The sequence below is a fragment of the uncultured Capnocytophaga sp. genome (assembly GCF_937936315.1).
Taxonomy (GTDB): Bacteria; Bacteroidota; Bacteroidia; order Flavobacteriales; family Flavobacteriaceae; genus Capnocytophaga.
Map to the genome: position 1 here is coordinate 1 of NZ_CALGWU010000059.1, position 56,792 is coordinate 56,792.

At 37.3% G+C, this 56,792-nt stretch carries 64 protein-coding genes (1 of these 64 running past the window's edge); 19 read left to right on the top strand and 45 right to left on the bottom strand.

Annotated features, from left to right (window positions below; translation table 11 throughout):
• The first annotated feature begins 560 nt into the window (after positions 1 to 560).
• From Q0162_RS11800 to Q0162_RS11855, 12 genes are all read left to right on the top strand, one after another.
• Entirely contained in the window at positions 561 to 896 is a 336-nt protein-coding gene (locus tag Q0162_RS11800; protein ID WP_016421157.1) for a hypothetical protein, read from the top strand.
• Positions 897 to 921: 25 nt separating this feature from the next.
• The gene (locus tag Q0162_RS11805; protein WP_009413225.1) at positions 922 to 1,356 is read left to right on the top strand and encodes a single-stranded DNA-binding protein; all 435 of its coding nucleotides are present in this window, start codon (positions 922 to 924) and stop codon (positions 1,354 to 1,356) included.
• 29 nt (positions 1,357 to 1,385) lie between these two features.
• Positions 1,386 to 1,832, top strand: coding sequence for a hypothetical protein (locus Q0162_RS11810; RefSeq protein WP_297892024.1), 447 nt, complete (start codon positions 1,386 to 1,388; stop codon positions 1,830 to 1,832).
• A complete protein-coding gene (locus Q0162_RS11815; RefSeq protein ID WP_016421160.1) occupies positions 1,829 to 2,035 on the top strand; it encodes a hypothetical protein in 207 nt (68 codons plus the stop codon). The genes Q0162_RS11810 and Q0162_RS11815 overlap by 4 nt, the downstream gene beginning before the upstream one ends.
• 6 nt (positions 2,036 to 2,041) lie before the next feature.
• The gene (locus Q0162_RS11820; protein ID WP_009389118.1) at positions 2,042 to 2,275 is read left to right on the top strand and encodes a hypothetical protein; all 234 of its coding nucleotides are present in this window, start codon (positions 2,042 to 2,044) and stop codon (positions 2,273 to 2,275) included.
• A gap of 19 nt (positions 2,276 to 2,294) precedes the next feature.
• The gene (locus tag Q0162_RS11825) at positions 2,295 to 2,510 is read left to right on the top strand and encodes a hypothetical protein (protein WP_016421162.1); all 216 of its coding nucleotides are present in this window, start codon (positions 2,295 to 2,297) and stop codon (positions 2,508 to 2,510) included.
• Positions 2,511 to 2,559: 49 nt separating this feature from the next.
• The gene (locus tag Q0162_RS11830) at positions 2,560 to 3,057 is read left to right on the top strand and encodes a PRTRC system protein E (RefSeq protein WP_297892032.1); all 498 of its coding nucleotides are present in this window, start codon (positions 2,560 to 2,562) and stop codon (positions 3,055 to 3,057) included.
• A 27-nt stretch (positions 3,058 to 3,084) separates the two neighbouring features.
• Positions 3,085 to 3,303, top strand: coding sequence for a PRTRC system protein C (locus Q0162_RS11835; RefSeq protein ID WP_297892035.1), 219 nt, complete (start codon positions 3,085 to 3,087; stop codon positions 3,301 to 3,303).
• Positions 3,304 to 3,406: 103 nt separating this feature from the next.
• Positions 3,407 to 3,580, top strand: a complete 174-nt coding sequence (locus Q0162_RS11840) for a hypothetical protein (RefSeq protein WP_297892038.1) — start codon at positions 3,407 to 3,409, stop codon at positions 3,578 to 3,580.
• A 20-nt stretch (positions 3,581 to 3,600) separates the two neighbouring features.
• Positions 3,601 to 4,566 carry a hypothetical protein gene (locus tag Q0162_RS11845; protein WP_297892041.1) on the top strand — a complete coding sequence of 322 codons (966 nt, stop codon included), beginning with the start codon at positions 3,601 to 3,603 and terminating at the stop codon, positions 4,564 to 4,566.
• 1 nt (position 4,567) lies between these two features.
• Positions 4,568 to 5,290, top strand: a complete 723-nt coding sequence (locus Q0162_RS11850; protein WP_297892045.1) for a PRTRC system protein B — start codon at positions 4,568 to 4,570, stop codon at positions 5,288 to 5,290.
• 2 nt (positions 5,291 to 5,292) lie between these two features.
• Entirely contained in the window at positions 5,293 to 6,147 is an 855-nt protein-coding gene (locus tag Q0162_RS11855) for a PRTRC system ThiF family protein (protein ID WP_297892048.1), read from the top strand.
• Positions 6,148 to 6,352: 205 nt separating this feature from the next.
• Here the strand turns inward: Q0162_RS11855 and Q0162_RS11860 are convergent, their stop codons facing one another.
• The 13 genes from Q0162_RS11860 to Q0162_RS11920 form a co-directional block, all read right to left on the bottom strand.
• The gene (locus Q0162_RS11860; protein WP_009750747.1) at positions 6,353 to 6,634 is read right to left on the bottom strand and encodes a helix-turn-helix domain-containing protein; all 282 of its coding nucleotides are present in this window, start codon (positions 6,632 to 6,634) and stop codon (positions 6,353 to 6,355) included.
• Positions 6,631 to 6,915 (bottom strand): helix-turn-helix domain-containing protein, encoded by a 285-nt coding sequence (locus tag Q0162_RS11865; protein ID WP_174688419.1) that lies wholly within the window; start codon positions 6,913 to 6,915, stop codon positions 6,631 to 6,633. Before Q0162_RS11865 ends, Q0162_RS11860 begins: the two co-directional genes overlap by 4 nt.
• 93 nt (positions 6,916 to 7,008) lie before the next feature.
• Positions 7,009 to 7,440, bottom strand: a complete 432-nt coding sequence (locus tag Q0162_RS11870) for a TraQ conjugal transfer family protein (protein WP_106098028.1) — start codon at positions 7,438 to 7,440, stop codon at positions 7,009 to 7,011.
• A gap of 19 nt (positions 7,441 to 7,459) precedes the next feature.
• On the bottom strand, positions 7,460 to 8,029 hold the full coding sequence (locus Q0162_RS11875) for a conjugal transfer protein TraO (protein WP_254424822.1): 570 nt from the start codon (positions 8,027 to 8,029) through the stop codon (positions 7,460 to 7,462).
• Positions 8,030 to 8,034: 5 nt separating this feature from the next.
• Complete coding sequence (traN, locus tag Q0162_RS11880; protein WP_106098030.1) at positions 8,035 to 8,946, bottom strand: conjugative transposon protein TraN; 912 nt, start codon at positions 8,944 to 8,946, stop codon at positions 8,035 to 8,037.
• Positions 8,947 to 9,040: 94 nt separating this feature from the next.
• Positions 9,041 to 10,444, bottom strand: a complete 1,404-nt coding sequence (traM, locus tag Q0162_RS11885; protein WP_106098031.1) for a conjugative transposon protein TraM — start codon at positions 10,442 to 10,444, stop codon at positions 9,041 to 9,043.
• Positions 10,407 to 10,712: a TraL conjugative transposon family protein gene (locus Q0162_RS11890; protein ID WP_095900548.1), complete on the bottom strand. Its 306-nt coding sequence runs from the start codon at positions 10,710 to 10,712 to the stop codon at positions 10,407 to 10,409. Before Q0162_RS11890 ends, traM begins: the two co-directional genes overlap by 38 nt.
• The gene (traK, locus tag Q0162_RS11895; RefSeq protein WP_009389087.1) at positions 10,709 to 11,332 is read right to left on the bottom strand and encodes a conjugative transposon protein TraK; all 624 of its coding nucleotides are present in this window, start codon (positions 11,330 to 11,332) and stop codon (positions 10,709 to 10,711) included. Before traK ends, Q0162_RS11890 begins: the two co-directional genes overlap by 4 nt.
• A 28-nt stretch (positions 11,333 to 11,360) precedes the next feature.
• Positions 11,361 to 12,347, bottom strand: a complete 987-nt coding sequence (traJ, locus tag Q0162_RS11900; protein WP_009389084.1) for a conjugative transposon protein TraJ — start codon at positions 12,345 to 12,347, stop codon at positions 11,361 to 11,363.
• Positions 12,348 to 12,358: 11 nt separating this feature from the next.
• Positions 12,359 to 12,988 carry a DUF4141 domain-containing protein gene (locus tag Q0162_RS11905; RefSeq protein WP_289013677.1) on the bottom strand — a complete coding sequence of 210 codons (630 nt, stop codon included), beginning with the start codon at positions 12,986 to 12,988 and terminating at the stop codon, positions 12,359 to 12,361.
• A 40-nt stretch (positions 12,989 to 13,028) separates the two neighbouring features.
• Positions 13,029 to 15,518 (bottom strand): TraG family conjugative transposon ATPase, encoded by a 2,490-nt coding sequence (locus tag Q0162_RS11910; protein WP_106098032.1) that lies wholly within the window; start codon positions 15,516 to 15,518, stop codon positions 13,029 to 13,031.
• Positions 15,508 to 15,858 (bottom strand): DUF4133 domain-containing protein, encoded by a 351-nt coding sequence (locus Q0162_RS11915; protein ID WP_106098033.1) that lies wholly within the window; start codon positions 15,856 to 15,858, stop codon positions 15,508 to 15,510. The genes Q0162_RS11910 and Q0162_RS11915 overlap by 11 nt, the downstream gene beginning before the upstream one ends.
• A 4-nt stretch (positions 15,859 to 15,862) precedes the next feature.
• Positions 15,863 to 16,171 (bottom strand): DUF4134 domain-containing protein, encoded by a 309-nt coding sequence (locus Q0162_RS11920; RefSeq protein ID WP_009389078.1) that lies wholly within the window; start codon positions 16,169 to 16,171, stop codon positions 15,863 to 15,865.
• Positions 16,172 to 16,317: 146 nt separating this feature from the next.
• On the opposite strand from Q0162_RS11920, the gene Q0162_RS11925 reads away from it, so the two are divergent.
• Together Q0162_RS11925 and Q0162_RS11930 are read left to right on the top strand one after the other, a co-directional pair.
• Positions 16,318 to 18,237 carry a TIR domain-containing protein gene (locus tag Q0162_RS11925; RefSeq protein WP_297892070.1) on the top strand — a complete coding sequence of 640 codons (1,920 nt, stop codon included), beginning with the start codon at positions 16,318 to 16,320 and terminating at the stop codon, positions 18,235 to 18,237.
• 75 nt (positions 18,238 to 18,312) lie between these two features.
• Positions 18,313 to 20,118: a hypothetical protein gene (locus Q0162_RS11930; protein ID WP_297892072.1), complete on the top strand. Its 1,806-nt coding sequence runs from the start codon at positions 18,313 to 18,315 to the stop codon at positions 20,116 to 20,118.
• Between the two features lie 4 nt (positions 20,119 to 20,122).
• Here Q0162_RS11930 and Q0162_RS11935 read toward each other — a convergent pair whose 3' ends face one another.
• From Q0162_RS11935 to Q0162_RS11950, 4 genes are all read right to left on the bottom strand, one after another.
• Positions 20,123 to 20,674: a hypothetical protein gene (locus Q0162_RS11935; RefSeq protein WP_106098035.1), complete on the bottom strand. Its 552-nt coding sequence runs from the start codon at positions 20,672 to 20,674 to the stop codon at positions 20,123 to 20,125.
• Between the two features lie 2 nt (positions 20,675 to 20,676).
• On the bottom strand, positions 20,677 to 21,060 hold the full coding sequence (locus tag Q0162_RS11940; protein WP_009389064.1) for a DUF3408 domain-containing protein: 384 nt from the start codon (positions 21,058 to 21,060) through the stop codon (positions 20,677 to 20,679).
• Between the two features lie 11 nt (positions 21,061 to 21,071).
• The gene (locus Q0162_RS11945; protein WP_016421299.1) at positions 21,072 to 21,830 is read right to left on the bottom strand and encodes a ParA family protein; all 759 of its coding nucleotides are present in this window, start codon (positions 21,828 to 21,830) and stop codon (positions 21,072 to 21,074) included.
• 386 nt (positions 21,831 to 22,216) lie between these two features.
• The gene (locus tag Q0162_RS11950) at positions 22,217 to 22,390 is read right to left on the bottom strand and encodes a hypothetical protein (protein WP_297892078.1); all 174 of its coding nucleotides are present in this window, start codon (positions 22,388 to 22,390) and stop codon (positions 22,217 to 22,219) included.
• A 9-nt stretch (positions 22,391 to 22,399) separates the two neighbouring features.
• Here Q0162_RS11950 and mobA point away from each other — a divergent pair, with 9 nt between their 5' ends.
• The 3 genes from mobA to mobC all read left to right on the top strand — a co-directional run bounded on the left by mobA (position 22,400) and on the right by mobC (position 26,263).
• Positions 22,400 to 22,825 (top strand): conjugal transfer protein MobA, encoded by a 426-nt coding sequence (mobA, locus tag Q0162_RS11955; RefSeq protein WP_297892081.1) that lies wholly within the window; start codon positions 22,400 to 22,402, stop codon positions 22,823 to 22,825.
• Between the two features lie 25 nt (positions 22,826 to 22,850).
• The gene (mobB, locus tag Q0162_RS11960; protein ID WP_297892083.1) at positions 22,851 to 24,188 is read left to right on the top strand and encodes a conjugal transfer protein MobB; all 1,338 of its coding nucleotides are present in this window, start codon (positions 22,851 to 22,853) and stop codon (positions 24,186 to 24,188) included.
• 65 nt (positions 24,189 to 24,253) lie between these two features.
• Positions 24,254 to 26,263, top strand: a complete 2,010-nt coding sequence (gene mobC, locus Q0162_RS11965; RefSeq protein WP_106098038.1) for a conjugal transfer protein MobC — start codon at positions 24,254 to 24,256, stop codon at positions 26,261 to 26,263.
• Positions 26,264 to 26,269: 6 nt separating this feature from the next.
• Here the strand turns inward: mobC and Q0162_RS11970 are convergent, their stop codons facing one another.
• The 25 genes from Q0162_RS11970 to Q0162_RS12090 form a co-directional block, all read right to left on the bottom strand.
• Entirely contained in the window at positions 26,270 to 27,205 is a 936-nt protein-coding gene (locus Q0162_RS11970) for a hypothetical protein (RefSeq protein WP_034544229.1), read from the bottom strand.
• 14 nt (positions 27,206 to 27,219) lie between these two features.
• Positions 27,220 to 30,090, bottom strand: coding sequence for an HET-C-related protein (locus Q0162_RS11975; protein ID WP_297892092.1), 2,871 nt, complete (start codon positions 30,088 to 30,090; stop codon positions 27,220 to 27,222).
• Between the two features lie 5 nt (positions 30,091 to 30,095).
• A complete protein-coding gene (locus tag Q0162_RS11980) occupies positions 30,096 to 31,943 on the bottom strand; it encodes a phage baseplate assembly protein V (RefSeq protein ID WP_106098041.1) in 1,848 nt (615 codons plus the stop codon).
• Positions 31,944 to 31,989: 46 nt separating this feature from the next.
• Positions 31,990 to 32,379 (bottom strand): type VI secretion system tube protein TssD, encoded by a 390-nt coding sequence (gene tssD, locus Q0162_RS11985; protein WP_009412186.1) that lies wholly within the window; start codon positions 32,377 to 32,379, stop codon positions 31,990 to 31,992.
• Between the two features lie 109 nt (positions 32,380 to 32,488).
• On the bottom strand, positions 32,489 to 32,875 hold the full coding sequence (gene tssD / locus Q0162_RS11990; RefSeq protein ID WP_009744733.1) for a type VI secretion system tube protein TssD: 387 nt from the start codon (positions 32,873 to 32,875) through the stop codon (positions 32,489 to 32,491).
• A 43-nt stretch (positions 32,876 to 32,918) separates the two neighbouring features.
• On the bottom strand, positions 32,919 to 33,305 hold the full coding sequence (tssD, locus tag Q0162_RS11995) for a type VI secretion system tube protein TssD (RefSeq protein ID WP_009412188.1): 387 nt from the start codon (positions 33,303 to 33,305) through the stop codon (positions 32,919 to 32,921).
• Between the two features lie 160 nt (positions 33,306 to 33,465).
• The gene (locus Q0162_RS12000) at positions 33,466 to 34,827 is read right to left on the bottom strand and encodes a DUF5458 family protein (protein WP_016421282.1); all 1,362 of its coding nucleotides are present in this window, start codon (positions 34,825 to 34,827) and stop codon (positions 33,466 to 33,468) included.
• A gap of 30 nt (positions 34,828 to 34,857) precedes the next feature.
• Positions 34,858 to 35,310: a hypothetical protein gene (locus Q0162_RS12005; RefSeq protein WP_016421283.1), complete on the bottom strand. Its 453-nt coding sequence runs from the start codon at positions 35,308 to 35,310 to the stop codon at positions 34,858 to 34,860.
• Positions 35,311 to 35,610: 300 nt separating this feature from the next.
• Complete coding sequence (locus tag Q0162_RS12010; protein WP_106098042.1) at positions 35,611 to 37,443, bottom strand: type VI secretion system baseplate subunit TssF; 1,833 nt, start codon at positions 37,441 to 37,443, stop codon at positions 35,611 to 35,613.
• A 26-nt stretch (positions 37,444 to 37,469) separates the two neighbouring features.
• Complete coding sequence (locus Q0162_RS12015) at positions 37,470 to 37,904, bottom strand: GPW/gp25 family protein (RefSeq protein WP_106098043.1); 435 nt, start codon at positions 37,902 to 37,904, stop codon at positions 37,470 to 37,472.
• Positions 37,901 to 38,599 carry a hypothetical protein gene (locus tag Q0162_RS12020; RefSeq protein ID WP_106098044.1) on the bottom strand — a complete coding sequence of 233 codons (699 nt, stop codon included), beginning with the start codon at positions 38,597 to 38,599 and terminating at the stop codon, positions 37,901 to 37,903. Before Q0162_RS12020 ends, Q0162_RS12015 begins: the two co-directional genes overlap by 4 nt.
• Before the next feature lie 8 nt (positions 38,600 to 38,607).
• Positions 38,608 to 39,141: a hypothetical protein gene (locus Q0162_RS12025; protein ID WP_106098045.1), complete on the bottom strand. Its 534-nt coding sequence runs from the start codon at positions 39,139 to 39,141 to the stop codon at positions 38,608 to 38,610.
• 8 nt (positions 39,142 to 39,149) lie between these two features.
• On the bottom strand, positions 39,150 to 39,668 hold the full coding sequence (tssO, locus tag Q0162_RS12030; protein ID WP_016421288.1) for a type VI secretion system TssO: 519 nt from the start codon (positions 39,666 to 39,668) through the stop codon (positions 39,150 to 39,152).
• Between the two features lie 29 nt (positions 39,669 to 39,697).
• The gene (locus Q0162_RS12035; RefSeq protein WP_297892104.1) at positions 39,698 to 40,837 is read right to left on the bottom strand and encodes a hypothetical protein; all 1,140 of its coding nucleotides are present in this window, start codon (positions 40,835 to 40,837) and stop codon (positions 39,698 to 39,700) included.
• 88 nt (positions 40,838 to 40,925) lie between these two features.
• Positions 40,926 to 41,444, bottom strand: a complete 519-nt coding sequence (locus Q0162_RS12040; RefSeq protein WP_297892107.1) for a hypothetical protein — start codon at positions 41,442 to 41,444, stop codon at positions 40,926 to 40,928.
• Entirely contained in the window at positions 41,410 to 43,344 is a 1,935-nt protein-coding gene (locus tag Q0162_RS12045; RefSeq protein ID WP_297892109.1) for a hypothetical protein, read from the bottom strand. The genes Q0162_RS12040 and Q0162_RS12045 overlap by 35 nt, the downstream gene beginning before the upstream one ends.
• Positions 43,345 to 43,348: 4 nt before the next feature.
• A complete protein-coding gene (locus Q0162_RS12050; RefSeq protein ID WP_106098048.1) occupies positions 43,349 to 44,356 on the bottom strand; it encodes a LysM peptidoglycan-binding domain-containing protein in 1,008 nt (335 codons plus the stop codon).
• Between the two features lie 23 nt (positions 44,357 to 44,379).
• Positions 44,380 to 45,318 (bottom strand): TssN family type VI secretion system protein, encoded by a 939-nt coding sequence (locus tag Q0162_RS12055; protein WP_129588211.1) that lies wholly within the window; start codon positions 45,316 to 45,318, stop codon positions 44,380 to 44,382.
• Positions 45,319 to 45,332: 14 nt separating this feature from the next.
• Positions 45,333 to 46,292, bottom strand: a complete 960-nt coding sequence (locus Q0162_RS12060; protein WP_297892115.1) for a type VI secretion system baseplate subunit TssG — start codon at positions 46,290 to 46,292, stop codon at positions 45,333 to 45,335.
• A complete protein-coding gene (locus Q0162_RS12065; protein ID WP_106098051.1) occupies positions 46,292 to 46,933 on the bottom strand; it encodes an NlpC/P60 family protein in 642 nt (213 codons plus the stop codon). Before Q0162_RS12065 ends, Q0162_RS12060 begins: the two co-directional genes overlap by 1 nt.
• Positions 46,934 to 47,034: 101 nt before the next feature.
• Positions 47,035 to 49,503, bottom strand: coding sequence for an AAA family ATPase (locus Q0162_RS12070; protein ID WP_106098052.1), 2,469 nt, complete (start codon positions 49,501 to 49,503; stop codon positions 47,035 to 47,037).
• 25 nt (positions 49,504 to 49,528) lie between these two features.
• Positions 49,529 to 49,984, bottom strand: coding sequence for a hypothetical protein (locus tag Q0162_RS12075; protein WP_129588212.1), 456 nt, complete (start codon positions 49,982 to 49,984; stop codon positions 49,529 to 49,531).
• 1 nt (position 49,985) lies between these two features.
• Positions 49,986 to 50,765, bottom strand: a complete 780-nt coding sequence (locus Q0162_RS12080) for a hypothetical protein (protein WP_106098054.1) — start codon at positions 50,763 to 50,765, stop codon at positions 49,986 to 49,988.
• Positions 50,766 to 50,770: 5 nt separating this feature from the next.
• Positions 50,771 to 51,499, bottom strand: coding sequence for a DUF4280 domain-containing protein (locus Q0162_RS12085; RefSeq protein WP_106098055.1), 729 nt, complete (start codon positions 51,497 to 51,499; stop codon positions 50,771 to 50,773).
• 27 nt (positions 51,500 to 51,526) lie between these two features.
• Positions 51,527 to 52,591: a PKD domain-containing protein gene (locus Q0162_RS12090; protein WP_106098056.1), complete on the bottom strand. Its 1,065-nt coding sequence runs from the start codon at positions 52,589 to 52,591 to the stop codon at positions 51,527 to 51,529.
• A gap of 255 nt (positions 52,592 to 52,846) precedes the next feature.
• Here Q0162_RS12090 and Q0162_RS12095 point away from each other — a divergent pair, with 255 nt between their 5' ends.
• Together Q0162_RS12095 and Q0162_RS12100 are read left to right on the top strand one after the other, a co-directional pair.
• Entirely contained in the window at positions 52,847 to 53,059 is a 213-nt protein-coding gene (locus Q0162_RS12095; RefSeq protein WP_254424823.1) for a hypothetical protein, read from the top strand.
• A 96-nt stretch (positions 53,060 to 53,155) separates the two neighbouring features.
• Complete coding sequence (locus Q0162_RS12100; protein WP_254424824.1) at positions 53,156 to 53,392, top strand: hypothetical protein; 237 nt, start codon at positions 53,156 to 53,158, stop codon at positions 53,390 to 53,392.
• A 319-nt stretch (positions 53,393 to 53,711) separates the two neighbouring features.
• Here Q0162_RS12100 and Q0162_RS12105 read toward each other — a convergent pair whose 3' ends face one another.
• The 3 genes from Q0162_RS12105 to Q0162_RS12115 form a co-directional block, all read right to left on the bottom strand.
• Entirely contained in the window at positions 53,712 to 53,999 is a 288-nt protein-coding gene (locus Q0162_RS12105) for a hypothetical protein (protein WP_106098057.1), read from the bottom strand.
• A gap of 223 nt (positions 54,000 to 54,222) precedes the next feature.
• The gene (locus Q0162_RS12110) at positions 54,223 to 54,753 is read right to left on the bottom strand and encodes a DUF3828 domain-containing protein (RefSeq protein ID WP_106098059.1); all 531 of its coding nucleotides are present in this window, start codon (positions 54,751 to 54,753) and stop codon (positions 54,223 to 54,225) included.
• On the bottom strand, positions 54,747 to 56,792 hold the 3' portion of the coding sequence (locus Q0162_RS12115) for a hypothetical protein (RefSeq protein WP_106098060.1). It continues 3 nt past the right edge of the window; 2,046 of the gene's 2,049 nt are visible here — the last part of the coding sequence; its start codon lies beyond the right edge, outside the window; its stop codon occupies positions 54,747 to 54,749. The genes Q0162_RS12110 and Q0162_RS12115 overlap by 7 nt, the downstream gene beginning before the upstream one ends.

Sequence of the window (56,792 nt, forward strand, 5' to 3'; positions counted from 1 at the left end):
TTTAAAGATAGGATAGCTTCTCAGTGTCTTTTAAAAATTAGAAATCCATTGATAATATTTCAAAAAGAGATGTGTCAATGGATTTTTTTGTTGCCTTACAAAAAGCTATCTCACAAAGATAAGAGTGTTATTAAGACTTACCTATTTTCCCTGTTTTAAACACTTAAGGCACGTAATGGCGGTTCGTTGTTCGAGTGCAAAGGTATTTCTGTGTTCTTAACGCTTCTTGCAAGGTCAAGCCCGATGGGTTTTCAAAAAAATCTCCAGCCCTTGTCCGTTGTCCTGCGGGTAGTATTTTTTTGAAAAACCTTGCAGAAGCTAAACACAGACCTTTTATGGCACTCGAAACGAAACCAGCTCATTCCGACCTTTAAGCGAATAAAAAAAATGTCAAATATGAGAAAAATGCCGCTTCTTACAGATTGTTTTTTGAAACGAATACCGCTTTTCCTCCCATTGTCGAATAAAAAATTTCAAAAAGACAACCTAAAAGCCGAAAATCGTGCGTATCGTGTCCAAACAAGCCGTAAAGCCGTATAAAACTCCTAAAATGCAACAAGATGAAAAAAGAACCCTGTATCGCAACCAAATTCGTGTCTCACGAAATAAGTCCCTTAGAGCATCTGAAAGACTGCCAAGTCTATCAGCTCCGTGTAAAGCTCAATAGCGGTGAGAAACTCACTCGAACAGAGAAAAATTGGATTACCCAAGCGGTCAATAGTAACTGCTTTTTCAGAAATGCTATCCCCTTATTGGGCTACCGATTTGACTTTTCCGATGTACTGAGAAAGTTCATTGTAAAGCAGTATAATACTTGGTATGAATACTATGCTATCGACCGCACCAGCCTCCGTGCCTATCTTTATGGGCGCATAGACCAAATAGTAGAAATTTAGTAACCTAATAACAAATAGAACGCTTATGAATATCGTAGGAAGACTTACCGAAAATGCACAAGTGCAAACCCTATCAAATGGCAAACAAGTCGTTAATTTCTCTGTAGCAGTAAACGACAACTACCGAAACAAAGCAGGTGAAAACGTACAGCAAACCTCCTTTTTTGACTGTGCTTATTGGCTCAGTACGGGGGTTGCTCCGTACCTTACCAAAGGCACATTGGTTGAATTGGAAGGACGAGTATCGGCACGAGCGTGGCTCAATCGTGAGGGAGAACCTCAAGCAGGCTTGAACTTTCACACCTCCAAAATCAAATTCCACTTTAGCAAGAAAGCAGAAGTAACACCTAATACCTCTGCAAGTGAGACAAATAACGCAAATGCCATAACACCTTTGCCAAAGCCCCAAGTCACAGCAGGGCAAGTCGCAGAAGAAGACGAGGACGATTTGCCTTTCTAAATGTATAACCCTTTAAAATTGAACAGAAAATGAATATCAGCAAAACACCTACAACACACCTATTGGTGCGTGCCTATACCAATAGCGAATGGGATAGTTGCGACTTTGCCCTTATCACCCTTACCGAGCAATGGCTTGAGAAAGTGAAAAAAGTAGCCCAACAAGTGGCTACCCTAAAGAGCGACCCCGATTTTGTAAACCTTAGTTTCTATGAGGCAAAAACCGACTTTTATACCCTCAGCGATGAGGAACAGCCCGATTTATCCTTTTTAGAAGAACGTACTTGGGCTTTTGTGGAACTCACTGAGGAGGAATTAGCCTCTTTCAATACGCCTGAAAGCCGTTTGGATATTTACCGAAGCGTGTTTACTCGATACGATGATTTCTATATAAAAGCCTATGGAAAATACTCCTCCGATGAGTATTGGACGGACGACATCCGTTTTGATGAACTTTTTAAAACCTTTGAAAAATGATAATAACAGACCTCAATGGTGCACCTATAGAGGTAACCGACCTTGATAAAGCCTTAGCGCAAGCCGATAGCTTTAGAGGCTATAAGCATACTGACAACACTCACAAGGCGTTAGATAAGAGGCTAAAAGCCTATTGGCAGGACTTATATATTAAACTAAAGCAACTCAAAGAAGCCCAAAACTCAACCCTTAATAAAACCTAACAGCCTATGGAAAGCGTTTACTTAGTCTATAAAACCGATAGCTGGCACTATATGAGTAGCCGTGTCCTTATGCAAGTATGCACAAGCAAGTACAAAGCAATCGAAGTGATAAAAGCCTATTGCAAGCGGTACAAGCTACCCTTTACCCAAGACGACCTAACCAACTTGCAATGGTACGACCAAACCCAATGTAGCAAAAGAAGCATTGAGTTTGAGATAGAACCCCAAGAAGTAGTTTAACCTAAAAAAGTGTATCTCAATGAAACCACTCAAACAACCCTTAGCAACCGACACCCAAGCCCTATCCTATATAGGGATAATCATCCGAACTTTTGAGCCACTGCACTTTATGAACCTTAGCGACCAAGACCGAGAGGCAACCCTTAAAGCCCGACAAGCCTTAGAAGCTATCGTAAAGGCAAACGGCTACATAGTGAGTTATCGTACTGAAAACACTATTAAAAAAGCCCCTTAAAAGATAAGGATATAAAAACAGAAGTATCAATTTAAAAACGAAGTATCCAATGGAAACCCATTTTTTCAATCAAATTGCTCAGTTAGCCATACAAGGCAAACTGCACTTAGTTGTAACCCAAGAAGCAAATAGCCAGCTTGTTGTATCGGTATTGCTTGAGAATGAACAATGTTCAGACCCTGCCAAGCACCTTTTGCCTCCCTTAGTACTTAGAGGCACAGCCGAAGAATTAGATGCAGGCTTTTTTCAAAGCATCACCCAACCCTTAGAAGAAACCTCGTCTCTGTTTGTGAATATGGAGCAGTACATCGAGGCGCAAAAGCAAGCCCAAAGGCAATCAGCTATGGAGAAAGAAAAAGCTGAGAAACAACAAAAGAAATACGATGAGGCTATGAAAAAAGTAGCTGATTTAGAAGCGCAGGGCAAGTACCGAGAAGCGTGGTCAAAACTACCTCCTCCCGATGAGTTCCCTAACTATGCCGATAAAATCCGCAAAAAAAGGTCAGAACTATCCACACACTTTGCCCCTACCTTGTTTGAAGAATAAGTATTAACCTCTAAAAAAAGTATTGTTATGCTCATAGCTACCCAACTGAAAAGAATGTTTGTCTTTGAAGAAAACCGACAAACTATTCACCTTGCCGACCCTAATCCATCGTGGTCAGTAGAGCAAGTCAAGAATTTTTACAGCACCCATTACCCCCTGCTCACCAATGCCAAAGCAGGCACACTTTACGTAGAGGGAGACAGCGTTGTCTATCCCCTACAAATCACAATGGGTACAAAAGGCTAAATCTCTATAATTCTAAAGCTATGAGCCTTGTAAAACAGCTTAAAACAAGGCTTGTAGCTAAAATTAAAAACGTTATCAAAAACTAAAAACAAACTAAAAATGTATGCAACAGCAATCTCAACAAAACCTCGCACCCATACAAAGCGAAGCACAGAGAGAACTCTACCGCAGGTTAAGAGAGTTTTCCAAAGCAGTCCAACGCCCCAAAGACCGCTCACAGATACGTCAAGAACAGCAACAAGTAGCCCCAAAAACTCTTTTGCCAATGGTTTTCTAAAGACGACCTTCCCTCCTAAAGTGTATCATTCAAGCAAGCACATCATTTTTAGTGGAGAGGAGCAAGCACAGCTAAAAACCACTCTCAAGTGTTCCCTTGCTCAAATGGCAGAGCATTACGGCTTTACTCCCTTTCCCATAGAGCAGTACGACCTTTCTTGTGGGATTGCCTTAGCCCTTTCTTACAGCCAAGAGCAAATCAAAAAGAGAGATACCAAAGGTACTTTCTGTGAACTAAAAGTATTGAAAGCCCCCAATGGCGATGCTTTTTTCTCTTGCGAAGAACGTTTTTATTTGCCCAACGAAGTGTTTTTTGTTCCTCTGCAACCGCTTTATAAACTTCTGAAAGTACATAAAAACAAACCACTTTATGAACTGTTTTTATCGGTATATGCCTACCTAAACCAACGTGCTTTTATAGCAAACTATGTACAAGAAGATTGTTTTGTGGCTTATGCCTATGAAATGTTGCAGGATTGTATTAGCCAAGACTATGAAGAAATAGCGGAAAGAGACCACCTCCTGCACCTTTTAAAGCAGGCACAACAAATAGGTACTATTCTTTCCAAAAAGATACGCAACCCTTGCCATTTAGACTTTTTTCAAAGACGTATAAACCGCTTTATTCCTAAGAATGATTTAGAAACCGAATGCCTTACCCTCTCACAAGCCTTTTATACCTTGTGGCAGGATTTTCCTAACCACTCTATCTATACCCATTTGCACAGAGCAGAGTGCTATGAGCAAGGTGAAGAGGAACTTTTTGAGGTAGAGAAATACCTATCTTTTGTCTATGAAGACCAAAGCGACCTATTCCATACCTATCTTTTAGATTGGCTCAATGGAGAATACTCCCAATGCAGTGAGATAGAACTCCCTACCATTTACAAACATTTCAACAGCACAACACCCCTTGCTAACTTTGATTTTGAACAGTGTTTCTTTCCTCTCTTAACCGAACTTATAACCCTTTTAAACCGCATTTAAAATGAAATACACAGACCTCACCCCAGAAGTAGGGGAAGTATATCGCCCTACATCGGCACTTGTTTTTTACGAAGACAGTAACCGCTACAACCCACAGAGTTATGTAGAGTACTTACACCTTGATAGCAATGGTAATCCTACAAGCGCACAACCGCTTACCCTCGACCAAGCGCAAGCACTTGCCAAAACGCTCACCTGCCAAAAAGAGCAAGCACAAGCCTTTTTAGTCCCCAAAGGTATTATTCCTCGCAGGGTACTCCATCTATCCCATAAAGGTGAGGGGCAGGCTGTTTGGTACTCTAAAGCACAAAAAAAGCAGTTATTTTTTGCCTCCTCCCTCGCTATAGAAAGCAAAGAAGTAAGTATACCTCCTCTGTTGTGGAAAGCTACACCAAAGAGCCTTTGGATATATGCCTTAGCCAAAAACCAAAAGCCACACCTTAATACACCTCTGTGCTATGCGCCTTTTTTCAACGTCTATGAAAATGGCAATGTGTGTATGGGGTCAGTACAGGTAAATGAGCGTAAAGCCTCTTGCTTAGAAGACTTTATCACCCAATGGGAAGATTATTTTTTCAATAGCTATTTTTCTCATCAATTAGGCTCATACCCTATAACCAAAATACCCTTAATAAGCCTTTGGCAGGAACTCACTCAGAGTAATAAGTCTTTTCCTTGCGAACTTCTCAATCCCAATCATCTCACCTTACAACAAATCCTATAACAATGAAACAGACCCTAAACACCTCAAACACCCTCAACCCTTTCAATACCTCTGTCCAAACACACAAAGAGCGGGTACATTTTACTGATACAGCTTTGCTCAACGCTACCAATCCTATTAAAGTACATCTGATAGGAGCAGGAGGCACAGGCTCACAAGTAGCCACTGCTTTAGCACGTATCAACCACGCTTTGGTTGCTTTAGGACACGCAGGATTATCGGTAACCCTTTGGGATAACGACCTTGTAAGCCCAGCTAATCTTGGTAGACAGCTTTTTTCGGCTTGTGAGTTAGGAATGTACAAATCCACTGCTCTAATAAGCCGTATCAATCGCTTTTTTGGTACAGATTGGAGAGCGCAAACACAGCTATTCAGCACTGAGACCTTTCCCTCTAAAGAAGAAACGATGAGAGGAAGCATTTACCTTTCGTGTGTAGATAGCGTAAAGGCACGTTTTGACATTGGGGAAGTACTCACCCATTTAGAGCGAGCCCATCACTACCACAACAACCCTAAGTATTGGTTAGATTTTGGCAACAGCACCCATTCAGGGCAAGTGATTTTAGGTACTTTACAAGCCATTGAGCAACCTTATAGCGATACTTTTACTCCCATAGACACCCTGCCTACTATTACCCAAGCCTTTGGAGAACTATTAACGCAAGCCGAGCAGAATGACAATACCCCAAGTTGCTCCCTTGCCGAAGCCTTAACCAAGCAAGATTTGTTCATCAACGCCACTCTCTCACAAATGGGAAGCACTCTACTTTGGAACTTGTTCAGAGAAGGACTCACTCCTTACAGAGGCTTTTTCCTCAACCTCAAAGACTTTCGCTCGCAACCCTTATTAGTTTAATCCTTAATAAAAACACCTCTTAGAGTATTTCTAAGAGGTGTTTTTTATGATTGCTTATCTGTGCTACTGACTGCCTGCTGGTGCTACCAGCCTTCTTTTCTTTGAGAAAGAAAAGAAGCAAAAGAAAGACCTTACAGATAGATTTTTTGTTAGTTTAGGATAAAGAGAAGCCTTATAAGAAAGCCATTAAAGATAAAAAAAGGAGCTATTTCTTATAGTTAGCCTCCAAAATCTTTAGAATATCACTTTGTTTAAAGAGAATTTTACCACCAATTTGGATATAAGGAAAGAGCCCATCATCACGGTATTGCTGTAGGGTTCTTTTGGTGATATGTAGCAGCTCACAGACCTCCTTTCCTGATAGAAATACCTCGCCATCAAATACAGGACGGAAGTTTTTAAGGATAAAGTCCATTTGCTGTTTAAGGTTTTCAAGCTGACTAAGGTAAGAGCTTAGTTCCTGGTGTGTTTCTGTGAGTAAGTTCATTGGGTTTGAAGGTTAGAGGTTAAAAGCTGTTCTACATCACTACGCTTAAAATAGTTCTTGCGGTGGATGCACGAGAAAGGCAAGAGTTTTTGGTCTTTATAATACTGCAAGGCACGCTTGCTAATGCCCAAAAGCAGACAAACCTCCTGAGAGTCCAACCACTTTTCTTTTTGCCAAATACCTTTGTAAGTATCCATTACCACTTGCAGAGAATTGTTGAGTTGCTGTACGTCTTTTTGTATCTGTTCAAAAACAGATTTTTCTATAACTACTACTTCCATTTGCATTATTTTGCGCAAAGGTAAAACAAAACAAGCCCACTTTTAGAAGTAGGCTTGTTTTGGAAGAGAAAGGAGGATTTTGGCTTTATATCTTTACTCTTTCTTTACATTAAACTCAAAATCAAGTTTTTGTTCATTGCCGAAGGAGTCGCTTATCCAAACGGAGAGAGACTGATTAGCTTCTGAGGCAGAAGTGTAGTAAAGCCTAAACGCTCCTTTGGAGGCAAGTGGATAAACATCATTAACAAGTAAGACTTCTCCTTGTGGAGAGGTACGCAAACTACCTTTTCCCTCATACTGAAAGTAACGAATAAAATAGCGGTTCTCATCGTACTGGTAAGGAGAGTGCAACTCACAACGTATTTCTACCGTATCGGTTTTACCTATACTTTTAGGTACAGGCAATACCTTTACCTCAAAAGGAAAGTTTTGTTGTACGTCCAACTCTTTTTTACAAGAGGTGAATAGGCTCACACATAGCATTGCAATGAGTCCTATTACAATTTTCTGATTTATTTTCTTCATCGTATTGTCTTTTTAAAGGTTAAAACATATAACGCAGTCCTACAGTAGCACAGGGACGCAGTAGCTCAAAGGAACTTCCCCACAGAGCTGCTACCTTGCCAGAGCAGAGCACTAAAAAGTGATCACTTAGGTAAGTCTCTATCTGCAAACCTACCTGTGCGCCATAGAGAAAATGGTTTTCATTCTTTAGCAAAGCCCCATCAGGAAGGAGGCTTTTGCTGTGATTGACTACCTCATAGCCCAAAAGAGCTTCTGCTCCTAAGTTCAAAGCTACCGTTTTACTGCTGTCACTGACTAAGGCAAAGCTATAGCCTCCTGCACCTATATACCTCTCAACGGGTATATTCAGACTCTTGTAAGGGTACAATCGCCTTTGATATTCAAGAGCAAAATGCTTGTAGTTACCCATTTTAGCATTGATACTATAGCCTAACTGCACCCCAAAATCATCAGAAAAAGAGGAAGTAAAAGCCTCTGCAGGTGCAACCCAAGAGAGCGAGATACCTTTTTGCTTGGGTAACAATCGCTGTGCTTGGGCAATGGAGCCTCCTAAAAAGCACAGACAAATACAAGTGATAATTCTTAGCATTGGCATTAAAATTTAAGGTTAAACTGTTCAATAGGGCGAGCGGCTATAATCTCCTCGTTGGTGATAAGGAACGATTGGTAGCGAGAGCCGTTTTTTTCAAAGATTTCTACCCGCAAAACCTTGTCATCAGAAAGGGTGAGTTGGTCTAACATATACACCGAACGGGCTTCTTTATGAGCCTTTAGTAGGGATATAGGTTGGTATACGCGCAAGGGCTCAATGGGCACTTCTTGTACAATGCTCTTTTTGGTGGTCTTCTTATCAATGATTTTAAAAGTGATAAAATCTACTTCAAAAGGCAGGTTAGAACGATTGGACAATTGCACGTCTACATAGAGTTTGCTATTGTGTACATAGATACCTTTTAGTAGCCATTGTATACCTGCATTCTCCGAACCTATATGCTTGATGTAATTCTTCTTCTGATGGTAGATAGACGACATAATAATCTGTGCTACCGCAGGTGATTCCCAGCCTGTGTCAGAAAAGAGAATATCCGATTTCACATTGTTGCCTTGGGGCATTCCTCTACCAAAATCAATGGTAAGAGGTTGTGGTGTGGTGTGATAACTCACCTCAAAGCTATAAAAGCCTCCGTCTTGAGTGATAACCGATAGGTTGGTGCTATCGGTAAAGTCTGTTTTAGCTGCCTTTACCCTTAGTACATTCTCGGCATCTTTCACCTTGTCGGCTACTAAGTTTTCGCTTCCCAAATCTACATAGCGGATAGAAGCGGGAAAGATAAGATGGGTTGTTTGGTCATAAGCCACCTGCAAAGGATAAGGCACTACCTTTCCTGATTGAGCTAAAAGTTCCTTTTTCTCAGTACTGAGGGCTGTGTTTTCCTTTGCCTCATTCTGGGCTTGCACGGTAATGGTAAGCATTGTTACCGATAATAATAAGTGTAATTTACGCATAAATAAAATGATATTAAGTGTGTTTAATAGGTTGAAAAATAAATAATTGTGTTGTTTTGTGCTTTGTTGTGTGTTTATGGGTTTGTCTGAAAGGCTATTTCTTAGAGATGAGCAGGAGCTGATAACCTGCTTTAACCCTTATGGAAGGCTGTGCGATCTTTTTAGAAAGAAAGGAGGTACCTCCTTGTACGACCCCTTTGCTCAGCTCCGAGACAATTTGGTCTTTGGCTGAAGAGCTAAAGGTAAAGCTACTTCCTGAACTTTTGCTCATTCCCGCTGCTATTTCTCTAAAGGCATTGGCATCGGAAGAAGCGGGCAGGTATAACCCTTGTTGCCCATCGATGTCGTAGGCAGCTATAGAGACAGGAATCACTTTGCCCTTGTATTCTAAGGATTTTACAGTGAGTAACAATCTATCACCACTCACTTTAGCAGAGGCTGTAAGCAGTTCTCCTTTAGGAATGAGTATGCCTGCTACTCGTATAGGCTCTAAAAGTCTTAGCTGCACCCTCGAGTTTTCTCCTAATAGCTGTTCGATATGTGTACAAGCGCGAATGCTATTCTTTAGGATACTACCTTGTGGCTTAAAGCTCTCGCCATTGAAAAAAGAGGTCTGTTGCTCCTTTACCCATTCTTGCAGAGCCTCCTTCTCGGACTGCTTGCGGGGCAAACGACTGACTACCTTTTCCTCTGGGGTATAGACAGGAGCGATGTTTTTACTCTGTTCTACATTGTCAGCTTCGCTACTATTGTTTCCCTCGCCCTCTTGCGAGCCTGCCCCCCCCATCATTGAAGGGTTTTGTTGTCCTTTAGGCAAATATCTTGAAGCCATTTCATAAGACTTTTCCATCAATGCCATTTGGGCATCTACAGAGGTAGGATCTTGCTTGTTGGAGAGTTGAGACTTGAGTGAGGCTATCTCTTCTTTGAGTTTTTGTTGCTCCTCGTAAGCACTATTGTCTTGGTAGAAACTGCCTAAAGTCTGGTGAATATCGCGATAAGACTGAGCAGAACGCTCAAAGGCATTAGGGGTAGCCTTGCGATAACGCGGAGTGGGTTCTTCTTCCTCTTCGATAGCTTCAGGATATTCCTCGCCTTCGTCTTCTTGCCAATAGTCCGACAGCGCATTGAGAGAGGCTTTTTTATCAGCTTCTTTTTCTTCTAAGAGGGCTTCTTCGTAAGCTTTTTCCTTATCAGAAGGCAAGAGTGTCTCGGTAGCTTGTGGTATTGCCTCATTGATACCTACTTGTGTTTGCTCTTGCTCACTTCCGCCACCAAAAAGCAGATACATACAAGCGAGGAAGATTATCCCCATTAGGGCATAAATGACAATTTTCTTGAGTTGTTGTTTTTTAGCAAGGGCTTTTTCCTCATTGCGCTCTTGGAGGGCTTTTTCCTCTTCTTCACTGACCAAGAAACTCGGTGTAGAAGAAGCGTTAGCCTTATCAGAGGCAGGGGTATTACCGTTTTGCTCTGGAAGGGGTGTGTTCTTTTCCATTATTAAGTTGTTTAAAAATTAACGAATCCTTTTTTGGGGTATTCCCCTCTGTAGGTACAATAGCCTTGTTGTCAATATGCTGTATGGCAGGGGCTTCGCCTTGGTGGTACTCTTGGTAAGCGTGCCATAGTATAAAAAGAGTAAGTAGCGAGTAGACTGCAAAAGCTAAGAGTACCAAGCGTTTTCTTTGTGAGGGTGAAAGTCCCTGACAATAGCTTCGGGTTTGCTTTTTTAGAGAATGTATCTCTCTTTGAATTTTGGCTATCATCTCTCTACGGTTCTAAGGTCTTTGTTTTCTATTACATTGAACTGTTCGATGATAAATCCTTGAGGGTTGTTATCAGAACGCACGGAGTTAATCAACCTGCAGGAGGTAATAAGACTCCTTTCGGTGATGTTGCTGGCACGAGTGATGAACTGCTTGGCAAAGGTTTCCACCTGATAAGGATAGCTATTAAAGTTACAGCGCACGCTATCGATGACTACCCGTTGGAGGATATTACCAGAGATGATGCGGTTGTAATAGCCTTTTTCAGCCAAATCTTTATAGTAGTTAAAGGCAGATTTATCAGCCATAAAGAAGGCACGTTTGGTATTGTCTTCAATTGCTTTCTTATCGGGGGCTAAGTTGAAGAAGAGTTCGTGAAACCTGCGCACGTGTTCTTTAGCTTCGACAGGGCGATTGATTTTCTCATCTTGAGAGAGTGCCAACATTAGTGATTTACCATTGTCTAACACATAGATTTTCTCGCGCTGTTTCTCGGCAAAGTAATAGGCATAGCCTACAGCGAAGATACTCACACCTGAGCAGAGCACAGCAAAGGCTATGGCATACATACGGATTTGCTTGAATCCGTTTTCGATGTTTCTAAAGATTTTAAATTCCATTAATTTTAGTATTCAATTAGACTTGTTTTTACTTCATTAACCTACCTGTAATATTACCTGAAAGAGAGCCAGCTCCTGCACCTGCTATATTACCTGCATTGGAGGTAGCTTGGTTTACATTTCTACCATAATTACCCATACCTCCTGCTTGTATGATCCAACCTGCTACGGTGGGAATGGTAAAATAGCCTATGATACCAATGACCATAAAGATAATGTAGGCTGTGTTGGTAGTATCAGGAATAAAACTTGGGTCAGAGAGTTGCTCGATGTCTCGTTGTAAGATAAGGGATTGGATACGTGCTAAAATAGCACTGAACAAATCGGATACAGGAAGCCATAGATAGACACTTACATAGCGGGTAACCCATTGTAGTAAGGTAGATTGAAATCCATCCCATACCGAAATGGCAAAGGCTATAGGTCCTAAGATAGACATCACCACAAGAAAGAAAGTGCGTATGGTGTCAATCACTAAAGCAGCTGCTTGAAAGAGCATTTCGAGTAGTTCACGAAACCACGATCGGATGCTTTGCTTGAGGTCATACATCCCTCTTTCGATGTACATTCCTGCCATTACAGCCATATCTTCGGGCATCCAACCTAATTCATCAATCTTTTTGTCAAACTCTTCATCCGAGACGAGATAGGCAGTTTCGGGGTTGCGCAATTGTGCTTCTCGCTCTAATCGGTCTTTTTGCTCTTGTAGTTTATGCAAATCGAGCGTTTGTCCTTCTAAGATACTGTGGGTACCTGTTACCACAGGGCTTAACACTGTATTCATTGTTCCTAACACCAGAGTAGGGAAAAATATCACACACAGCCCTATGGCAAAGGGACGGAGCAAGGGATACACATCCACAGGTTCGGCACGGGCTAAGGCTTGCCATATACGCATTGCCACATAGAACAGTGCCCCTAAGCCTGCCAAGCCTTTGGCTATGGCAGACATCTGAGCTGTTAGGGGCATCATCTCATCGTATAAAGTACGAAGTATTTGGTGTAGATTTTCCATTTATCAGTCTTTTACCAGTATTTGAGTTCTGTTCCATAGAGTGAGAGTACCTTTTGCGCATCGTTTTGCTTCTTAGCACGTAGATAGCTTACCGAGATGTTTTTCTGGGTGTAGTAGCGTACTAAGTTATAGTACTCTTTCACTTCCTTGTGCACCTTGTCTATAATGTCCATACGCTCTTTGTCGTTCATAGAGAGTGAGGAACTATTGACAATTTGTCGCAGGTCTTTGAGTAGTTTAGAACTTTCACCCAAGAGCTTGGAGTAGCCATTGGCAATAGCCGACAACTCTTGAGAGGAGAAGTTAGGGTCTTGGCTCATCTTCTTGAAGTTGGTTACATACATCTTGGAGATGTCGCCTACCAGTAGCACCGTTTCCTGTACTTTGCGAGCATCTTTTACCAAGTTATTTACCTTTTTCAGAGCATCGTAATACTCCTTGCCTTGGTTGTAGAGCTTTTCCACCTCTCGGAAGTTGTTGAGCATATTCTTAGCTGTTGAGGAGGTTTGCACTATCTGCTGGGTAGTGTTGATAATGCTCTGAGCAAAATTAGTTGGGTCAGTTACTACCCATTGTGCGCTTAGTTTGGGGCTTGCCAGCATAGCTATAGCAAAAAGCCCCGTTAATAACATTTTTTTCATTGACTTTAATTATTATGATTTACGTATGATTATTAGTTTATTACAGTCCATTAGCCATTTGTACGATGGCTTTTTCTAAATTGCCGTCTAACTTCTCGGAGAGTTCCATCACTTGGTGTTTTTCGCTCTCTTCAGTGGTGTAGGCAAAGTATTCTTCTCGGCTTACCTCTGTAGCATACACCGCAGAGTGTGTACCTCCTAAGCCTATCCACACTTCTTTGTATTTGCGACGAGAGTCGTTGGAGAGATTGATAGATAGGATTTGCGACTTCTCTTTCTCGGTAAGTCCTAACATCGCTTGGATAGCATCGAACTTGTTCATATACTTGCGCTGGTCAAGCAATATCTTGCAATCGGAGTTGTTGATGATAGATTCTTTCACGATAGGTGAATGGATAATATCATCTACCTCTTGGGTTACAATCACTGCCTCACCAAAGAACTTACGCACGGTTTTGAATAGGTACTTGATGTACTCCGCCATTCCTTCTTTGGCAATCGCTTTCCACGCTTCTTCGATGAGAATCATCTTGCGGATACCCTTCAGGCGCCTCATCTTGTTGATAAACACCTCCATAATGATGATAGTAACCACAGGAAAGAGTATGGGGTGGTCTTTAATCGCATCAATTTCAAAGACAATAAAGCGTTTGGAAAGCAGGTCTAATTCCTTATCGGAATTGAGCAGATAGTCGTATTCCCCTCCTTTGTAATAAGGCTCTAACACGTTGAGGAAGTTAGCCAAGTCAAAGTCCTTTTCTCTTACCTGCTTCTCTTGTAGTATGGCTCGGTAGTCATTCTTGATATACTCATAAAAGCCATTGAAAGAGGGTGTGTGCGAGGGATTGTCTTTTACCAATTGCAGGTAAAGGTTCACTGCATTGGAAAGGGCTACCTCTTCAGCACGTGTAGGAGGCTCATTGTCTCGCTTCCAAAGGGTGAGTATCAGTGTTTTGATACTCTCTCGCTTTTCAATGTCAAACACCCCATCATCGGTGTAGAAAGGGTTAAAGGCAATGGGATTGTCTTCAGTATAGGTAAAGTAAATCCCATCCTTTCCTTTAGTCTTGTGGTGAATAAGCTCGCAGACTCCTTGATAGGAGTTCCCTGTATCTACTAAAACGATATGCGTTCCTTGTTCGTAATACTGCCTTACTAAGTGGTTCGTGAAGAAGGATTTGCCACTCCCCGAAGGTCCTAAGACGAACTTATTACGGTTGGTGATAATCCCTTTCTTCATAGGCTCATCGGAGATATCCAAATGGATAGGCTTTCCTGTGAGCCTGTCGGCCATCTTAATCCCAAAAGGACTGGAAGAACTTTGATAGTTGGTCTCCTGAGTGAAAAAGCACAGAGCAGGCTCTATAAAAGTATAGAAAGTCTCTTCACTGGGGAAGTCGGCTGCATTGCCAGCTATACCTGCCCAATAGAGAGTTGCCGTATCAATGGTGTTATGGCGAGGCTTACACTCCATTGACGCCAAAGCACTACCCACATCATTTTTAATGCTCCTAAGCTCTTGTGGGTTGTCCGACCACGCCATCACATTAAAGTGCGCTCTGATAGAGGAAAGTCCGTAAGAGTGTGCCTCATTGAGGTATTGCTCGATCCACTCTTTGTTGATTTGGTTGCTACGGCTGTATCTTGAAAGCGAGTGCATATTGCGTGCTGACTTCTCAAACTGTCTGAGATTCTCATCGGAATTGTCCAAGAATAGGTATTGGTTATAGATATGGTTACAACTCAGTAGCAAGCCCACAGGGGCTGCAAACGACAAACGGCAATCGCTCTTATCGGTAGAGAGTCGCTCGTAACGGCTATCGGCTTGTACCTTAGAAGGCAAGTCTTCTGCATCTGATAAGGTATGCACACAGAGTCTTTGGTTACCAATGCGCATTTGCTCGGCAGAGAGGCATATATCTTGCAGGCTCTCTTTCTCATTAGTGGAAAGGCTCAGATACTGCTCAAAGAGTCCCTTTTTGTGGGGAGTGCCTATATAGTCCTCTGTTTTGAGCTGACGGAGCTTTATCAGGTTAGAGTCATTTAAAATACGCTCTAACTGCGCTACCGCTTCCAAGAATTGAGTGGCGTGTTCTCGGTTAGTGAGCTCCTTAGGCAAGAAGTTCCCTTTGCAAAGGGAGGAAAAGTTGCTTTGGGCTCTCATTCGGTTTTTAGTGGTTTGGGTGATAAATAGGTAGCATCTGTGATTTAAGAACGGGCGTTCGTTAAAATGCTTTTCGTACGAATGAGAGAGAAAACTCAAATTCTCGCCTTGCAGTTCAGGTTCGTATTGTTCCTTGATAAACCAGTCCTGTTTGTGGATAACGGTATACTGTGGCAATACTTTGATAGCCTTATGCCAAAGTGAGTGGAGTATCTCATAGTCCTCACCCGAAATGGTAAAGAGCTCTGGGAGCTGCACCTCGAAGCCGACGCTGATGTCGGCTTCTTTGGTGAGCAAGCAGTCTTGTTCTATGGCAAGAATAGGGAATTTACTCTCTAAGGTGTTGATTTTAGAACTATTTCTCATTGAGGGTTGTTTTAGGTTTAGGGTAACGAATAAATTTTCGTGGTGATCTTTGGTGACGTAGGTATTTGGGGTGGCGTTTGCGAGCTGCTTGTTTCATCAGGCCGTGTTCACCGTATTTTTGGTTTAGTGAAAAAGTCTGCCAAACTACAAGGCTGACCATACTAACGCCTACCCCCAAGCATACAAAAGAATTGACCCCTACCGTGTAGAGGATCATCACCAAGATAAGCACCGAGAGCAGTCCTCCTGCAAAGATGAAGAGGTACTGCGCTTTGAGTCCTTTGAACTCTACACTTCTGCCGATGCCTTTGTTGATAGAATAGCTGTTTTTTGTCTCCATAAGTTTATAAGAAGAACGAACGCAAGATAGTAGCAGCTACAATTAGGAAGATACAAGCCCCAAACCAACTGGCAGCCGTTTTGCTGGTATCGGGGTCGCCACTACTAAACTTGTTATATACCTTTACCCCACCGATGAGTCCCACCACAGCCCCTATGGCATAGATGAGCTTGGTAGCAGGGTCAAAATACGAGGTAACCATACGGGTAGCTTCGTTGATACCTCCTACACCATTGCCCTGAGCAATGGAAAATTGTGTAACTCCTATCATCGTGAGCAGAAGGAGCCGTTTTAGAATTGATTTTCGCTTCATTGATAATCTGTTATTTTAAAATTCGGGGCAAAGGTAGGGGAATAGGAGATGAGGAGAATGAAAGTGGTAGGGTTTGGCTTAATATGGTTGTATATGGAAAAGTTTTTGTAATTTTGCGGCGTGGAATTCTAATAATTAGAGACTTTATGAAAATAACAATATTCTATTCGTGGCAGTCAACAATAGAAAGTAAATACAATCGCTATTTTATACTTGATTGTATTAAGAAAGCTGTGGAACAAATAAAGCAAAAATATAATTCAATAGAAGTTAAAATAACAGAAGCCCTTCGTGATGAGTCAGGACAAATATCTATTCCCGAAACAATAGCTGAGAAAATTGAAAATTGTCATATTTTTATAGCTGATATGACAATAATTAACAACGATGGGGCTTCAGCTAAGACAAAATATACTCCTAATCCGAATGTACTCCTTGAGTATGGTCAAGCAATAGCTCATATTGGAAAATCTCAAATTATAAGTGTGTTGAATAGTAAATTTGGTTCTCCTCATAATGATCCAGAATTGATACCTTTTGATATTAGATCTGATAGGTTTCCTATAGAATACTCAATTAATGAAGAAATTTATACTGATAAAGAAAAAAGAGAAAAAGAAAAAAATGAGTTAACAAAACACTTATCAGGTGCTTTAGATATAACTATATCAAAAATTATTAGAGAACAAAAAAATAAATATAGACCTTTTAAAACTTGGGAACAATGGAAAGATGAGATTAATATACAAAATGAGTTTATAGAGAATAAGAAGATAAAAGAAATTAGAGATACTATAATGAAGGAAATTGATAATCCTAATAAATCACCAATTAGGATTACAGGTCTTTCAGGAATTGGAAAAACACGAATTTTATTTGAGATATTTAGAAAAATAGAAGGTGATGAAAAAACTATTCTACTCTCAAATAGAGTACTCTACTTAAACTATGATGATTTCTCAAATAATCATCTTGAAATTATTAATACGATAAATAGAGAAAAGTCAGACGCTATTTTAATTATAGATAATTGTAATGCAGATGGTTATGAAAAATTTATTAGAAATTTAAAAGGGTTCAAACTATCCTTAATTTCTATTGATTCAAATCCTGAAGAGAATTATGAAGATAGCCAATATATTAAAATTGGGAACGAAGATTTATTGGACTCCATAGAAGATATTATAAAGGCTAAATCAGACAATTTAGAACAAAGTACAATAGAAATAATTAAACAAATTTCACAAGGAGTACCTCTTATAGCTATTCTATTGTGTGAAAATATTGTAAATGGGAAACTAACGAAAGAACCAGATAACAAAGGATTATTAGATAAGATATTAGGTAAGAAGGGTGAAAAATGGAGGTATATTTTAGATTCTTGTTCTTTATTTAGGAAGGTTGGTTATGAAAATGAAAAGAAAGAACAATATAATTTTATTGTTACTAATGAAAATCTAACAATCTCTAATAATAATCATATTGTGAGACTTAAGGAATCTGAGGAAGCCGTCAAATATTATATTAAAAGAGGAATTTTTGAAAAAAGAGGTCGTTATTTATCTATAAGACCGTTCTTTTTGTCAGTTCTATTAGCAAGTAAATATTTGGAAAGTATCAGTTCAGAACATTTTCACAATATTATTAAAGATATACAAGATAAATTAGAAAAACCTCACAAAGAAGAACTTATGAACTATTTATCAGAACAAATTAGATATTTAGGATATAACACAGATATCAGAACAATCATTGATAATTTTGTAGGGTATAAATCTTATTTTGATAGTATAGAAGTTTTAAATACTGAGTTGGGTTCACGCCTCTTCCGTTCATTTGTAGAAGTGAATCCAGTAGCGATATCTGATAACTTTTATAGACAATTTAACAATGAAAAAACAGAAAAGCTATTAGAATTTAAAGAAGGAAGACGAAATATAATATGGGCATTAGAAAAACTATGCTTCAATAAGGATACGTTCAGTAATAGTGCTAAGATATTATATAGATTTGCAGTTGCAGAGAATGAGTCGTGGGCTAATAATGCAACTGGACAATTTTTGTAATTATTCCATATTTTCTTAGCTGGGACAGAAGTTTCTCTAAAGGAGAGATTAAAGATTATCAAATGGGGGTTAGGTATGAAAGACGAAAAGTTCACCCAATTAGCTATTAAAGCAATGGCTTCTGGTTTAACAACTAACCATTTTGCAAGAATGAAAGGTGCAGAAAGGCAAGGAATAGATGAAATAAAAGATTATGTCCCTACATATGATGAAATATCAGAATACTATAAGAGTATATTAGATGAACTTATCAATCTTATTAGAAGTGAAGGTATATATATAGATGAAGTAAGTAAAATTATTGCTGATTCCATTAGAGGTTTAACTAATATAGGCTTGATAGCTATAGTACTACCATATATAGATGAAGTTATTGCTATAAAAAATAGAATTTGGCAAGAAGGATTAGATAGTATTAGAATGACCTTAGCTTTTGAAGGTAATAAAATATCAGAAGAACATAGAACACACTTACAAAAGATTATAGAAGAATTATCAGAGGATTTTATAACTCGTTTTAGAAGTTATGATAAGTTCTATGATAAAGATTACTCTTTTGAAAACTTTGAAGAGAAAGAAAAGGAACGAATGTATTCTTTAGCTAAGATTTTTATAGAGTTTAAAGAAGTAGAACAAAGAGAACTACTGTTTAAACTTTACAAAAGAGAGCAAGGTATCTATGTAATATATCAATCATATTTTGGCAAATCAATAAGTGATTTTTTTAATGATAATATAGATAAAAGTGAAAAATTTATTAATATATCATTATCAATAGCAGAAGAATTAGGCGAAGAATTGTTTGATTATTCAATTCTATTAGGCTTTATTGAGCAATCAGAAAGAGAAATTAAGAAATATTTTTATCAAAAAGTAGGAGAAAAATCGTATTTAAATTATCTTCTGTTTATTTTTGTTGCTAATGATGAGAAAGGAGTTGAGCACTTTGATCAATTATTTAAATTAATAGATAATCACCCTCAATTGTTTAGTTATTTAGGGCATTTAAAGTATAGGATGGCTTTACAAAAACTCAGTATACAAGAGATTGAATCTTTACAAAATAAGCTATTAAATTATGAGATACAGGGGTATATAATGATTTTTGAGCTATTAAGTTCTATTCGTACTCAAGATGCTGAAAAACAAATTGTCATAGATGGTTTTTTGAAAGAGTGTATATATAAAATAGGAGTACAATGGAATAATAACATTGATAACTTTCAATACTTTAATCATATAAGAAATATTCTTAAAAACGAAGAAAAAGATGAGAAATTATGTTCATTTGTGGTAAACGATATTATCAATTATATAAACTGGGATACTGCACTTAGTTTGGAACCATATAGAAGCATATTTGAAATTGCATTGAGTGATTATTTTGATAGCACTTGGGCTATTATATCCTCTGCTATAATCAATGAGAATGATGGATATATGAAATTCTGGGGAATAAAGCAACTGTTGGGAGGATATGTTAGTAACATATATACAAAAAAAGATATATTATTTAACAATGATAATGTTGAAAAAATTATAGACTGGTGTAATAAAAATCAACCTATTGCACCTACTCTTATTGCTGAATTAGTTCCTATATATAATGAAGACCGAACTGAATGGAATCCTATTGCAAAAAGATTAATAGATGAATTTGGAAATATAAAAGAGGTTCTTGACAGATTAGGGGCTAATATGAATAGCTTCTCGTGGTCAGGTTCTATTGTACCCTTACTTGAATCTAATAAAAAATTACTTGAAAGCATTGTGGACAATAGTAATCCTATAGTTTCAGAATGGGCACAGCAGAATATAAACGAGTTAAGCAAACGAATTATTCAGGAAAAAAAGAAAGATGAAGAGTATTTTATAACATAAAATATTACACAAACTCCCTAATATCAAACTCCGTTTTACTCTCTACAGTTTTAGGCAACGCCTTCTCCAAGAGCGCACTCACTTTAAGAGTTGCTTGGGGTAAGGCTTTTTCTATGGCTTCTAATAGGCTGGTACCCTCTACCTTTTGTAGTAGCTCTATGTTCTCGGTGGTAACTTCTTCTTTGTCCTCAGAGAGGAAAGTAGCTACCTTTTCCAAGTCCTCAAACGAAAGCCCTGTGGCAAAATCATTGTCCTCTGCCTCTGTGCGATAACTGCGTAAATCCTCTTCTTCATCTTCAAGGTTTATGGTAGGTTCCTCTTCCCATTCTGTCAGAATATCCTGTTGCTCTTTTTCTGTTAAGGGGATAGCTGTAGTGGCTACCTTTGTAGAAGGCACAAACCTGCTTTCCCCCATTACCGAAGTTGAGGAAGCCGACTTGGGTATAGAGGTCGTTTTAGGTTTAGTAGCTCTCTTTTTAGATAGTGTTATAGGCATTTTGTCCGATAGCAACAACAAAATGACCACAATAAGCAGTAAAATGATAATCTTTTCCATTGTCAAAATATAGGTTTGTATTTCTGTTCAAAACTCTGTGTAATTTCCTCTTGGTACTGCTCAAAATGCGCTTTAAGTACATTGTCTAAATAGTTATACAGACTGATCTTGTCTTCTCCTATCACCTGTACAATACGGGCTATTCGCTGGTGAAACTCAGGGCGTATATACACCGATTTTCCTTCTCTTGCTGAAGTCTCTCCCTGCTCAAAAAAATAACTTTCATACTCATAGAGTTCTGCCTTTTTCTTCTTGGTAGGAGCTGGTTTCTGGGGTGCTTTCTCTGTCTCTATTGGAGCCGTAGCAATGGCAGGGGCAGGCGTGGGTTGCTTGCCTGCCATTAGCTCCATTAGTTCGTTTTCGTCTATAGGTTTTACTGTCTTCATATCTTTAAGGCTTACTGAATAATCTGTACCAACTCATTAATAAAGTCGTCCAAATGACAACCACTCATCAACTTCTCATCAGCAGGCATTAAAGTAGAACGGAATACCAATCGTTGGTTTTCTGTGCCGTCTTTGCGAAAACGCTTGCTATCAGAGATATAGGCTTGCATCAGGTTCAAACCTAAATCAGCGATCACTTGCTCATAAATCTTGTACAAAGGCGATTTTTCTCTCCCATCTACCTGATTCCAAAACAAATGTACGCTTTTAATAGCACTTTCAGTATTCTTAGCGATGATATTGGAAAGTACCTCAGTAAAACTCAAAGTACTTTCAATTACCACTCTATCGGCAGTGATAGGTGAGAAAATGTGATGCATTTGTGCTAGCAGGGTCAATATCCCTGCGGTGTTTACTGTCCCCGGCATATCAAAAAGTATAACCTCTATAGGGAAAGGTGTCTCTGCGATGAGCTGTTGTGCCTTTTCAAGGGCTTCATTGGGCTTACATTGTATTATGGGGTATGCCTTTTTGTTTAGCTCACTAAACTGTCTATGAGCAGCTTTCTTAAAATGCTCGTTGTTCATCACTGTTTTAAGATCTTGCTCTCGCATTCGGTGTAGGCTGTATTGTGGATAATCACAATCCATCACTGCTACATTATAGCCCATTCGGTAGTGTAGCAAGCTGGCTACTAAGGTAGTAAAAGTGCTTTTTCCTACCCCTCCTTTCTGGGTGGAAAAGCTAATGAATTTTGTCGTTGATGTCATATATATGTGTTTAAATATGTTTGTAATTCAGTAAGTATATAAGTGCATAGCTATTCAAATACAACTATCTTTATTTAAGTAATTATCTCTGTAACTATACCGTTATATAAGTAATTAGCTAATTATCTAATTGACTAATTACTTGCGTATGTACATACATTGGTAGCTTTATAGCTGTGTAGCTACATAGCTACGCAAATACATTTTTACTTCCATACATACTTGCTTTGGTATGCGGGTGCAAAGGAACATATAAATATACATATAGCCTTATGTAGGGTTGTAAATGGCTTTATAAGGAAGTGATTGGCTTTATGTTATATACAAATCCTTTGCTAAGAAATCACTTGTTTTGCACCCTGAAATTACTTTACCCGCTCGTAGTGTTAATTTCTCTCTTTATGGCTAATTAAAATTCGACCGTTAGGGAGAATTTTCTGTTCACCCGAACAGAGCAAGTTGTGTTTTGAGGCACGCATTAGGCGTGTAGGCACCTCAAAACCACTTGCCCTTGCAGGGAGCTTAAAACGCACTCCAAAGTCGTGGTTTTTTACTAACACTGAATTTATATGACCTTACAGAAAACAACTCACAAACACTCCACAGGTAGGAATAAAAAGATAAATCCTACTTCTTTTAGATATGTTTTTCGATTGAATGAAGAAGAAAACAATCAGTTTCTCTCGCTTTTCGAGCAATCAGGAATGAAAGTCAAAGCGCATTTTATCACCTCTTTGCTTTTTAACCGAGAGATAAAAGTTGTGAAAATTGATAAATCTGCATTAGATTATTACACTAAACTCACTGAACTCTATGCACAATTTCGTTCGGTAGGGGTCAATTACAATCAGATTGTAAAGATACTCTATCGCAATTTTTCGGAGAAGAAAGCGGCTGCTTACCTCTATAAATTGGAGAAAGAAACTACCCAATTGATTGCTATCTGCAAACAAATATTAGAGCTTTCTCAGCAAATAGAGCAAAAACTAAAGTAAGTTTTTAAGACGAAAACAGCGACTTATGATAGCAAAAATACATCGAGGAGGGCAGCTGTTAGGAGTACTTTTGTACAATCACAACAAGGTGGATAAAGGGCAGGGAGAGGTGTTATATACTCAAAAAGTGATACAACCTCTGCAAGGAAGTGTAGGCATTTCAGAAGTGTCTCGCTCCTTTGCACCTTATCTCTATGCCAACATAAGGACAGAAAAACCTATCCTACACATATCCCTCAATCCCGATCCTAACGATAAGGTAAGCGACGAGACCTTTGTAAAGTTGGCTACTGACTATATGCAACAGATGGGCTTTGGCAACCAACCTTTTGTGGTTTACAAACATTCGGATATTGAGCGCAAACACATTCACATTGTATCGCTGGGGATAGACGAAGAAGGCAAGAAAATCCCTGATACTTTTGAAAAAATACGCTCAATGAAAGTATGCCGAGAGTTGGAAACAAAATACCAACTTATCCCTGCTATCACCAATGATTCACCGCTAACAGATGATGAGCTCTTGCCTTTGTCTAAATTAGTCCCCTTAGATTACCGACAAAACGACCTTAAAAAGGAGTTGGTACATATTGTAAAACAATTGCTAAAACACTATCATTTTGCCTCGTTAGGAGCATTTAACGCCTTGCTCAATCAGTTTAACATAGCGGTAGAAAAGGTAGAAGGCGAACTGCAAGGTGTTCCTAAAAAGGGCTTGGTGTATGTGGTATTGGATGAGAATGGTAACAAAGCAAGCCATCCTTTTAAAGCCTCCAAGCTCGGCAAAACACTGAGCTTACCTTATATCGAAAAACATTTACAAAAGGAACAAGATCACTTAAAAGGACAAAACACCACTTCCTTAAAGGCACATATCATCTTTGCCAAAGAAACAGCTCATAGCAAAAGTGAATTTGTTCAAGAACTAAAAGCTAAAGGAATAGAGGTTGTCTTTCGTGAAAATAAAGAAGGGAGAACCTACGGAGTAACCTTTATCGACCACAACAGCCGATGTGTGTATAATGGTTCTCAGCTGGGGAAAGAGTTTTCTGCCAATGTTTTTCATCAGTGGCTAAAATCGTTAGAAGAGCCTGTTCCTGCTTTAACCTCTGAGGTTAATATGCCGGCTGTAGCTCCTTATGCAAGTAAAAATCACAACAATACTAACACTGTTGAAGAGGATACTTTCTGTGACACTTCTTGGACACATTACCAAGAGGATTTTGGCAAGGACTCAGCCTTAAATGTTTTCTTTACTCTTTTCTCTTTGGATGATCAAGGGGTAGATTACGAAGAAGAGGATTTTACCAGAAGAATGAAACGTGCTACTGCCAAACGGCGAAAAATGAAAAACAAATCTTAGGTGTGGCTATTGAGCTGACATAGCTAAGTATAAAATATTGACAAACACTAAAAACAGAAACAAATATGCAAAACGATGATGATTTAAGAGCATTAGCCAAGATTATGGCTTTTATGCGTGCAGTAAGTATTCTCATAGTACTAATGCACCTCTATTGGTATTGTTATGGCTTTTTCCAAGGCGAAAAGTGGATATTAGCCGTAGTAGATAGAATCCTGACCAACTTCCAACGAACAGCAGGACTGTTCTCTCACCCGCTATACACCAAATGCTTTGCCCTCCTGCTCTTAGCCCTGAGCTGTTTGGGAACAACAGGTGTAAAAAATGACAAGATTACTTGGCGAAAGATTTACATCGCTCTGGGGGTAGGAGCTGCTCTTTACTTTGGTAATTTTTGGATTTTATACCTGCGCCTTCCTGCTTCAGTGGTTGCCTTTTTCTATATCCTTACTCTATCTTTGGGCTACATAGCGCTCCTTATGGCAGGTTCTTGGATGAGTCGCTTGTTAAAAAACAACCTTTTAGATGATGTTTTCAACAATGAAAACGAGTCGTTTATGCAGGAAACACGCCTGATGACAAACGAGTATTCTGTGAATCTACCTACTTTGTTCTACTACCGCAAGAAGTGGAACAAAGGCTGGATCAATGTGGTAAATCCCTTTCGGGCAACCATAGTGCTGGGTACTCCTGGTTCAGGGAAGTCTTATGCCATAGTGAACAACTATATCAAACAACAGATTGAGAAAGGTTTTGCAATGTACATCTACGACTTCAAGTTTGATGACCTCTCTACCATTGCCTATAATCACCTCTTAAAGCATTTAGATAAGTACAAGGTCAAGCCCAAGTTCTATGTGATAAACTTTGATGATCCTCGTCGTAGTCATCGTTGTAACCCTATCAACCCTAACTTTATGAGTGATATTTCCGATGCTTATGAATCTGCTTATACGATTATGCTCAATCTCAACCGCTCGTGGATTCAAAAGCAAGGGGATTTCTTTGTAGAGTCGCCTATCATTCTATTGGCAGCTATTATTTGGTTTTTGAAGATTTACAAAGGTGGTAAGTACTGTACCTTTCCACACGCCATCGAGCTATTAAACAAGCCTTATGCCGATGTCTTTACTATTCTCACCTCGTACCCCGAACTTGAGAATTACCTATCGCCTTTTATGGATGCTTGGCAAGGTGGCGCACAAGACCAGCTACAAGGGCAAATCGCCAGTGCTAAAATTCCGCTCTCTCGAATGATTTCGCCTCAACTCTATTGGGTAATGACAGGCGATGATTTTTCGTTGGATATCAATAACCCCAAAGAACCTAAAATCCTTTGTGTAGGCAACAATCCCGATAGGCAGAATATCTATTCGGCAGCTTTGGGTTTGTACAATTCGCGTATTGTAAAGCTCATCAACAAGAAAGGACAACTCAAATCCTCAGTGATTATTGATGAGCTGCCAACGATATATTTTAGGGGATTGGATAACCTAATAGCCACAGCCCGAAGCAATAAAGTAGCTGTTTGTTTAGGTTTTCAAGATTATTCACAGCTCACCCGTGATTATGGCGATAAGGAAAGCAAGGTAATACAGAATACTGTAGGGAATATTTTTAGCGGACAAGTAGTAGGGGAAACAGCTAAAACCCTTTCTGAACGTTTTGGAAAGGTATTGCAGAAAAGGCAATCTACTACGATTAACCGCAATGACACCTCTACCTCTATATCCACGCAGTTGGATAGTCTTATCCCTGCCAGTAAGATTGCGAACCTCACCCAAGGAATGTTCGTTGGGGCAGTCTCTGACAACTTTGACGAGCGTATTGAGCAGAAGATATTCCACGCTCAGATTATAGTAGATAACAAGAAAGTAGCTGCTGAGACCAAAGCCTACCAGAAAATCCCTGAAGTCCTATCCTTTACCGATGCCAACGGCAACGACACTACCAAAGAACAGGTAGAAGCCAATTACCGTCAAATAAAGTTAGATGTCGTTGAAATCATTGAACGCGAAAAAGAACGCATCGCCAACGATCCTGAGCTGAGGTATTTGGTGGAGAAGGAGGGATAAATACTGTTACTTAGATATAATGATTTTCTCCACAAAATCTATACTACCAACCTCATCAGGAGAGCGGTAATCGATAGATCCTTCATTAGTCATACGATTAAAGGTAATATGAACTTCGTAAGATCTATTCCTCCTACTCCATTGTTTTGAATCACCAGGGTCATCATAGTATGCACCTTCAAGCCCCAATTGTTTTACCATTTTATCCCAATCAGTTGCTTTTAGTTGTGAGAAATCACAAGTATTTCCATTATAAGTGATTTTTCCTTTAAAAGCACCTTTGGGAAGACTTCTTGTGTAATCTTCATAGTCCTTTTTCTCTGCTGCTATGGCTTTTGGCTGGCTATTAGGTTTATTTTTGCTAAAAGGACTCCTTATGGCTCGCATAGGTAGAGGGAATATACAAATTCTTGCAATAGTATCGCTTGTACCTCGTGTAGAAATATTAAAGCCTAATTCATCCCATATATAAAAAGTAGATAGCACTTTCTCTGGGTATTCCTTCACATACAGGCTATCATACATTCCTTGTGCTCTTATCATCTCTTTTTCTGAGGAGTATTCGGTGGCGCTTATATCTACATTCTCGTAGTCTTCTTTACTCTTGAAAAAACGAATACCACCATCATCTTCACTATACCAATAAGCCAGAGCTCCTTTTTTCCAATACCAACGCTTTGAAATAGAGGTGTTTTCAATCATTTCTTCTTTTCTATAAGGTACATTGATGATTCCTATCAACTCCTGTATTGAGTTTGTTAAAAGGAACTGCTTCCCGTTGTAGTACAATATAGTATCTTCTTCCACACGGAAGTGATTTCCTGTATCAGAAGTGTAGTTTTTAGTACTGAGTGTATCAATATTAGGACTGTTAGATGAATATCCTGTAAATTGTTGGCAACTAACAGATAGAATAGAAAATAGGTATATAATATTTCTCATATTACAATATAATTTTAATGATTATGATGGACTTTTGTATTTAATAGATTAGAATCCATATTATTTTTTTTCCATAATACTTTAAGTTTGTTTCTTAAGAAAATTATTCCATCTGCATTATTTTTTATAGAAAAATACTCATCAGCATTTAGTTCCATATTTTTCAAAAATTTTATATTATTTACAATGTCATTTATCTTACTGATATTCACATTCTTTATACCTTTTGTCTCTATTATTTTATTTGAGAAAGATTCTATTTCATCTATAGAAGTTTTAATTCCCCATAAAAGAATACTAGGCTCATGTGTTAATGATAATTTAAACTCATTCTTTTCACACCATTTTAATACAATATCATCCATTGAATCTGTATATATTGGATGTTGCATATACTCTCCTACTATATTAATTATTTCTGTTTTCTTATCTTCAAGTGTTTTTTTCTTATCAAGAAAAATTTTTAAAACTTTTGTAACAGCTTCTGTTGCACATTCAATAGCTAATCCATGCAGAGGCTGTAGTCCACTATCTTTTGCTAATTGTGTATGAGAAGGTCCATATTCATTTAATTTCCAAAATGGATGTTCTTCATCTTCTATTTTTAGTAATTCTGAATATAAAAAAGTCTGATAGTCATCAATTAAACTAGTTGCTGAAAGAATTAAAAAATGAGTTAGAGCATTTTTAGCTATTCGGATATAATCTTCTAAAAAGTTAAAAATACCAAAGATTTCCAAAATATCTTTATAAGAATGTTTTCCAAAAAAACCAAAATCACGTTTTTCAACATAAGCATCTCTAATACACAAATATTTATCATATATTTTTGTATATGAATCATTCTTTTTCCCTTTATAGTTAGGATTACTTTCTGATGCGTCAGTATCTTGTGCAGAAGATATATCTTTTAGTATTTCATAGATGAAAGCATCTTTCCAAGTTCTTTCTCCTTTCTCTATCTCTTTTTCATCTTTAATAGTAACTGAGAAAAAATGCTCATTTAATTTAGGTAAAATGCTTGCTATAGTATCTAATCTATTAAAACTACCTGTTTGTATATAGTAGTTAGAATAATTAATTTTTTCTCCTTTCTTTAATTTGGAATTTTTTGTTTTTTTTAAAGAAGTCATACTAGGATTATCCCAAGGATAAACTTTAGGATCATATACCTTCATAACAGCTAATTCACAGAAATTACTATGTGCGTAATAATCTTCTAAGATATGTAATGCAGCACCAAAATTAATTCTTCCTATAACGCTGTTAGGATCAGATTTATTAATAAAATCTTTGAAACATTTAAAAGATGTTGGAAATGGAAAGATATCTTCATCTTTTTCATTATCAGTACGGATATATTTTCTTGTTCCATGAGTTTTATTTTTATCCCATTGAGCATCAATAGGGTCTTTAACAAAATCACAATCTAACTTATTATTAACATTCTTTTCTCCTGATTTTCTTATTAAAGCATAAGGATTATCTATATGTTCTTCAGGTCGATAAACTCCTAAAATTTCAGGAGTTATATAAATGAAACGACTTCTAAATTTTTCTATATATTTAAAATAATTAGAGGGTTTTTTATTCCCTTTTTCATCTTCTTTAATTTTTATTTCCCCAAATTCTTTCAGAGCTAGATAACCTACTAAGTTTGTTATAGTAGCTCTACTGAACTTGACTGGATTTAATTTTATTTCATCCCATTTTGTTATAGAAAAATTAGGGGGAAACAAAGAAAATTCGAAGTCAGTTGGTATACTCTTTTTTACCTTTATATCACATCCACAATTGTTATTTCCTTTTCTAAGTTTATTTTCATCAAATAGATTTTTAAGTTTTTCTGAAATTTTTTTGTAATCAAATTGTGAAATATCAGAAGCTAAAATGTTTGCCATTGGTCTAATAACCATAGGATCTACAAATTGGGAATAATCTCGTAACCAATTCCCTAAATAGATTTGATCTTTAACTAAGGTTTCCTCATTCTCCTCTTCCCATTTAATAGATTCAAATGCTTTGTTTTCGATATATCTATGTCCAAATCCATGTATAGAATTTCCTTTTCCTGCTGAAAAAAACTCATAATCAGCATAATCATTATCATCAAGTTCTATACGATTATCAACATATTCTTTCAAAGCTAAATGAATATCAGAAAAATCCCAAACAAGTTGTTTTATCTTTCCTTTTATTGTCAGTCTTGCATAAGGTTGTTCTTTTTTTTCAAAAGGATCAATAAAAAACTTATTATATGTCTTATTAGCAGTGGAAGTATATTTGGCTCCTTCATCACCTATAGCATCTCCACCTATAGAAGAGTATTTATAACGCAATAGATAATCAAGATGGTGCCCAAACTCTTCAACAAGAGCAAGCATTAACATTTGACTTTTCTCATTGTTTTTTAGGGCAAAATCTATAAAATACTCTGAGACAAGAATTTTGTTTTTAAAATCTTCATTTTCTCCCATATAGTATGCTGCCATAAAAGAGCCTAGTAATTTTTCAACCACAATAATTTGTGGATTTATACTACTCTTTTTATCACTTGCATCCTTATACAATTGTTCATATGCCTCTATTGGTATATCTCTTCCAAAAATATCAACCATTAAAAAATAAAACATTATCATACTATCTTTTCCCGCAAAATAAAAAAGTTGTTCTAAAGCAAAAGAACTTTCTAACTTATAATTACTTCTCTTTAATTTAGAAAAAGTAGTAGTATACTTTTCGTACTTCCCATAAATTATCTCTGGACTATCTTCAATGATCAATTTTTGAGATTTTTCTACTATATCTCCATTTAATGAATATATACTATAATCTCCTCCAATGATTTCAGTTGTTTTGCCTTTTACAATTCTTGTTCTGCTCATAGTTATTATAGTTTTGACTTTTCTCCGCTATTGGTCTTTATCTGTTCTTTTGCATTTCTTTTTATGTTTTTCTCAGAAATAGTTTCAATTCCTTCTCCACTATTTAGCATAGTTTTCCCTTTTTTTGTTTCACTATGCAAATCACCCTCAATCACCTCAGTTAAAGCACCATTCACATATACAAACATATCCCCACAAATATCACTTCTCTTAGCCTTTCCAGCCGTTTCGGTGATATTTACACTGGCATCTAAATCAATGCTATCACTTGCTTTTAAGTTGATGTTCTTAGCAGTGATATTAATTGTCTCAGGAGCAGAAATCTCAATGTTTTTTCCTTGAGTATCTAACTTAATCACATTGCCATTCTTGTCAGTAAGCAGGATACTCTCATCTTCAGTAAAGATGAGCTTATGTCCACTTTTGGTGTGAATTGCCTTTACACGGTTATCAGCATTGTGATACCCACTCTTTGCCTCACCATTATAATGCGCTCCAAGCACAAACGGACGTTCGGCATTGCCTCCTTCAAAATCTATCATTACCTCTTCACCTATTTCAGGGATAAAATAAAAACCTTTACCACCTCCTGTATAAGGTTGCACTACACGTATCCAAGGGGTCATTTCATTGCGTTTTGCCTGCCATAAGAATTGCACGCGTACACGTCCTATTCCTAAAGGATCGTTGTTGTCTTTTACAATTGCTGGTTGCTGCTCACTGCGAGGAAAAGCATTCTCATCAAAATCAGCAGGCGTACGCATCATCGGGATACCCTCAAAGGAATTGTAATACTCCATACCACTGTGATAATGTGATATTTTTACCACCCTATAAGTCTCCATTGCACGTGCATTAATATCAGTAAGACACGCAAAGGTATTCATCCTGAGACGCGGGTCACGGCTTTGTCCTTTTACTTTGAGCAACAATTCGCGTTTGTCTTTCTCTAAGCGTACTACATCCTCTAAATCTATACTTGATTGCTCTAATGAAGTAGCCGAGTGATATTTTTGAGGGATCTTTTTATAGATTTTTTTAGAAGCATTCTTTGCATCAGTTTGTATAGGGTTATTCTTATACTCATTAGCAGCATCTCGTGAGTCATTATTTTCAGATGTTCCTTGATGTATATTATAGTTTATATACTGAAAATCCTGTGGTTTTACCTCTAAGAAGAACTCTTCATCAATCAGGTTCAGGTTCTCACCTAATTCAATGGTCTCTTGGAGTTTATTGCCAAAAATAAGTTTACTGCCATCATAATAAAAGTATTCTCCGTAATACTTAGCCAAACGACAAATAAAGTCGTAGTCAGACTCTTGGTATTGTACCGTATAAGGAAGCGTCCTTGTGGTATTCACCCCTGCTGAGGTATCCACTTTTGCGGACTCATCATACTCCTGGGTAGCCGCTGCAACGATTTCTTGTAGTGTTTTATTCTCATAAGATTGACATTCCTTACCGCTATCTAAGAGAATGCTTGGTGCATTGCCTGAGATATAGAGCGTGCCATAGCCGCCTCCTGTCTTTCGTTTACAATGAATCTTAGTGATAATTCCCGAGAAGTGTTGTACTACCTTGCCATACTGATAAAACTTAATGGTAAGAGGATCGCCAAGCAGATCGCGAGAGTGCTCCATAATGTATTCGTGGAACTTATCAAACGAGTCCTCTGGGGTTTCAATGGTAAAGGTATCGTGCTGGCAATTGTATTGGTGTAGCTCTACTTTATAGCTTTCTTTGGCTAAGAAATCTTTGCCATTGGAACTGAGCAGACAATAAACCACAGGATTGGTCTTATCATTAAGAAACTCTGTAAAACTTTTTAATTTGAAATCTTTTAACTCCATAAAAAAATGCTCTTTAAGATATTAGTATTAGTAATTTAAAATAGCTTTATCCTCTCCACATCTTATTGTGAGCTACCCCACCTACATCAAATCCTTGTGCGATGAGTCGTATTTCTATCTGCAAAGGCTCAGTACCTTGCGCATCAAAATGTTCTTTGTATTTAATACAAAAAGCTTTTTTGAAAAGCACTTCTTGGAGCTTACTCATAGCATCTCTACGGTAAAAAATAATTTTACCATCTTTAGTTTGGTTGTGGTCTAACATCCAATTGAGCAGTTCAGGTGTTCCTGTACTCTCTACTCTAATGGATATTTCACCACCATAAGGCATTCCCTTGGGTTTACCTGTTTCATCAATATTTTGAGTGAAATCGTATTCACACTCCAAAACATTGTAAGTCTTATCATCTAATTCTAATTTTGCAAGAAACGACATAATCTAATCTTTTTATTTTTGAGTTGTTCTATTAATACTTTGTATCTTTATTTATTGTATACTTGTAGAAAGAGCAGGTATGAACTGCTCACACCTGCTCTCTATACTTCTAAACCCATTCGTTCTCAAACGCACCTGTACCCATCTCTATCTTACGAGCAGAGATTGTGAAGGATTCCGTCAGAGGTTTTTGTCCTGAAGCCTCAAAGTTCTCTCTGTGCTTTACCAAATACCCCTCAGTAAATTTGAGTTCTTTAAGCGTTGCCTCGCTATCTCGTTTTAAGAAGACGATACTGCCGTCTTTTCTCTCAAACGAATTAACCATCCACTCAAAAAACTCAGGCGACTCAGTGCCTTCAATCTCTATGTCAATCTTACCTCCTCGGGCAACACTTGACGGTCTTCCTGTTGCGTCTGTCTCTTGGAACAACGCGTAGCTCACTTTAAGGATGTTAAACTCCTTGCCTGCTACTTTTAATTTTGCCTTAAAAGCCATAATTTTAGAAAATTAAAGAGTTAATAAAATAAATTACCTAATGCTACACCCACTCGTTGACGTGTTTGCCTGTGCCAAGCTCAATCTCTTTAGCTGAAAGCGTAAAGGTTTCTTTAAGAGGTTGATTTCCTGTAGCATCAAAATCTTCTTGGTACTTAACAATATAAGCCTCTTTAAACTTCAACTCTTTTAAAGTTGCCTCACTGTCTCGTTTTAAGAAGACGATACTCCCATCCTTTCTTTCAAAAGAATTGGTCATCCACTCAAAGAGGTCGGTATCCCCTGTACTTTCCACAGTGATGTGGATCTTTCCACCTCTTGAGATACTTGATGGTCTGCCTGACGCATCGGTTTCCTGTAACATTCCGTAGTCTACGGAAAGAATGTTGCGCTCTTTACCCGCAACCACTAATTTTGCTTTAAATGCCATGTTAAATATATTTTAAAATTTAAATACTTAATACTACCAACTATGGAAAATATATTTTGCCTTCTTTCTCTCCTTACTCTCTATTAATTTTCAATTGGCTTTTCTTAATTTATCATCTTAATTACAATAATTATGTATATTATATATTTTTGATTCTTCTTTAATTCTGTGCATATTCTACATCCCACTCGTTGCCATCATCACCCTTTTGTCCATCCATCTTAATGAGGAAGTTCTTTGCTGGGAAGTAGGGGGTCATATGAATATCCAAATGGATTTTGTCTTTTTGTATAGCATCTTGCTCAAATCGCTTGATTTCAAACTTTTCAATCAGCTTATAAGGACCTGTGATGCTATCTAAAAAGCGAACTATCTGTCCCATAATCTCCTTACGGGTTACTGAGGAATAGTTCTCAAAAGCGCGTCTGTTCAAGAAATCCATTAGTACTTTGGTTACATAATCAAACACACGTACCACTGAGTAGGTCTGCAAACCTATATTATCCCCATTGAATAAGGTTTTGGCTGAAAATGCCATTACCTTGCCGTATTCATTGACCATCGGGATAAGTCCCAAACTCTCTAAGTTCGCGATCTCACTCTTCTTAAGGTCAAACTTCACCCCTTCTACTTCATTGATACCCCCAAATTTCTTACCCGCTGTTACCTGAGACATCAATGTCTTGTAAATCTTACCAGCCAAAGCTGCTGAAGGGGGTACAAATAAATCATCTGCTTCTTCTATTTCTTCAAAACGCCCACGACCTACAAGCCAATTACAAGTCATCAGTACATTAGAGCGGTATACATCTCCTCCTGTGTGGTTTGCCTCGTCAAACATTTCCATTACATCATCTGGTTCATCCAAGTGTTGGAAGTCGGTAACGAGCATTACCTTATTGCTATGTGCTATTTTAGCCCATTTCTCAAGTACTGCATTAGAACCTAAGTAACCTGGTATAACCAAGATAGAGTAGTTGTTTTTAAGGTCTAATCTATCGTAATTATCAGTAAGTTCTGCGTGGACAGCATCAATAAAACGGGTGTTGTCTAAATCTTTTAACTGGTCAAGAGTAGCATTGACAATCGTTACATTCTTAACCTTATCTTCTTCGGTGTTTTTATAGAATAGGGCTACTGTACGATAGTTAGCTTCTAATTCTTTGGTGGCGTCTACAGCATAAGCCAAGTTCTTTGTGAGTAATTCCTCAGAGGCTTTTTTCTGATCCTCACAAGAGGCAACCATATCAGTGATTGTTTCATTATCGCTAAGTACATTGAGCCATAACTCTAAAGTTTTTTTCAAGGTCTCGCGCTCTTTGGCTTTGTTAGCCTCTGATAAAAAGATATTTCTACGCGCTTTGCGCTCAGGATTTACATTTTGGATATTCTCAATAGAACTCTCTAAAAGGTCAAATCCGCCATAGCGTGCTAAAGCCTCAATGGATTTTTCTATTGAAACAGGTTTCCCTTGTTGCGCTAAGGGAGCACCTTGTGTTTGTTTAGCTGCATTATCTGCCATTGTTTCTAATATATTAAATTAATCACTAAACTATTTCTTTTCTTCTAATTCACCAATTAGTCCCTGCAAGGTACTGAGCAGCGCCGCCTTGGCTTCAGGGTCTTCTAAAGCTGCCTTGAGCACTTTATTGCTCTTGAGTTGCTTGACAATTTTCTGCAATTGGTCTTTTTCTGTCTCTAAACCTGTAAGAAAGCTACTTTGCGCTGTAATGCCTTTTACTCCGAAATCTCCCAGATTAGCAAAAGAAAGCGTTTCTTTCTTCATTGCCCCTTGGGCATCCTCAAAATCTATATTTACGTGTGGCTTAAAATGTTCAAACACTTTTTCAACAGTAGTAAGCCCTTCTACCAGCTCTGGCTTGATGGGGTCATCTGCTGTTAGCTTTTGTGCTATCAGGGTTCTATTCTGAGGAATGTCTGCAATTGCCTCATTGGCATCTAAGGGGACTTCATTTCCGCCTATACCTTTACTGCTAACTGCCATAGTATTTATGTATTAAGTTAATATTGTTTCTTTATTACGCTTCTTCGCACCTACTTTCCCATTCAAATCCAAGAATGGATAAATCTATAGATGCATCTCGGTGCAAAACTACGCAATATTATTTAACACACAAGAGCTTTTATCAAGTTTAACAAAACTTTAACAGATTCGTGAGTTTTTTTGTGATATTCCACCATCAAAAGTAGATAACTCGCAAACCTATATACATCTTATATACGGAATTTACATACATAGTGTTTATATAGTGTGCATATAAGCTATTGGGTGAGGGGAGAGTTCTTACCCCCTCTCAAAAAGTCGATAGGGGTACATATTAGCAGAGGCGTTTTTTAGCTTTAGCATAAAACTCTCTTTAAGGTAGTCCCATTCTTCTCTCTCCATATTCTTTACAGTATCACTCTTTGTAAGGTAGATGTCTATAGTACGGCTAAAGCCTTGGGTAGTAGATACTTCTTTCTTAGTGCCTTTTGTTACCTCAATGGCGGTTATAGCACTCTTAAAATGGCTCATCCCAAAAGCTTCTATATCCGCGATGGTTACTATCCTACCGCGTGAGAGCAAGGCACTTCTTAGCTCTAAGAGTTTTTCCTCAGAAGTGAGTCTATTTCTACCGCCTACTGAGGTTTTTAGGATAGTAGCAGGTGCTGTAAAATAAGAAGTTTGAGTAGGTGGGCTACATTTTGTTCCTGCTCTTAGTCCATTGCCTTCCGCTCCTGAGGTATGCCAGAAAGCTACCTCACAGTTATTTTGCTCTTCGCTCTTAGTAGTGGAAATGATAAGATATGTATTGTTATCCTTTACGATACCTTGTTTATCTTTTCTCTGCTCCAAAGAGGCTATATGCTGAAAAATCTCTTTTAGCACATCCTTAGTGTAATCGCCTCCAACAGCAGCAAAGGCTGCAGCTTCATTTTTTATAACCTCTAAAAGGTATTGCAATAGCTCGGTTGCCTCTCTGTTGTCAAGTCGGGCAACTCCTCCTCGTCTGACCACTGCAACGGTATCTTGCTCTTTGCTTTGGTGGTTTTTTAAGTCAATTCTATTCTGGTAGCTATCAATAATATAATCAATATCCAAAAAGTGATGCTCTGTGGGTAATGGAAATATATTAAGACTTCCTTTGAGTATTTGTGAGAATTTTCTGTGTTCTATGTTGATGACAGGCACACAATTGAGCATAAAGCGGACACTGCGAAAAACCTCTGAGTGTACTACCGTGGAGAACACTAATTTAATCCACTGAATGTTTTCCTTGATCTGCTCTTCTATATTAGGAAAATGACTATATAACTGAGATACCACTTCTTCATCTCTATCTGAATTAATAGGTTCTAATACACCTTTAAGGGTATAGAAATTAGGCTGATAGAATTGATTGACCTCATTGTATATAGAGGTTAATGAGTTATTATTTTTGGTAATGATATGCTCTAAATCAAGGTGTTTATCTGCAACATTGTATCCATTGAGTAGCGTAAACTTCTTGTTTTGAGCACTTACAGTAGCTAATTTTAAATAGTGATAGAAGAGTTCTTTATGTTCATTGTTGTTCACATTGATAAAAAACTGAAGGTCTTCCAAAGGTTCATTATTGGTATTTTCTATTCCAATCCATAGCTCACCTACTGGGAGTGGTTTTATTCCTTTGGCTATTTGCTCATCAAAGAAAAAGCTCTCTTGTTCTATCAGTTCATTGCCATAAGCGATATATTTTACTTTGGCAGTAGTGAGTTTTAAGGGAATCGTTGGAAAAAAAGTGATATCTATTTCTTTAGTATCTTGAGGGTTATAGATATCTTGAACTCTTTTCTTTGTTGCAAAGCTGTTATATAATGAGATAGGCTTGTTGTTTTGGGAAGGGTATACTTGCAAGATTGTATGTGCAGGGAGTGCCCCAGCAACTTCTTCAGGGAACATCACCTCTAAAATGCGGTCTATAATCCTTGCGCGTGAGTTTTCTTGTTCAAAGCTGAGTTTTTCAAGTTCTGAGGCGCAAGCCGAAATCAGTAGTCCCACCAAAGGGTCAAAGGAGTTTTCTGTTTCGCTCTCACTATAGCCCCACATACGTGAGGCACGTCTTAATATGCGGTCTCTTATTCTATCTTGATTCATCTTTAATTCATTTTTAGATGTGTTTATTAATAAGACAAAGGTGCTATAAACAAGTGTGTTCTATACTCATAAGGGTTGTTAGTCTCTCTTATAAATCCTTTGATATAGATTATTACTTTCTTCTTTGTACGGGTCTTTTCTAAGGTACTCAGGTTTTGATTGGTTACCTCTACTTCAACCTCTTGCACGAATAGACGTTTTTCGTATCGCTGTATAGCTTCTTTTAAACTCTCTTTTACCAAGAGTTTTAGGTTGGCATCACTTTTAAGCATATCAAAGTCTGCTTCCCAAAAGCCTATGCCAAAGCCTTCATCAAACTTACACTCTCCCCAAGCTGTGGTAGCCAGTAGGAAGAGTTGCTGGTCAATGGAGGTCTCTAACGTGGTCTTAGCAAGGTCGCGCTTCTCTATCAGTGCCTTGAAGTCTATGGGGGTTTTGTAGTAAGTGCCTTTCATCATCATAAATATATTTTCTTTTTTATCTGTCCCTTTTGGGTGTACTCTATCTCTTTGGTGAGTTGTTTGCGCTTGATAAGCTGCAATTGTACCTTGGGGGTGAGTTTGAGTAGCTGCTCGCGGTAGTGTATATCGCCGATAAAACTCTGTCCATCATGCGTATCTACAATGATAAAGAAGTAATCCACATCATTGGGCTTTTGAAAGTTTTCAATATCACCAGCATATAAGAGAACAGTTTGTCCCTCGTGAGTAAAAGTATAAGAGAGGCTGTCTTCGGTCTTCCTTCGGTATTTGCTTAGTGTGTATTCAGTGATACCGTCCTTGTCGGGTTCAAAGCAGATATTCTCATACAAATAGGAAGTCGTATCAAAACGCTTGATGCCTATAAACGAAAGTAGGCTTTTATGCTGCTTTTCTTCTGTAAAGTGAGGAATATCCCTTGTTATCTGAAACACCTTTATCTCTTCTGTTTTATCATCGGTTATAGTGAGTTTGTAGGTAGGCACTTCTAATAAAGTACCGTTTATATTGAGCTGCACACTGCCTGCTTCCTTATCTGAGATAAGCATACTGATGGTATGCTGTTTAAATCTGCTTTCCTCACGTACTACCACTACCTCCTCACCCGCATCGCTCTTGTTTAATGCCAGCGGGTTTTCACTCATTCGGATATTTAGGTCAAGTTCCATAAAGGACATAACGGCTCTTAATTAGTGGTTAAACGATAGTAATAAAGGCATTTTAAGTGTTCTTTGAGTTCTTTATCTCCACCTTCTCCCAGATAGAACTCGTACACTTTTTGGAATGAATACACTAAAATCTTTGTAATCTTATCATTACGCATCTTTTTAAGCTCTGAGCGGCTTAGTTGTCTTACAAAATAACCATCACAATTGAGTGGATACTGATTCTTAAGGCTTATCATCTCTCCTGACTCAAAATAGACATCTACAATCTTTTCCTTTTTCAGACAAGTGGAAGGGGCAAGTATATTCAAAAATAGGAAGATACTATTCTTCCTCTTTCCTAATTGCAAAGCGGCGTAAGTGTACTCCTCATTGTCCACTCTCAGGTACATAGGAGGGACATTTACATACGGCAAGCCGTTTAATTTGGTTTTAGGTTGACTGACATCGCACTGTTCCATCACCTTAGGTTGTGGCAAAGGTAAGGACTGTGCTTTTGTGGTAAGCCAACTTAAAAGTGCAAAAGCTATAGCGATATACGTTCTCTGTGGCATTGGCTTACTTACTGATTTTGATATAGTTGCTTACAAACCTCTAAGTCTACTTTCATCTTATCGTATTCCTCTTGTAGGATCTGATTGATGTCGTTTAGGCTATCCAACAAAACCCTATCAGCAGTAAGTTTTTTGATGTGCTTTTTAGCATCAATATACTGCTTACAAATAAGAATGGTGTTGTTGTACATATTCTTATTGGTCAGTGTATCACTCTTCAAGAAAGGCTTATACATATCTGTCAAAATAGAAAAAGCTAATTTCTCATTGAAAAAATCGTCTTTAAGATTGGATACCCCAATGGAGTCCATCGCGACTTTTACCTTCTCTAAATCAGCAGCGAAATGGTTTTGTATGGCGATATCCTTTTCCAACTTGGCGTTCTTCTCCTTAAGCAATTTGTTTTCCTCAAAAGGGAAGTGCACATTGGCAAACATCGCTACCACCACAATGGTAACTGTGAGGACAAAAAAGAGGACGAAAAACCAATAGGCTTTTGTGCGTTGTTCTTTATTGACTATTTCCATAGTATTTATAACTTTAATTATTTAACAAATTAATCTACCAATAGGCTGCGGGTACGCCTTACTATATCTTGATTTTCATTGGTTGTTTCAGCCACAAATATACCGCCATCAGGTTTTTTACCGATATAATCCAAGCGGCTTAGGTTGTTGTACAAGTCTTCTATCAAGTCCATAAACTCTTCTGCTACTTTGATATGCTTGCGGATATGGTTGTGGTTGTAGTGGGTGTTGATAAGGGTATTGAATACCTGCTCAAAAGCACCTTGGGTAAGGTTGCACCACTCAGAAAAATAGTTCAGCAGTTCCTCTTTGCCTGCGCCTGAATGAGCATCTGTAAAGTTCTTCACAATACGTGCAAAGGCTGTTACTGAAAGCAGTAATTCGCAAGGTGGGTTATAAGGCGACAGCAGTTCAAAACGATTGATTTCCTGCCCTAAAAACACCAACATACGCTCATTTATCTTGTCTATCATTGCTGATAGCTCGTTATTCTGCTTTTTGATATGGATCTTTTGTGAGATTTGTATGGCATAGTTCTCCATCTTAGCATAAAAGCTACGAATGCGATGGTAGAGGGTTTGTAAGGAAGGATGTGCTATCACACAGCTGCAAGGGGGTATATAGGTATCGTCCAAACGCACTTGTCCATTGTCCATAATCACCCTACCTATCATAAGGTAACCATCACCCAAATCCTTATTCTTTAATTCTTCATCTGTATAGAGGTAAAGGGAGTAGGTAGGGCGCAAAAAAGGAATACGCGGTGGGTATTCTTGTGCCGCTGCCTCTCCGTAAGGAGTTGGTTTAAACAATTCAGCGGTGATAAACACGAAGAAGGTGGCATTACCCTTCATCTCTGTCATATCCTTGCTTAGCGTTAAGGTTTGTCCTTCTTGTGAGGCACTGATTTGTATACGTATTCCATTAGGAGTAACAGCGTGGCATTCTTCAAGGGTTAGTTGCAGCTGATTGTAGTGATCCATCAGCACGTGCATCTTTACCGCATCGCCTTCCACTGGCTGTAAGCCGTAGTTAAGGTCTGTGGTTTGCAAGGCTATGGCATCTCTAATGCTGTCGGTAACAAAGTCCTGCACAGCAGTAAAATGCCTGCTGCTTAGCTTCATTCCGTCTATCCAATTCACAAGATAATGGGTGAGTAGATTGTTCATTGTTCTATCTTGTTAATTTTGTTGCAAAGGTAAGGTTTTTTATAGAAATATAGATTCTATTTTTTTTAGAACATAACTGAGATATAAATCATGGTATCAACTCTGCTTTTACTTTTCTCACACTATTACTCTTTAAAGAATCTATTAAAATATAAGTCGTATCTCTATCCTTTCTATATAAAATACCTTTTTTTTCATTATAATTAAAATAAAAAGTATCTTGAGTTTCTGGATAATACATCATTTGTAAGTAATAGATTAAAAGAGAATCTTGTTGGGAAACCCTTTCTATTTTCCACTCATGTGGTTCCATAATATTCCAACCATCAATAAGCATTGAGTCAGTAAAAATAATTTTAGCCATATCATAATCGTCTTCAAGATATGGGTATATTAAGAGCCTCAATTCCCCATTCTCCTCTTTTTTATCTAAATAATAAAACTTTTTGTTCGCTAGTGGATTGTTTATTTTGGTATCAGATTCGATACTTAATGATTCATTTAGTGGATCTTTTTCAGTGTTATTATTAACAACATTTTCACAAGAACTCACTGTCCCTATTAAAAATAAACTAATAAGTAATAATTTCATTTTTTGTTTTTTCATTTGTTTTTTCATTTGTTTTTTTGTTTATTATTTCTTCTGTTATTTTTCTTCTATTTCGTCTTATTTGTGTTATTGTATATTCTTTTGAATTATGTGTTTTAGAGGCTGTAAATATTCCATCTTCTTGTTTTTCAAAAAACCAATCGTTATCTCCTTTTGAAGAACCTACATCCCAAAATCTGTATTTTATACTACCATTATCACATTCTCTTCCTACTATAACAACATAATGATCTGTTGTGGTTTCATTGATGTAATCTTTGTATTTTTTACCTTCTTTATCTATTTTATCCTTCGGTTTATAATTAAATGTATGATTCACACCAACCATAACAGGAAGTCCATGTTCCAAGGATTTATCTAAATATTCATAAGCTTTATTTATTTTTTCTATATCTCTAAAAATTAATTTATTTCGTTCTTTGTTTTCATCAGCTAACTGAAACTCACACTCATACCATTTATTATTAGGATAAGCTTTAGATTCTATTCCAGCTCCTTCTGGCATAATTACTGTTGTTGTTACGACTTGTTTGTTTTCATCTTCATCTTTTTTCACTTCCTTTATACCGCTTAAAATTTCTCTACAAGTTAGATTACAATTTAAGTTCCCTTTTCCTTGAGGTTTAAATTTTATCTTACTACGTAAATCAATATGCTTTTTATGACAATATGGGCAAGCCCCTTCTTCTAATGGTTCTTCTTTCTTTTCTTCTTTCTTTTCTTCTTTCTTTTCTTCCTTCTTTACTTCTCCAACCTCTACTTTTACAGGGCTTTTACCATATTTGACTTCTACATCTTCATATACAAGTTCAAAAGGTTTACTTTTCTTGCTATCTCTAAAAGTATGTACCTCTATGGAGTAGTTCTGACTTTCAGAATCTCCTTCCCAGAGATACTTACCTCGTTCAAAAAATTCTTTATCAACTGTTATTTTATTACAATAATATTGATCTTCCCATAAATAGAAAAGACCACTTTGATATACAGGATCGTCTTCTTCCATTCTTTCCTTTTTTGTTTTACCATCTTTCTCCCAAATAGTATACTTGACGGCAGCTCCTATCATACCTGTAGACTCTATACATACTTGAATGACATCTCCAACTTCTATTTTAGTGATTTTATTTTTATCCTTATCAACAAAATAAGCCTTTTGTATTTCTCTTTTTACCTGAACCTCATTACTATGTTTTTCTAAAATTCCAAAACTTGCAGTTACACAAAACTCGTGTTCTGTACCTTCACCATTTGCTCCTTGTGGTAAATAACGATTTGCAAGATATTGTAATGTTTTCTGATGGGTTATTAAGGGGATTCTTAACCTTGCTATGTTATCAGCTTCAACTTCAGCCGAAAATTCTTTAGTTGAATAACTATGTTTTGAATCATTTTCTTGTTTATCATTTTCCCATAGATGAAAATGTATCTTTTTTCCCTGTAATCCTTGTGTTTTTGCAAAAGCAATCAAAGTGTCTTGATAACTTACTTTTGTTATACTACCTTCACCCTCTTTCATAAGGTGTACTTCTAAAATTTTAGGTTCTATATTATGCCTTGTTGTTACCTTTTCTTCTTCTTTTTTAATCTCTATTTCAAGAGAAGCCTCTTCTGAGAAATTACTTAGCTCAGAATTTTTTTTTTCTTTTACTTTTTCAATATCATATATTTTAATGATAAATGTACCTCCGTCTTTTCCAAAAGATCCAAATTTCATTGGTTTCAATGGTTTTTTATCTTCTTTTATCTCATTAATAAAAGGATTACCATTTCCCTTCTTATAGATACACCATCTATATCTTTTAGAAGTTTTTTCGTCATTTATGGTAACGTAAAAAGTTCCTCCTTTGGTTGTTGGCTTATTTTTTTCATCGAATGTAATTGCTATTTTGTCTGGCATATTTTTAGTGTTTTATAGATTTTAGATTGATACTATTCTTTCTATACAATTTTCCTTCATTATAGAGCGTTATCTCTGCATCTATTTTGAGAAGTTGCTGTGTATCTCTTTGGGTTCTATATGTAATTTCAAAACTACTTCTAATGGGAGTTATATCATCTATAGCTCTAATACCGTCCAACAAATCCCATAGGTTATAATTCCTCTTTAACTCACCCTTTACAATTGTTACAATTTCCTCTTTTTCAAATACCACTTCTGCTTCTAACTCATAAGGAATAAAAGCACTGCCCTGCACAGGGCAAAACTCCTCTTCCCACTTTTCATTGTCCTTATGAAACCACTCCATACGAGGAAAGAGTACCTGATTTAAGAACGACATCTGTAAGCGTTCTATCATATATTCCTTATCTATCAGTTTTTCATAGAAAGCATTGGTATAGCTTTTGGTTAATTTTCCTTCAAAATAACCTTCTATATCAGTACGTTTTTGCCTAAATCGCTCAATGATTTCTCGGTGGTTTTCTATATCTGTGATACCTCCATTTATAGATAGATGGTACTTTAATGGTTGCATCGCCTGCATACAAGCCGTTGCTAACTCGGTGAATTTGGTATCAGCTTCCTCATAAGTTGTATTTACAATCATACTCCACCCTTTCTCTGCTTTCTCCATCTGCAAAGAAAGGGAATAATCTGTTTTTACTTCCTTATCTGAGGTGATGACTACTTCTTTTACTTTATAGTCCTTTGCATAAAACTTCTTATCCAAATAACGGGAAGGACGCTCTAATTCTTTTTGTACAGCCTTTTGATGTCCTTGCAAAATAGCGAGTTCTTCTTCTGAAGGAACTATAATGCGCTCTGTCTTAGAGGTTAGCTTTTGTTCCAATAGTTCCCATAACTCACAACGCATATTGTGATAATGCCGTAAGTCATTTACTGAGATTTGAAGCTTCTCAGCAATCAACTGTAAGGTATCCCCTTTCTTTACCTTGTATATTCTACTCATAAGCGTATCATTTTAGGGTTATACTATTGAAATTCATAGGTTTCTTCCTCTTCCTCCTCTTCTTTAAGTTTATTGTCTACGCCTTCTTTTCGTATACAGAATATTACACTGTTCTCAACGATGTTATTGGAAAGAAGTGTGCCATCAGGGATAATAAACCGCGTTTTCTCATACCATTTAGGTTGCAAATAGAATATCCAATGACACAAGCCATTGTCATCTTCTGTTTGTATGGGTTCATTAAAGTGTTTTTCGTTGTAGTCTAATACAAAACTGTAGAAAAGTCTCCCAAAATCAATACGTGAGGGTGCTTTAGCTCTAAAAGAACTGAAATTCTCATCTGTTTCTTCCTTCTTTACTACTAAAGAGATGAGTACCAAATCACGCATTTCCTCATCCTTGATACTTCCTCTTTGTTTGTAATCAGCAGGGAACTGCCAAGACTCGTACTCCACAGGAGGTATGCTGATAGCTCTGTTAAAACTGTCATTAAGCAAGGTAGGTACAAAAAACCACAAGAAATGCATCAACATCCAATAAGCAAAGATTACATCATTGAGGAAAGAATAAATAAGCAAGAATGGAATGCTTGCAAAAGCTACTATCAGGATAGCAAAGAGATACTCTGTGAGTGCCTCTTTTGACTCAAACTTCTTAAAGTAGTAGCGGTATAAAAAGCAGTGGAGTATTCCCAGTCCTAATGAAGCTATCTGATAAAAGATAAACTCATATAGGTTGTTGTCTATAAAAAGGCGGCTATAGCCCATCAGAGATACAACTGCATAAACAAATACGGCTGCACTTATATAGATATAGAACTTGGTTTTATACTTTTCCTTAAAACCATCTACCTTTGAGGCAAAAAACATCTTTAAGGCGACGCAGCCCATTATGATAACCAGCACAATGATAATCAATTGCGGGTCAAGTAAGTGTCCAAAGTATTTCTTTATATGGTTCATAGTATATTGTAATATTAATCTGCTTTAATTTCTGTTAGGTAAGTATTGTATCCCAAATAGGAGGGACTTTCTGTTGCATTTAGGGTTGATGACTGCTTTTCCTTGGGCAGTAGCACCTCTGTGGTTACCTCTACCTCCATAGGGAAAAAGTGTCTATAGAAAAACGCCAAAAGCTCCTTAATAGCTCCTTGATGTAGGTACTGAGGTAACTCAGTTTGCTGCAAAGGACCTATTTGCAAGTCCAAATGCTTGGTGTAATCTGTATAATCAGTACCTGCAATCGTATCCAAGCCTAAATAGCAACTCCCAAGTAGGGTATCTTGGGCAGTATCTGCATAGTTGCCATATTCTCTGATATTTACCTTGACCTCTTCACCAATAAGCAGTGATAGTACCTCGCAAGTCTTATCAAGGTCGCCTATAATCTTATGTGCATAGGGTAATATGCTGATAAACTTTGAGGCTAATACTGGCTCAAAGCTCATAGGGACATTCCATAGGGTGTACAGTACATCAGGAGCAAGGGTGCTATTGATTTCTTTTAAGAACGAACTCTCAAAGATTTCAGTTTGTACATTGAATTGAAACAGCTCATTCTCCAAAGGCGCAAAGAATAATCTCGCTGCTTTTTCTTCCTCCTTCTGCTGGCGATACTCCTTAACCATTGTCTCTATACCTTTCTTTGAGGTATCTGCATTCTTGCTGTGTACCATTCCTTCTGGTAAGGTATCATACAGACTATCACGGGAGAGACTTATGTAAAGCATCTGAGTAGCATCGTAGAGATAGTCCTTTACAGAAGCATCCAACACATCAAAGCGATAACTGCGTGAAAACTGCCCTTCTTTCTCTACAATACACTGGTTTTCTTTGATATGTTTGTGTTGTATCAGGTCACTGACAAGGACTTCTGCCTTGATGTCGTATTTCAAAGCAGTGATTTCTTGGGCGATATGTTCTAAGTCTGTTGCCATTACTTTTTTTGCTCTTGTTTTAGTCTCCCAGCAGCTACATAGCGCAACTGAAAATAAGGGTCGTTAAAATCATAGATATTTAACCCTTCCTCAGTGCAGGCTAAGATACGGTCGTTGTGTAGGTATATCCCCACATCTGAGATAGGTTGTTCTTTGGAATATCTGAAAAACAATATATCACCTTCTTTTAAAAAATCCCTTCCTGTAAAGAGCTGTAAAGATTTAGAGCGGAATATACCATCAGCAGTTTTAGGAAAAGTCTCTTTGTAAACATCACTAAATAGTGCTTGTACAAAGTAAGAAGCATCAACGCCTGTTTTCTTATCCAAGCTCTGCGGCTTGTAAGGCGTACCTATCCAAGCATCAATATAAGCGTATAAGGGATAATTGCGTATATCCTGTGGCATCATCTTTAAGATGATGGAATACTTCTCTTTAAGCCGTATTTCCTCATCTGAAAGCTGCTCATCCTTGTAATTGCTTTCTGTGTATTTGGCGTCTATACTGTCCTTATGAGCTTGCGCGGCTTTGCGAAAGCTATCCGTAGAATAATGATAGGGCACCTCACGAATGTACTTACCTGTTGAGCAAGCGGCTGTAAAGATGAGTGCTGATATGTAAATGAGTCTCTTATAGGTCATTGCGGTTTTTGTTCTTATTAAGTTCTTTCTAAGACCTTTACGCGGGGTAAAGATATAAAATATTTTTGAAAATAGATGTTATTTACTTCAATTATTTTCATTTATTTTCTGTTCCACACGATTTTCCCGTCCTGCCAATCCGCTATGATGCTATCGCCTTCTTTAAACTCTCCTGCGATAATCTTTTTGGCTAAGGGACGACGTAGTTTGGCACGGATGACGCCCTTTAAAGGACGTGCCCCGTATTTGATATCATAGCCCTCTTCTGAAAGCTGTTCTTTGGCAGTATCGGTGATTTCTAACTGTATGTTGATATTCTTTACCAAGTCCAACAGCTCTTTCTTTAAGTGTATCTCAAAGATTTTAAGCGCATTCCCCTTGCTGATAGGGGCAAAGGGTATCGTTTCGGTAAGTCGCCCTAAGAACTCAGGACGGAAATAACCACTCATACGCTCTAAAAGCTCAGAAGAAGTAGGGATATTTCCCTTTTCAAAAGACTGTACGATAAACTCAGAGCCTATATTGGAAGTGAAGAGCACAATAGCATTAGAAAAATCACCCTCTTTGCCCAAGCGATCGTGAAGCTTACCCTCATCCATTATCTGTAAGAAGACGTCAAATACCGAGCTATGCGCCTTTTCAATTTCATCAAAAAGCACGATGGCATAAGGCTTTTGGCGTATTTTATTGACTAACAAGCCACCCTCTTCATAGCCTACATAACCTGGTGGTGCGCCATAAAGTAAAGCAGCGGAGTGCTCTTCCTTGAACTCAGACATATCAAAGCGGATAATCGCATTCTCATCTTGGAATAGAAACTCAGCCAACGACTTAGCAAGCTCTGTCTTCCCCGTACCTGTGGGACCTAAAAAGAAGAAAGAACCAATAGGCTGTCCTGCCTTATTTAAGCCTGAACGACTTTCCAAGATAGCCTCAGAGACAATCTCAATGGCGTGGTCTTGCCCTACTACCCGCTGGGCTAATACGTTTTCCATATCATTGAGCCGCTGCTTTTCCTCTTCTTTAAGCTTGCCAATAGGAATGTTGGTCTTTTGAGAGATGATAAAAGCAAGGTCGTATTCAGTGATATGGCTTCGCTTTTCCTTCGCTATGGCTTCGATGCGATCAATAAGACTGCGGCATAGGTTGAGAAGTTCATCAGTAGAGGTGTTTTCAATGGGATTATGCTCGTTCTGTGTTTCACTCTCTGAGCCACTGAGGTTTTGCAGTTTTTGGCATAGGTCTTTATAAAGCCACTGAGCCAGCAATTGGCGGTCTTTTTCGCTGAGGAGCTTTTTGTTTTCTCTTAGCTCCAATACTTTGCCTATAAAATAGTTGCGTTCTTTTAAGAATGACTCCCCTGCTGTTTTAAGCGATGCCATTGTCTGGTCTATCAGGTCAATTGCCGAAGCAGGCAAACTGCGTTCCTTCATAAAACGCTTGGAAAGGCGAATCGCTTCTTTAATGGTCAGGTCGTCAATGCTGATGTTATGGTGCTTTTGATAGTCGGCTAAAGCTTGTTTGAGCATCCTAAAATGAGTGTCGTCATCGCTTTCTTCTAACCTTAAAAGTTCAAACATACCCGATAGTCCCTGTTCTTTTTCTATCTTTTTGGTGTATTCCTCAATGGTAGAGGTCGCAATAAGCCGTAAGCCTTTGGAGAGTTCGCTTTTCAGCAAGTTTGCAATAGAGGAGTCTGAACCTTGTCCGCCCAAAATAGAGTGGATTTCTTCAATAATAAGCACCGCTTTTGGGAGAGCTTTAAGTTCTTGGGCGATGTTCTTTAAGCGGTCTTCAATCTCGCCCTTATAAGAAGCCCCAGCCACGATAGCCCCCATATCCAACTCGAAGACTTCTAAGCCCGCGAGCAGTTCTGGGATTTGCTGCCATACCACTTTCTGGACAAACCCCTCTAAAACCGCTGTTTTACCTACTCCCGAATCACCGATAATCAGCACATTAGGCTTGTTAAAACGGCAAAGTATTTCAATGATTTTGTTGATTTCAGTATCGCGCCCTACTAAAAGGTCTTTTTCTTTTTGAGGTTTTACCTGTGCGTTTTTGTGGATGCAGTATTTTTGTAAGAAGTTGTTTTTCTTTTTTGCTGAGGGTTCGTTAGGAGTGTTGTTAGAGAAGATGGTACCGCTTACGGTTTGGTCTTTCAGGAGTTCAGCACGAGAGACGGGAAAGGTCTTCATTTGGTCAAAGCTAAAAGCTACCCCTGGACTGCTGATTGCTACTATTACCGCAAAGAGGCTTATTTCTTCCTCTAAGAGGCTTTCGGCGACTTCATTAGCCTCTGTGAAGATGGTATCAATCACCTCATCGGGTTCGCAGCTATAAGTGTGTGTAGATTTAGGAAGTTCCTCAAGACGCACTTCTGCCCATTCCTCTAAGTAAAACACATCAATACCCTTTGCCTCTAAACTTTTAAGCAAAGACAAATCGCGGTTGAGCATTGCTTTCAGCAAATGCGCTCCTGAGTAATGAGCGTGGATATGCTCCTTGCCTATCTTTTGGGCTATTTGAAGGGCTTTTTGGACTTCCTGAGTATAGGGCTTTTGTTGCATAGGGTTTTAAAATAAGATATATTAATTATTTAAATTTGTATACATAAATTCTATCATCTTCTTTAGGATAGACCATTATAAGCCTATCTTTTAAAAACACTTCAAAGTTCCTAATTGTATCTTTTCCGTCTATAAGACAATCCAGTTTTCTATTTATTAATATTTTATTACTATACCCCCTATTTTTGAATATAATATTTCCATCACTTTTATTTCTTGTGTGAATAATAAAACCCTCTGCAGCACCATCATATATTTGCAAAATACCTAAACTATCGTAAATAACTTTTTCTTCAACAACATATTTAGTTCCTCTTATCATTTCTATTTTTGATTGTTCAACTGTAATATTTTTTTTCTCAAAAACTCTTTCTCTTTCATAAATAAATATATTTTCTTTTAGCATCTCTAATCTCTTAGAAGTGTTGTTGCAACTAATAAACAACAAAGTGATTGCTACTAAATTTATAATTTTCCTCATCTTATTGATTTTTTAAGGTTCTTAATTCTTCTACTTTACCTCTTTTCTCAACAACCACTTGTATAGCTCTCCCTTCTGCTTGTCCTACAATATATTTTATTGCTGTTTTGTATGCCTTGTTTGCAGGCTCATAATTTTGGTATAAACTGCCTTTCCTTACTCTTTCGGCTTCTGCTGCTGTAGTACTTATTTGAACTTTTGGAACAATTCCAAAACATCCATAAGAACCTGCTAATTTATTTCCTTCAGCACCCTTGAACCAACCTCCTATATGTATCATAACCCCTTTAGCTATGGATAAGTTTTTTCTATAGTCATCAATATTTTCCCCATTCACAAAAGTTTGCATCCTTTTAGTATGAGGTACAGCATTTAGTTCCTCTGAATTATGTTGTCTTAGTGCAAATGCATCTACTCCTGCGCTGGGAGGGTATGCTGTAGGAACAGTAGCGTATAAGTTGACTTTCTCGTCAGCAGGTTCAAAACATCTATTAGATAATGCTATAGTACCGTCTTCTTTTACTCCTCTTGAGTACCAAGAATCTCTTGTAACATTGTATGATGCAATAATTTTTCCTTCTTTTACTACATTCATTTTATAAGTTGGGACAACTATTGATTCATACTTTAATTCAGCAACATCTCCATAGATAAATAAACAAGTATATCCTGTTATTTCAGTGGTTATAACTAACTTTATAGGAGACGTTCCTCCTGCAGCTCTCAGGGTAGCTGTTACGGATTTGCCTGTTTCTCTAAGTGTAATTGTTATTGTTGCCATAGGAGTTATTTTTTAGTGTTTATAACGGTTAGCGGTATTTGTTCTTGAGTGTCATTTGTAAAGGTGTAATCTTTTAATGTGTCATTTTCTAAGATGTTGTCCTTATATTTGAAGTCAAGATCTTTATTGTTGAGGTTAAAATCCATTGTTAGTCCTAATAGATTTTTGCCTTCAATTACTAAATAAATATCTTGCTCATCTTCTCCAAGTTCTATTTTATTACCTTGTAAATCTGTGAAATAGGCTTCTGTAATATCTGGTTTGGTAAGTATATCATTTACAAACTTACTAAAATCCATAAAAGGATTGATCATATCCATTTTAATAGGGTCAGCACTATGTAGATTGCGGTTTGTTATCTCAGAGACTTGTCCGTGGTTGATGATGCTGATGCAGTCTTTGCCACCTATGGGGCAGGTGGCTTTGCTGTCCTCTAAAAGGGGGTGCCCATTGTTTTCCTCATAGGTAACATTCTCATAAGCACCACTCCACTGAGTTACCATTGCCTGACAGGGTTTATAGCCCCCACCTGGCAGTGGTTGCATCTGACATAGTCCAAAGGTGTTTTTCTCAAAAGTAGCTCCTATATCCGCAGTTGTAGCTACCAATTTCTCTTGTGGCTCTTCCTCATTGATGAATGCCTTGGTCTGTGTAAGTACCTTTAACTTATCGGGAGCATTGCCAAATTGACATTGGCAGGTTGCCCCTTGACATACTAAATGTTTCTGTGCCATTTTGCTGTATTTTTAGTAGTTTGATTTTTATTCCTTTATCCATACGCCCCATTTTTTGACTTTATAGTAGATATGGATATTCTGAATGCAGTTTTTAGTATCTTTTTGTAGGCGCATTGTGGAGATTTTGATTTTCTTGCCTGCAATATCCCTACAAAGCTGTTCAAAGGGCACGAGTTTCTGGTCGTTTACCACCACAGGAGTACTGAAATTACCACAGAGATACTCTTTAAAATCGTCTTTTGTCTTAGATTGTGCGGCTACTTGACCCAGCAAGAGTTGGAACTGTTCTACTGAGATATCTGGTGCTTTTTTAGGGGAAGGAATACTGTCTTTCTCCTTTTTGGGTGCAGGGGTTACAGGTAGGTGTCCAATAAAATCTACTAAAGGGTCTTTTTGAGCCTTACCCCGTGGCAACTCAAAGTCGGAATGAGGTTTTTCAAATTCGTAAGAGGATGCATCGCTTTTCTTTTTAGCAGCAATATGTTTAGGGGCAATGTAGATGGTTTTAGTGGCGATATGCTCTATATCGCCATTGACAATCAAGGAAACGGTCTTTTTGCCAGTGGTTTTAAAGCTATAAGTAACTTTTTCACCAAGGGCATCAGTACCAGCACCCTCGCCAAAGCTCCACTCAAAAGAAATGCCACCTTCTTTGCGGGCGTTAAACTTGATGGTATCCCCCTCAAAGGCTACATTGGGGGCGATGATAACAGGCAAATAGCCTGAATCGGCATCAGGGTCTGTGATAGTTACTATTTTTTGAAAACTGCAAGTGTTGTTGATGGTAAGGGTAACGATGTATTGTCCTGCTTTGTTGTAAGAGTGAAGTGCGTTTTGGTTGTAATCTACGGCAGAGCCATCCCCAAAATCCCACTTCCAAGAAGTAGCTCCTTTGGTGTTATCGATGAACTCAATGAGATTTTTAGTGATGAAGTCGTCTGTGTGGATAATATATTTGGCTTCAGTGCAGTCTGTGCGGTGATTGAGTTGGTATATTAAGATTATGAGCCCGAGCAAAAGTATCCCGCCAAAGGTGAGAAAGACTGTAGTATCGAGTTTTGGGAAGTATTTTAGCACGCTTTTCTTCATAAAACAGGAAAATTGATGAATTGCGCGGCAATATTACTAAAAATTTCGTGTATTGCAAAATAAAAAACAAGTTTTTTCAAAATATTTTTACATATATTTTATTATTTACTGACAATCAGTGAGATACAAAACATTTTAGACGTTCTTATCTTTTTGTGTTTTACAACAAAACTACTAATGTTTTACCAATTTGATATTGAAGCTGTTTAAACTTTTTAGAGAAGTAAAAGTTCCCAAAAATTAGTAATTTTGTGTTTGAGAAAAAACACAAAAATTCAGGAACTTTGGGCAAAGATACAAATAAATAAATGGATTATTTCCTTTTTAAGTGTAGGAAAAAGAGGATTTAAAAGTAATTTTGATTTAGCTTCAATATTTTTATTGATTCTCAAGAGATTAAAAACAGGGGTACAATGGAGAGAACTTCCAATTGAAAGCTATTTTGAAAAAGGTGAAATCTCTTGGTAAAATGTCTATTACTACTACTTCAATAAATGGAGTAAAGATGGTAGTTTTCAGCGAGTATGGTTGAATTTATTAAGTAAGAAGAAAAGAAAGTTAGATATGTCTTGCGTTCAATTGGATAGTAGTCATACACGTTGTCGTCAAAAAGGAGCGTCAGCAGGTTATCAAGCAAGGAAAAAAGCTGTAACCACCAATAGTATTTTTTTGTGTGATAATAAAGGGCAAATTATAGCAATGGGGAGTCCTAAAGCTGGAAATCACAATGACTTATATGAAATAGAAGAAGTACTAAAAGAAATCTTAGCTTTATTAGAAGAAGCAGGAAGTTTATTTTGATGAAGAATTGTACAAAAATAGGTTTAAGATTGAACAAGCAAATGGTTGGCTTGACGGATATAAAGGTTTGATAATGAGATATGAGTATCTTGATGTAACTTGGATTGGAATGCTCTTATTAGGGTTTATATCCAAGTTCCTCAAAAAAGTTTAAACACGTTTACCTTCTAAAAAAATACAGTTATTCATTACTCTCATATTCATATTTTTTAAAATGATATGGGTAAATTATATTTTTAGCAATCTCTATAGTTTTTTTCTCAAATTCTTCAAGTAGGACTGTAATAATCTATATTACAGATATGCCTAATTATTTTGATCAATCATCTTTTACCTTGACTTTCTTTGTCTTAACTTTATCACTATGTAAAGAATCTATTAAAATGAGTGTTGTATTTTCCAGTATATTGTATAAAAAACCTGTTTCATTATCATACCGAAAATATAATGTGTCGCGTGAACTATCATCGGTTTCAACATCTCCCATCTCAACATAATATATCAATTCTGGAGATTTGTTAGCAATTTTTACTATATTCCACTCATATGGTTTCATAACATTCCAACCATCAATGAGCATTGTATCTGTAAATACAATTTTCTGCATCTCAAAATCACCTTCAAACTGAGGATATTTTTTTAATATTTAGAGTTCCTGTTTTATCTTTCTCTAAGTAATAAAACTTTTTACCTGCAAGAGGATTATTTAGTCTCTCTACTATTGTGTCATTTATTGTATCATTGACATTGCCCTCTTTATTATTATTGTTACAAGAAAACAACAATAAACACGCTGAAATAAAATAATAAATCTTTACCATCTGAATATTTTAAAATATAATATCATCAATGATGTACCTGTCTTTCTTTTTAGCAACTTTTAATTGTATGCTATCATATCTGTTATCATAAAAGTTAAAAAGATACACATTATATCTTTTTGAATTTATCTTCTTTACCTTAATAGAGTCCAACCATTCTATGAAAATATCTTGGGCATCTACAATAAAATCCATATCTCTATCTTCAGTGGGCTCTATTTTTTTTATTAATTTATTTGATAAATATTTTTTCTTAATTCTTATCAATTCTTCTTCACAAAACTCCCTTTTATCAAGACAAGGCATTTTATCTTGCTGCCTGATATACTTGTCATAAAATTCTAAAATCATTTTTGTAGCTTCATCAGTTTCTTCTTTAGGCACTTGAATTGGTGCAATTGTATCTTTTTCTACTATGGTATCTCTTTTGATAGAGGAAATAGTATCTCTAATATCATCAGAAGATGATACTTGGGTATTGTTATTATTGCAAGAAAACAACAATAAACACGCTGAAATAAAATAATAAATTTTTACCATCTGAATATTTTAAAATTAATTTCTCTTTTTTCTTCTTTTCTCTTTTTATAATCATTTTCATAAGCAGTACCAGGCCAGAAACGTCTTTGCACAAAATCTGACACCCACTTCTCTCCATTGTACATTTGGATATGCCCAGCAGGATATTTTGGCTGACCTGGGTATGTGTCAAAAACAACAATATCCCCTTTGATAGGAGTATAATCATTAGGGTCTGTTATATTTATTTGATCAAATCCCTTTCTCAGTAAAAAAGGACCATATTTACAAGCATAATCAGGACGTCCATTTGTACTCATTCCTCCTGCTTCTATGGCTTCTCTGACATATCTTGCGCAATAACCAGTAGATTTTTCCTTAGCTGCTGCATTTAAGTGTGCTACTGCAGCATCAATATCAAAGCCAGATCTTTTAGTGGGTAGTTTAATTTTAAATATTAATCCATCTGTGGTAGGAGTTATTATTGAAGAAAAGTCAGAATAGAAGAAATCTATATAAATATCTTTATCAATTTTACTTGTAATTGTAATTTCAAAGTCAATATAAGTGGTAGTGGGATAGATTTTGTATACTAAATCACCAAAAGGTGTTGTTCTTTCTTTACTATCAACAAAGATTTTACCCGTAAGACTCTTTTCTATTTGCTGATGATCTCTATAATCCTTTTCAGTGTTAGGCATAGTGCTTATTATGGGATAAATATAGCCATATTTACGTTCTCCAAGATGAAAAAGGGAAAAGTGTATGTACATACTATTTTTATCAATTCTTGTAATAGGTATATCAATATATCTTGCTCTACCATCTTGTTTTATATCCATAATACTCTTTGAGGAAAGTATTTGATAGGTTTGTTTTTCTATAGCTATATGTAAAGGTTCTTTTTCTAATGAGATTTTATTAGCTGTTTCTATTTTAAGTGCAGGTAGAAAAATATCTTTTAAGAAAGGTAATTGCTTTTCTTTCTTATCATCTACCGTTACTTTTACAGCGCTTTTGCCATAGTGAACTTTAAGGGTATCGGAAGTTACTGCAAAGGTTTTGGAGTTTGCGCTCCCGCTAAAACGCTCTACTTTGATGTAGTAATCTTGTACATTATAATCAGAATCGAAGGTAGCGTGAGAGACTCCGTAACCTTTGTTAAAGAGTTCTTTGGTTACTACTATTTCTCTACAAAAGAAGTGGTTGTTGTTGAGTTTAAATTTAGGACTTTGGAAGATAAGGTCATCAGATGTACGCTTGTCTTTTTCGTAAATAGTATAGCGTAGATAATCCGTTATTTCTCCTCTGGAGTCAATGCACACACGTATAGTATCACCAATGGATATTTTCTCGATTGGGTTGCCCTGTTTATCAATAAAATAGGTTTTGGTAATCTCTCCTGTTGATTTCTTTCCGTTCTTATCAAGCCCAAAGCTGGCTTTAATGTAGTAATCTTTTTGGTTTCCTTGGTTTTTATTAGTAAGTATGCTTTTGATAGTGTCGATGGGTAGTTTTATTTTTGTAGTGGCGTAATCGGTATGGTCTACACGAGCTGAAACAGTATCTTTTACTATTTCTTTTCCGTTTTCTTCTTGGCACACGTGGAATTGTATTTCCTTACCTGTTAAGCCTTCTGTTTTAGCACGTAGATGGAGGGAATCATAAACACTGACTTTGTTGTTAGTATCGTATTCTCCTTCAGGGAAGAAGTGTGTTGAGATGATTTTAGGGGCTTTCTCAATACGTTTATGAGGGGTAACTTCAATAAAATCTAAAAGTGTATTTTCTTCTATTTTAGGCTTTTTGTCATTCTTATAAACTCTTACTTGAAAAGTAACGCCATCACTACTCTCTTTTTCAAAATGGCATTCAAATTTATATGATTTGCCATTTGTAGTTCTTATAGGCTTCCATTCTTTTTCTTCATCATTGTACGTAAAAACGTTCCATAGATAATATCCTTCATTTTTCGATATAGGGTTTATCACTTTAAATTTTAGTCTTTCTCCTAAAGTATGGGAGGGAGTTCCTTTTGTTATTTTTATCTTTTCGTCGGG

Bases quoted from the DNA above. Each gene is read 5' to 3' on its own strand.
- Q0162_RS11800 (WP_016421157.1), top strand. From the start codon at position 561: ATGAAAAAAGAACCCTGTATCGCAACCAAATTCGTGTCTCACGAAATA.
- Q0162_RS11805 (WP_009413225.1), top strand. From the start codon at position 922: ATGAATATCGTAGGAAGACTTACCGAAAATGCACAAGTGCAAACCCTA.
- Q0162_RS11810 (WP_297892024.1), top strand. From the start codon at position 1,386: ATGAATATCAGCAAAACACCTACAACACACCTATTGGTGCGTGCCTAT.
- Q0162_RS11815 (WP_016421160.1), top strand. From the start codon at position 1,829: ATGATAATAACAGACCTCAATGGTGCACCTATAGAGGTAACCGACCTT.
- Q0162_RS11820 (WP_009389118.1), top strand. From the start codon at position 2,042: ATGGAAAGCGTTTACTTAGTCTATAAAACCGATAGCTGGCACTATATG.
- Q0162_RS11825 (WP_016421162.1), top strand. From the start codon at position 2,295: ATGAAACCACTCAAACAACCCTTAGCAACCGACACCCAAGCCCTATCC.
- Q0162_RS11830 (WP_297892032.1), top strand. From the start codon at position 2,560: ATGGAAACCCATTTTTTCAATCAAATTGCTCAGTTAGCCATACAAGGC.
- Q0162_RS11835 (WP_297892035.1), top strand. From the start codon at position 3,085: ATGCTCATAGCTACCCAACTGAAAAGAATGTTTGTCTTTGAAGAAAAC.
- Q0162_RS11840 (WP_297892038.1), top strand. From the start codon at position 3,407: ATGCAACAGCAATCTCAACAAAACCTCGCACCCATACAAAGCGAAGCA.
- Q0162_RS11850 (WP_297892045.1), top strand. From the start codon at position 4,568: ATGAAATACACAGACCTCACCCCAGAAGTAGGGGAAGTATATCGCCCT.
- Q0162_RS11855 (WP_297892048.1), top strand. From the start codon at position 5,293: ATGAAACAGACCCTAAACACCTCAAACACCCTCAACCCTTTCAATACC.
- Q0162_RS11860 (WP_009750747.1), bottom strand. From the start codon at position 6,634: ATGAACTTACTCACAGAAACACACCAGGAACTAAGCTCTTACCTTAGT.
- Q0162_RS11865 (WP_174688419.1), bottom strand. From the start codon at position 6,915: ATGGAAGTAGTAGTTATAGAAAAATCTGTTTTTGAACAGATACAAAAA.
- Q0162_RS11870 (WP_106098028.1), bottom strand. From the start codon at position 7,440: ATGAAGAAAATAAATCAGAAAATTGTAATAGGACTCATTGCAATGCTA.
- Q0162_RS11875 (WP_254424822.1), bottom strand. From the start codon at position 8,029: ATGCTAAGAATTATCACTTGTATTTGTCTGTGCTTTTTAGGAGGCTCC.
- traN (WP_106098030.1), bottom strand. From the start codon at position 8,946: ATGCGTAAATTACACTTATTATTATCGGTAACAATGCTTACCATTACC.
- traM (WP_106098031.1), bottom strand. From the start codon at position 10,444: ATGGAAAAGAACACACCCCTTCCAGAGCAAAACGGTAATACCCCTGCC.
- Q0162_RS11890 (WP_095900548.1), bottom strand. From the start codon at position 10,712: ATGATAGCCAAAATTCAAAGAGAGATACATTCTCTAAAAAAGCAAACC.
- traK (WP_009389087.1), bottom strand. From the start codon at position 11,332: ATGGAATTTAAAATCTTTAGAAACATCGAAAACGGATTCAAGCAAATC.
- traJ (WP_009389084.1), bottom strand. From the start codon at position 12,347: ATGGAAAATCTACACCAAATACTTCGTACTTTATACGATGAGATGATG.
- Q0162_RS11905 (WP_289013677.1), bottom strand. From the start codon at position 12,988: ATGAAAAAAATGTTATTAACGGGGCTTTTTGCTATAGCTATGCTGGCA.
- Q0162_RS11910 (WP_106098032.1), bottom strand. From the start codon at position 15,518: ATGAGAAATAGTTCTAAAATCAACACCTTAGAGAGTAAATTCCCTATT.
- Q0162_RS11915 (WP_106098033.1), bottom strand. From the start codon at position 15,858: ATGGAGACAAAAAACAGCTATTCTATCAACAAAGGCATCGGCAGAAGT.
- Q0162_RS11920 (WP_009389078.1), bottom strand. From the start codon at position 16,171: ATGAAGCGAAAATCAATTCTAAAACGGCTCCTTCTGCTCACGATGATA.
- Q0162_RS11925 (WP_297892070.1), top strand. From the start codon at position 16,318: ATGAAAATAACAATATTCTATTCGTGGCAGTCAACAATAGAAAGTAAA.
- Q0162_RS11930 (WP_297892072.1), top strand. From the start codon at position 18,313: ATGAAAGACGAAAAGTTCACCCAATTAGCTATTAAAGCAATGGCTTCT.
- Q0162_RS11935 (WP_106098035.1), bottom strand. From the start codon at position 20,674: ATGGAAAAGATTATCATTTTACTGCTTATTGTGGTCATTTTGTTGTTG.
- Q0162_RS11940 (WP_009389064.1), bottom strand. From the start codon at position 21,060: ATGAAGACAGTAAAACCTATAGACGAAAACGAACTAATGGAGCTAATG.
- Q0162_RS11945 (WP_016421299.1), bottom strand. From the start codon at position 21,830: ATGACATCAACGACAAAATTCATTAGCTTTTCCACCCAGAAAGGAGGG.
- mobA (WP_297892081.1), top strand. From the start codon at position 22,400: ATGACCTTACAGAAAACAACTCACAAACACTCCACAGGTAGGAATAAA.
- mobB (WP_297892083.1), top strand. From the start codon at position 22,851: ATGATAGCAAAAATACATCGAGGAGGGCAGCTGTTAGGAGTACTTTTG.
- mobC (WP_106098038.1), top strand. From the start codon at position 24,254: ATGCAAAACGATGATGATTTAAGAGCATTAGCCAAGATTATGGCTTTT.
- Q0162_RS11970 (WP_034544229.1), bottom strand. From the start codon at position 27,205: ATGAGAAATATTATATACCTATTTTCTATTCTATCTGTTAGTTGCCAA.
- Q0162_RS11975 (WP_297892092.1), bottom strand. From the start codon at position 30,090: ATGAGCAGAACAAGAATTGTAAAAGGCAAAACAACTGAAATCATTGGA.
- Q0162_RS11980 (WP_106098041.1), bottom strand. From the start codon at position 31,943: ATGGAGTTAAAAGATTTCAAATTAAAAAGTTTTACAGAGTTTCTTAAT.
- tssD (WP_009412186.1), bottom strand. From the start codon at position 32,379: ATGTCGTTTCTTGCAAAATTAGAATTAGATGATAAGACTTACAATGTT.
- tssD (WP_009744733.1), bottom strand. From the start codon at position 32,875: ATGGCTTTTAAGGCAAAATTAAAAGTAGCAGGCAAGGAGTTTAACATC.
- tssD (WP_009412188.1), bottom strand. From the start codon at position 33,305: ATGGCATTTAAAGCAAAATTAGTGGTTGCGGGTAAAGAGCGCAACATT.
- Q0162_RS12000 (WP_016421282.1), bottom strand. From the start codon at position 34,827: ATGGCAGATAATGCAGCTAAACAAACACAAGGTGCTCCCTTAGCGCAA.
- Q0162_RS12005 (WP_016421283.1), bottom strand. From the start codon at position 35,310: ATGGCAGTTAGCAGTAAAGGTATAGGCGGAAATGAAGTCCCCTTAGAT.
- Q0162_RS12010 (WP_106098042.1), bottom strand. From the start codon at position 37,443: ATGAATCAAGATAGAATAAGAGACCGCATATTAAGACGTGCCTCACGT.
- Q0162_RS12015 (WP_106098043.1), bottom strand. From the start codon at position 37,904: ATGATGATGAAAGGCACTTACTACAAAACCCCCATAGACTTCAAGGCA.
- Q0162_RS12020 (WP_106098044.1), bottom strand. From the start codon at position 38,599: ATGTCCTTTATGGAACTTGACCTAAATATCCGAATGAGTGAAAACCCG.
- Q0162_RS12025 (WP_106098045.1), bottom strand. From the start codon at position 39,141: ATGCCACAGAGAACGTATATCGCTATAGCTTTTGCACTTTTAAGTTGG.
- tssO (WP_016421288.1), bottom strand. From the start codon at position 39,668: ATGGAAATAGTCAATAAAGAACAACGCACAAAAGCCTATTGGTTTTTC.
- Q0162_RS12035 (WP_297892104.1), bottom strand. From the start codon at position 40,837: ATGAACAATCTACTCACCCATTATCTTGTGAATTGGATAGACGGAATG.
- Q0162_RS12040 (WP_297892107.1), bottom strand. From the start codon at position 41,444: ATGAAAAAACAAAAAATGAAATTATTACTTATTAGTTTATTTTTAATA.
- Q0162_RS12045 (WP_297892109.1), bottom strand. From the start codon at position 43,344: ATGCCAGACAAAATAGCAATTACATTCGATGAAAAAAATAAGCCAACA.
- Q0162_RS12050 (WP_106098048.1), bottom strand. From the start codon at position 44,356: ATGAGTAGAATATACAAGGTAAAGAAAGGGGATACCTTACAGTTGATT.
- Q0162_RS12055 (WP_129588211.1), bottom strand. From the start codon at position 45,318: ATGAACCATATAAAGAAATACTTTGGACACTTACTTGACCCGCAATTG.
- Q0162_RS12060 (WP_297892115.1), bottom strand. From the start codon at position 46,292: ATGGCAACAGACTTAGAACATATCGCCCAAGAAATCACTGCTTTGAAA.
- Q0162_RS12065 (WP_106098051.1), bottom strand. From the start codon at position 46,933: ATGACCTATAAGAGACTCATTTACATATCAGCACTCATCTTTACAGCC.
- Q0162_RS12070 (WP_106098052.1), bottom strand. From the start codon at position 49,503: ATGCAACAAAAGCCCTATACTCAGGAAGTCCAAAAAGCCCTTCAAATA.
- Q0162_RS12075 (WP_129588212.1), bottom strand. From the start codon at position 49,984: ATGAGGAAAATTATAAATTTAGTAGCAATCACTTTGTTGTTTATTAGT.
- Q0162_RS12080 (WP_106098054.1), bottom strand. From the start codon at position 50,765: ATGGCAACAATAACAATTACACTTAGAGAAACAGGCAAATCCGTAACA.
- Q0162_RS12085 (WP_106098055.1), bottom strand. From the start codon at position 51,499: ATGGCACAGAAACATTTAGTATGTCAAGGGGCAACCTGCCAATGTCAA.
- Q0162_RS12090 (WP_106098056.1), bottom strand. From the start codon at position 52,591: ATGAAGAAAAGCGTGCTAAAATACTTCCCAAAACTCGATACTACAGTC.
- Q0162_RS12100 (WP_254424824.1), top strand. From the start codon at position 53,156: ATGTCTTGCGTTCAATTGGATAGTAGTCATACACGTTGTCGTCAAAAA.
- Q0162_RS12105 (WP_106098057.1), bottom strand. From the start codon at position 53,999: ATGCAGAAAATTGTATTTACAGATACAATGCTCATTGATGGTTGGAAT.
- Q0162_RS12110 (WP_106098059.1), bottom strand. From the start codon at position 54,753: ATGGTAAAAATTTATTATTTTATTTCAGCGTGTTTATTGTTGTTTTCT.